56 protein-coding genes (2 of these 56 cut by a window edge) are annotated in these 54,611 nt (G+C 60.4%); 34 read left to right on the forward strand and 22 right to left on the reverse strand.

Annotation, left to right across the window (positions count from 1 at the left end; genetic code table 11):
- The 5 genes from ACTG1P_RS16190 to ACTG1P_RS16210 all read left to right on the forward strand — a co-directional run.
- Positions 1 to 475: the 3' portion of an AzlC family ABC transporter permease gene (locus ACTG1P_RS16190; RefSeq protein WP_440001707.1), read on the forward strand. 233 nt of this gene lie to the left of the window's left edge; the window shows 475 of its 708 coding nt (coding positions 234-708); its start codon lies beyond the left edge, outside the window; the stop codon is at positions 473 to 475.
- A 1-nt stretch (position 476) separates the two neighbouring features.
- Positions 477 to 812, forward strand: a complete 336-nt coding sequence (locus ACTG1P_RS16195; protein WP_005340292.1) for an AzlD domain-containing protein — start codon at positions 477 to 479, stop codon at positions 810 to 812.
- Positions 813 to 934: 122 nt separating this feature from the next.
- Complete coding sequence (locus tag ACTG1P_RS16200; RefSeq protein WP_440001708.1) at positions 935 to 2,461, forward strand: YjjI family glycine radical enzyme; 1,527 nt, start codon at positions 935 to 937, stop codon at positions 2,459 to 2,461.
- Positions 2,462 to 2,471: 10 nt separating this feature from the next.
- Complete coding sequence (locus ACTG1P_RS16205) at positions 2,472 to 3,359, forward strand: YjjW family glycine radical enzyme activase (protein ID WP_440001709.1); 888 nt, start codon at positions 2,472 to 2,474, stop codon at positions 3,357 to 3,359.
- Between the two features lie 138 nt (positions 3,360 to 3,497).
- On the forward strand, positions 3,498 to 3,821 hold the full coding sequence (locus ACTG1P_RS16210) for a DUF1820 family protein (RefSeq protein WP_005340296.1): 324 nt from the start codon (positions 3,498 to 3,500) through the stop codon (positions 3,819 to 3,821).
- Positions 3,822 to 3,884: 63 nt separating this feature from the next.
- Here ACTG1P_RS16210 and ACTG1P_RS16215 read toward each other — a convergent pair whose 3' ends face one another.
- The 3 genes from ACTG1P_RS16215 to ACTG1P_RS16225 form a co-directional block, all read right to left on the reverse strand.
- A complete protein-coding gene (locus ACTG1P_RS16215) occupies positions 3,885 to 4,817 on the reverse strand; it encodes a LysR family transcriptional regulator (RefSeq protein ID WP_440001710.1) in 933 nt (310 codons plus the stop codon).
- A 60-nt stretch (positions 4,818 to 4,877) separates the two neighbouring features.
- On the reverse strand, positions 4,878 to 6,074 hold the full coding sequence (locus ACTG1P_RS16220) for an amino acid aminotransferase (protein WP_440001711.1): 1,197 nt from the start codon (positions 6,072 to 6,074) through the stop codon (positions 4,878 to 4,880).
- A 168-nt stretch (positions 6,075 to 6,242) separates the two neighbouring features.
- Complete coding sequence (locus ACTG1P_RS16225; protein ID WP_440001712.1) at positions 6,243 to 6,518, reverse strand: metal/formaldehyde-sensitive transcriptional repressor; 276 nt, start codon at positions 6,516 to 6,518, stop codon at positions 6,243 to 6,245.
- Between the two features lie 71 nt (positions 6,519 to 6,589).
- Here ACTG1P_RS16225 and dmeF point away from each other — a divergent pair, with 71 nt between their 5' ends.
- On the forward strand, positions 6,590 to 7,558 hold the full coding sequence (dmeF, locus tag ACTG1P_RS16230) for a CDF family Co(II)/Ni(II) efflux transporter DmeF (protein WP_440001713.1): 969 nt from the start codon (positions 6,590 to 6,592) through the stop codon (positions 7,556 to 7,558).
- 47 nt (positions 7,559 to 7,605) lie between these two features.
- On the opposite strand, the gene ACTG1P_RS16235 is transcribed toward dmeF, so the two are convergent.
- Positions 7,606 to 8,019, reverse strand: coding sequence for a hypothetical protein (locus ACTG1P_RS16235; RefSeq protein WP_201994766.1), 414 nt, complete (start codon positions 8,017 to 8,019; stop codon positions 7,606 to 7,608).
- A gap of 262 nt (positions 8,020 to 8,281) precedes the next feature.
- On the opposite strand from ACTG1P_RS16235, the gene pulA reads away from it, so the two are divergent.
- Entirely contained in the window at positions 8,282 to 12,346 is a 4,065-nt protein-coding gene (pulA, locus tag ACTG1P_RS16240) for a pullulanase-type alpha-1,6-glucosidase (RefSeq protein WP_440001714.1), read from the forward strand.
- Positions 12,347 to 12,556: 210 nt separating this feature from the next.
- On the opposite strand, the gene ACTG1P_RS16245 is transcribed toward pulA, so the two are convergent.
- On the reverse strand, positions 12,557 to 14,998 hold the full coding sequence (locus tag ACTG1P_RS16245; protein WP_440001715.1) for a zinc/cadmium/mercury/lead-transporting ATPase: 2,442 nt from the start codon (positions 14,996 to 14,998) through the stop codon (positions 12,557 to 12,559).
- 184 nt (positions 14,999 to 15,182) lie between these two features.
- Here ACTG1P_RS16245 and tpx point away from each other — a divergent pair, with 184 nt between their 5' ends.
- Entirely contained in the window at positions 15,183 to 15,683 is a 501-nt protein-coding gene (tpx, locus tag ACTG1P_RS16250) for a thiol peroxidase (protein WP_440001716.1), read from the forward strand.
- A gap of 58 nt (positions 15,684 to 15,741) precedes the next feature.
- On the opposite strand, the gene ACTG1P_RS16255 is transcribed toward tpx, so the two are convergent.
- The gene (locus ACTG1P_RS16255) at positions 15,742 to 16,569 is read right to left on the reverse strand and encodes an ABC transporter substrate-binding protein (RefSeq protein WP_440001717.1); all 828 of its coding nucleotides are present in this window, start codon (positions 16,567 to 16,569) and stop codon (positions 15,742 to 15,744) included.
- A 144-nt stretch (positions 16,570 to 16,713) separates the two neighbouring features.
- Here ACTG1P_RS16255 and ACTG1P_RS16260 point away from each other — a divergent pair, with 144 nt between their 5' ends.
- Positions 16,714 to 17,934, forward strand: coding sequence for a DEAD/DEAH box helicase (locus ACTG1P_RS16260; RefSeq protein ID WP_440001718.1), 1,221 nt, complete (start codon positions 16,714 to 16,716; stop codon positions 17,932 to 17,934).
- Positions 17,935 to 17,936: 2 nt separating this feature from the next.
- On the opposite strand, the gene ACTG1P_RS16265 is transcribed toward ACTG1P_RS16260, so the two are convergent.
- From ACTG1P_RS16265 to ACTG1P_RS16275, 3 genes are all read right to left on the reverse strand, one after another.
- Positions 17,937 to 18,722 carry a hypothetical protein gene (locus tag ACTG1P_RS16265; RefSeq protein WP_440001719.1) on the reverse strand — a complete coding sequence of 262 codons (786 nt, stop codon included), beginning with the start codon at positions 18,720 to 18,722 and terminating at the stop codon, positions 17,937 to 17,939.
- Positions 18,719 to 20,035, reverse strand: coding sequence for a sphingomyelin phosphodiesterase (locus ACTG1P_RS16270; protein ID WP_440001720.1), 1,317 nt, complete (start codon positions 20,033 to 20,035; stop codon positions 18,719 to 18,721). Before ACTG1P_RS16270 ends, ACTG1P_RS16265 begins: the two co-directional genes overlap by 4 nt.
- Positions 20,036 to 20,233: 198 nt before the next feature.
- A complete protein-coding gene (locus tag ACTG1P_RS16275) occupies positions 20,234 to 21,064 on the reverse strand; it encodes a lysostaphin resistance A-like protein (protein ID WP_440001721.1) in 831 nt (276 codons plus the stop codon).
- A 120-nt stretch (positions 21,065 to 21,184) separates the two neighbouring features.
- Between ACTG1P_RS16275 and ACTG1P_RS16280 the strand changes: the two genes are divergently transcribed.
- A complete protein-coding gene (locus ACTG1P_RS16280; RefSeq protein ID WP_440001722.1) occupies positions 21,185 to 21,925 on the forward strand; it encodes a substrate-binding periplasmic protein in 741 nt (246 codons plus the stop codon).
- A gap of 67 nt (positions 21,926 to 21,992) precedes the next feature.
- On the opposite strand, the gene ACTG1P_RS16285 is transcribed toward ACTG1P_RS16280, so the two are convergent.
- Both ACTG1P_RS16285 and ACTG1P_RS16290 read right to left on the reverse strand, forming a co-directional pair.
- Positions 21,993 to 22,289 (reverse strand): hypothetical protein, encoded by a 297-nt coding sequence (locus ACTG1P_RS16285; RefSeq protein ID WP_128815498.1) that lies wholly within the window; start codon positions 22,287 to 22,289, stop codon positions 21,993 to 21,995.
- 66 nt (positions 22,290 to 22,355) lie between these two features.
- On the reverse strand, positions 22,356 to 22,730 hold the full coding sequence (locus ACTG1P_RS16290) for a YacL family protein (protein ID WP_031227767.1): 375 nt from the start codon (positions 22,728 to 22,730) through the stop codon (positions 22,356 to 22,358).
- Between the two features lie 209 nt (positions 22,731 to 22,939).
- Here ACTG1P_RS16290 and ACTG1P_RS16295 point away from each other — a divergent pair, with 209 nt between their 5' ends.
- The 7 genes from ACTG1P_RS16295 (at position 22,940) to ACTG1P_RS16325 (ending at position 30,366) form a co-directional block, all read left to right on the forward strand.
- Positions 22,940 to 24,055: a sugar diacid recognition domain-containing protein gene (locus ACTG1P_RS16295; RefSeq protein WP_440001723.1), complete on the forward strand. Its 1,116-nt coding sequence runs from the start codon at positions 22,940 to 22,942 to the stop codon at positions 24,053 to 24,055.
- Between the two features lie 118 nt (positions 24,056 to 24,173).
- Positions 24,174 to 25,436, forward strand: a complete 1,263-nt coding sequence (locus tag ACTG1P_RS16300; protein WP_440001724.1) for a GntP family permease — start codon at positions 24,174 to 24,176, stop codon at positions 25,434 to 25,436.
- Positions 25,437 to 25,445: 9 nt separating this feature from the next.
- Entirely contained in the window at positions 25,446 to 26,579 is a 1,134-nt protein-coding gene (locus ACTG1P_RS16305; protein WP_440001725.1) for a glycerate kinase, read from the forward strand.
- A gap of 232 nt (positions 26,580 to 26,811) precedes the next feature.
- On the forward strand, positions 26,812 to 27,375 hold the full coding sequence (locus tag ACTG1P_RS16310; protein ID WP_440001726.1) for an NnrU family protein: 564 nt from the start codon (positions 26,812 to 26,814) through the stop codon (positions 27,373 to 27,375).
- A 58-nt stretch (positions 27,376 to 27,433) separates the two neighbouring features.
- Positions 27,434 to 27,970, forward strand: coding sequence for a glutathione peroxidase (locus tag ACTG1P_RS16315; RefSeq protein WP_005341435.1), 537 nt, complete (start codon positions 27,434 to 27,436; stop codon positions 27,968 to 27,970).
- Between the two features lie 82 nt (positions 27,971 to 28,052).
- Positions 28,053 to 28,988 carry a LysR family transcriptional regulator gene (locus ACTG1P_RS16320; protein WP_162515184.1) on the forward strand — a complete coding sequence of 312 codons (936 nt, stop codon included), beginning with the start codon at positions 28,053 to 28,055 and terminating at the stop codon, positions 28,986 to 28,988.
- Positions 28,989 to 29,169: 181 nt separating this feature from the next.
- A complete protein-coding gene (locus ACTG1P_RS16325; protein WP_440001727.1) occupies positions 29,170 to 30,366 on the forward strand; it encodes a NupC/NupG family nucleoside CNT transporter in 1,197 nt (398 codons plus the stop codon).
- A gap of 101 nt (positions 30,367 to 30,467) precedes the next feature.
- On the opposite strand, the gene ACTG1P_RS16330 is transcribed toward ACTG1P_RS16325, so the two are convergent.
- From ACTG1P_RS16330 to ACTG1P_RS16350, 5 genes are all read right to left on the reverse strand, one after another.
- Positions 30,468 to 30,887 (reverse strand): DUF4426 domain-containing protein, encoded by a 420-nt coding sequence (locus ACTG1P_RS16330; protein ID WP_005340339.1) that lies wholly within the window; start codon positions 30,885 to 30,887, stop codon positions 30,468 to 30,470.
- Positions 30,888 to 30,930: 43 nt separating this feature from the next.
- Complete coding sequence (gene yggU, locus ACTG1P_RS16335; RefSeq protein WP_021230942.1) at positions 30,931 to 31,233, reverse strand: DUF167 family protein YggU; 303 nt, start codon at positions 31,231 to 31,233, stop codon at positions 30,931 to 30,933.
- Positions 31,233 to 31,784, reverse strand: a complete 552-nt coding sequence (locus ACTG1P_RS16340; RefSeq protein ID WP_440001728.1) for a YggT family protein — start codon at positions 31,782 to 31,784, stop codon at positions 31,233 to 31,235. The genes yggU and ACTG1P_RS16340 overlap by 1 nt, the downstream gene beginning before the upstream one ends.
- An 11-nt stretch (positions 31,785 to 31,795) precedes the next feature.
- Positions 31,796 to 32,620: a pyrroline-5-carboxylate reductase gene (proC, locus tag ACTG1P_RS16345; protein ID WP_440001729.1), complete on the reverse strand. Its 825-nt coding sequence runs from the start codon at positions 32,618 to 32,620 to the stop codon at positions 31,796 to 31,798.
- Between the two features lie 142 nt (positions 32,621 to 32,762).
- Positions 32,763 to 33,464: a YggS family pyridoxal phosphate-dependent enzyme gene (locus tag ACTG1P_RS16350; protein WP_440001730.1), complete on the reverse strand. Its 702-nt coding sequence runs from the start codon at positions 33,462 to 33,464 to the stop codon at positions 32,763 to 32,765.
- A gap of 39 nt (positions 33,465 to 33,503) precedes the next feature.
- Between ACTG1P_RS16350 and tapT the strand changes: the two genes are divergently transcribed.
- The 4 genes from tapT to ACTG1P_RS16370 all read left to right on the forward strand — a co-directional run bounded on the left by tapT (position 33,504) and on the right by ACTG1P_RS16370 (position 37,117).
- Positions 33,504 to 34,538 (forward strand): type IVa pilus ATPase TapT, encoded by a 1,035-nt coding sequence (gene tapT, locus ACTG1P_RS16355; protein ID WP_005340354.1) that lies wholly within the window; start codon positions 33,504 to 33,506, stop codon positions 34,536 to 34,538.
- A gap of 28 nt (positions 34,539 to 34,566) precedes the next feature.
- Positions 34,567 to 35,676: a type IVa pilus ATPase TapU gene (gene tapU / locus ACTG1P_RS16360; protein WP_278174304.1), complete on the forward strand. Its 1,110-nt coding sequence runs from the start codon at positions 34,567 to 34,569 to the stop codon at positions 35,674 to 35,676.
- A gap of 47 nt (positions 35,677 to 35,723) precedes the next feature.
- Positions 35,724 to 36,497 (forward strand): peroxide stress protein YaaA, encoded by a 774-nt coding sequence (gene yaaA / locus ACTG1P_RS16365; RefSeq protein WP_440001731.1) that lies wholly within the window; start codon positions 35,724 to 35,726, stop codon positions 36,495 to 36,497.
- Positions 36,498 to 36,691: 194 nt separating this feature from the next.
- The gene (locus tag ACTG1P_RS16370; protein WP_005340360.1) at positions 36,692 to 37,117 is read left to right on the forward strand and encodes a hypothetical protein; all 426 of its coding nucleotides are present in this window, start codon (positions 36,692 to 36,694) and stop codon (positions 37,115 to 37,117) included.
- A gap of 359 nt (positions 37,118 to 37,476) precedes the next feature.
- On the opposite strand, the gene ACTG1P_RS16375 is transcribed toward ACTG1P_RS16370, so the two are convergent.
- Both ACTG1P_RS16375 and arfB read right to left on the reverse strand, forming a co-directional pair.
- Positions 37,477 to 37,968: a methylated-DNA--[protein]-cysteine S-methyltransferase gene (locus ACTG1P_RS16375; RefSeq protein ID WP_416004131.1), complete on the reverse strand. Its 492-nt coding sequence runs from the start codon at positions 37,966 to 37,968 to the stop codon at positions 37,477 to 37,479.
- A gap of 25 nt (positions 37,969 to 37,993) precedes the next feature.
- A complete protein-coding gene (gene arfB, locus ACTG1P_RS16380) occupies positions 37,994 to 38,410 on the reverse strand; it encodes an alternative ribosome rescue aminoacyl-tRNA hydrolase ArfB (protein ID WP_021230947.1) in 417 nt (138 codons plus the stop codon).
- 201 nt (positions 38,411 to 38,611) lie between these two features.
- On the opposite strand from arfB, the gene glnK reads away from it, so the two are divergent.
- From glnK to ACTG1P_RS16405, 5 genes are all read left to right on the forward strand, one after another.
- Positions 38,612 to 38,950, forward strand: coding sequence for a P-II family nitrogen regulator (gene glnK, locus ACTG1P_RS16385; protein WP_005341406.1), 339 nt, complete (start codon positions 38,612 to 38,614; stop codon positions 38,948 to 38,950).
- A 258-nt stretch (positions 38,951 to 39,208) separates the two neighbouring features.
- Positions 39,209 to 40,216, forward strand: coding sequence for a Fe(3+) ABC transporter substrate-binding protein (locus ACTG1P_RS16390; protein ID WP_440001732.1), 1,008 nt, complete (start codon positions 39,209 to 39,211; stop codon positions 40,214 to 40,216).
- A 39-nt stretch (positions 40,217 to 40,255) separates the two neighbouring features.
- The gene (locus ACTG1P_RS16395) at positions 40,256 to 41,881 is read left to right on the forward strand and encodes an ABC transporter permease (RefSeq protein WP_440001733.1); all 1,626 of its coding nucleotides are present in this window, start codon (positions 40,256 to 40,258) and stop codon (positions 41,879 to 41,881) included.
- 82 nt (positions 41,882 to 41,963) lie between these two features.
- Positions 41,964 to 42,998, forward strand: a complete 1,035-nt coding sequence (locus ACTG1P_RS16400; protein ID WP_440001734.1) for an ABC transporter ATP-binding protein — start codon at positions 41,964 to 41,966, stop codon at positions 42,996 to 42,998.
- 103 nt (positions 42,999 to 43,101) lie between these two features.
- Entirely contained in the window at positions 43,102 to 44,007 is a 906-nt protein-coding gene (locus tag ACTG1P_RS16405) for a Dyp-type peroxidase (RefSeq protein WP_156853914.1), read from the forward strand.
- Positions 44,008 to 44,097: 90 nt separating this feature from the next.
- On the opposite strand, the gene argR is transcribed toward ACTG1P_RS16405, so the two are convergent.
- The gene (gene argR / locus ACTG1P_RS16410) at positions 44,098 to 44,568 is read right to left on the reverse strand and encodes a transcriptional regulator ArgR (RefSeq protein WP_005340378.1); all 471 of its coding nucleotides are present in this window, start codon (positions 44,566 to 44,568) and stop codon (positions 44,098 to 44,100) included.
- A 201-nt stretch (positions 44,569 to 44,769) separates the two neighbouring features.
- Here argR and ACTG1P_RS16415 point away from each other — a divergent pair, with 201 nt between their 5' ends.
- From ACTG1P_RS16415 to ACTG1P_RS16440, 6 genes are all read left to right on the forward strand, one after another.
- Positions 44,770 to 45,510 carry an ATP-binding cassette domain-containing protein gene (locus ACTG1P_RS16415; RefSeq protein ID WP_005357971.1) on the forward strand — a complete coding sequence of 247 codons (741 nt, stop codon included), beginning with the start codon at positions 44,770 to 44,772 and terminating at the stop codon, positions 45,508 to 45,510.
- Positions 45,511 to 45,534: 24 nt separating this feature from the next.
- Complete coding sequence (locus ACTG1P_RS16420; RefSeq protein ID WP_019445594.1) at positions 45,535 to 46,272, forward strand: transporter substrate-binding domain-containing protein; 738 nt, start codon at positions 45,535 to 45,537, stop codon at positions 46,270 to 46,272.
- Between the two features lie 3 nt (positions 46,273 to 46,275).
- A complete protein-coding gene (gene artQ, locus ACTG1P_RS16425) occupies positions 46,276 to 46,926 on the forward strand; it encodes an arginine ABC transporter permease ArtQ (RefSeq protein WP_421265382.1) in 651 nt (216 codons plus the stop codon).
- Between the two features lie 3 nt (positions 46,927 to 46,929).
- Complete coding sequence (gene artM / locus ACTG1P_RS16430; RefSeq protein WP_005348902.1) at positions 46,930 to 47,592, forward strand: arginine ABC transporter permease ArtM; 663 nt, start codon at positions 46,930 to 46,932, stop codon at positions 47,590 to 47,592.
- Positions 47,593 to 47,813: 221 nt separating this feature from the next.
- Complete coding sequence (gene mdh, locus ACTG1P_RS16435) at positions 47,814 to 48,749, forward strand: malate dehydrogenase (RefSeq protein ID WP_005340384.1); 936 nt, start codon at positions 47,814 to 47,816, stop codon at positions 48,747 to 48,749.
- A 401-nt stretch (positions 48,750 to 49,150) separates the two neighbouring features.
- Positions 49,151 to 49,735 carry a tetratricopeptide repeat protein gene (locus tag ACTG1P_RS16440; RefSeq protein WP_440002315.1) on the forward strand — a complete coding sequence of 195 codons (585 nt, stop codon included), beginning with the start codon at positions 49,151 to 49,153 and terminating at the stop codon, positions 49,733 to 49,735.
- 99 nt (positions 49,736 to 49,834) lie between these two features.
- Here ACTG1P_RS16440 and hmpA read toward each other — a convergent pair whose 3' ends face one another.
- On the reverse strand, positions 49,835 to 51,028 hold the full coding sequence (gene hmpA / locus ACTG1P_RS16445) for an NO-inducible flavohemoprotein (protein ID WP_440001735.1): 1,194 nt from the start codon (positions 51,026 to 51,028) through the stop codon (positions 49,835 to 49,837).
- A 111-nt stretch (positions 51,029 to 51,139) separates the two neighbouring features.
- Between hmpA and ACTG1P_RS16450 the strand changes: the two genes are divergently transcribed.
- Positions 51,140 to 51,610: an Rrf2 family transcriptional regulator gene (locus ACTG1P_RS16450; RefSeq protein WP_005340388.1), complete on the forward strand. Its 471-nt coding sequence runs from the start codon at positions 51,140 to 51,142 to the stop codon at positions 51,608 to 51,610.
- Between the two features lie 40 nt (positions 51,611 to 51,650).
- On the opposite strand, the gene ACTG1P_RS16455 is transcribed toward ACTG1P_RS16450, so the two are convergent.
- A complete protein-coding gene (locus ACTG1P_RS16455) occupies positions 51,651 to 52,931 on the reverse strand; it encodes an HlyC/CorC family transporter (RefSeq protein ID WP_005348906.1) in 1,281 nt (426 codons plus the stop codon).
- Positions 52,932 to 52,973: 42 nt separating this feature from the next.
- Complete coding sequence (locus ACTG1P_RS16460; RefSeq protein ID WP_005340390.1) at positions 52,974 to 53,762, reverse strand: cytochrome C assembly family protein; 789 nt, start codon at positions 53,760 to 53,762, stop codon at positions 52,974 to 52,976.
- Between the two features lie 202 nt (positions 53,763 to 53,964).
- On the opposite strand from ACTG1P_RS16460, the gene ffh reads away from it, so the two are divergent.
- Positions 53,965 to 54,611: the beginning of a signal recognition particle protein gene (ffh, locus tag ACTG1P_RS16465; RefSeq protein ID WP_440001736.1), read on the forward strand. Its footprint extends 730 nt past the window's final position; only the first 647 of its 1,377 coding nucleotides appear in the window; the start codon lies at positions 53,965 to 53,967; its stop codon lies off the right edge, out of view.

Below are 54,611 nucleotides of genomic sequence, written 5' to 3' on the forward strand. Positions count from 1 at the left end.
CATCATGGGCTCCACCATGGTGATCACTTCTCAGCATCTGCTTTACGGCTTCACCTTCCGCCGTGACGTATTGCCGCTCTCCCTGCGCTGGCGGGCCAGCCTTGCTTTTTTCCTGACTGATGAGATGTTCGCTGTGGCGCTGAAAGACCGGGAGCGCAGCGGCCACTTTGATCCGGCCTACGCGCTCATCGCGGGATTCGTCTTCTATCTGTTCTGGAATCTGGCGACCCTGCTCGGCATCGCGGCCGGTCAGTACATCGATGGACTGGACAGCATGGGGCTGGATTTTGCCATCGCGGCCACCTTCATCGCCATGACCATTCCCGCCATGAAAAACTTGCCCATGGTGGCGGCCACTCTGGTGAGCGGCGGCACAGCGTTGCTTACCAAGCCGCTGCTGGCGGAGATCCACATCATCGTCTCGGCTCTGGCTGGTATGGTGGTGGGCTATGTGCTGCACCGGATGAGGAGGTAGCGTGAGCTGGCTGATGATTGGCCTGCTGGCCCTGATCACCTTTTTCAACCGCTTCGCCTTCTTTTCTCGGTTGACCCGATATCAGCCGGGTGCCGAGATGGGGGCGTTTCTCGGCTTCTCGGCCCAGTCGGTGCTGACTGCAATCTGGTTGCCCATCGTCTTTAGCTACGAGCCGGGGATAGGTCTTGACTGGGATCCTGACTACCTGACCGCCACCCTGTGGGTGATGCTCTTGACCCTGTTGCGGCTGCCGACTCTGGTTGTGGTGGTGGGTGGAATGGGGGGCTTCTTTCTGCTGCGCTGGCTGGGAGGCATAGCCGAGCTCTTGCCTTGGTGAAGCGCGAGCCGTGATCTTGTGTAATGGATGTCATTATTCGACATCCGTCATGTCATGAATGTCACTTCAAAAAAAGCCTGCAAATGGTGAGGATATGGGCTCTATCCGTGAAGGAGTGTCCCATGTCTTTGATCGAAACCTGTCAGCGCATCGTGCGCGATCCCCATCTCTCCGCCGCCCAGAAGAGCCACGCGCTGGCGCTGGCCGCCGAGAATGCGTTGCCTTACCCCGATCTGCCTGCCGCAGTCGCCGAGGCGATGGAGCAGGGATTTATCTGCGACATGTTCGAAGGGCACGCCCCCTACAAGCCGCGCTATGTGCTGCCGGACTATGAAAAATTTCTGACTCAGGGCTCTGCCTGGCTGGAGCTGGCACCACCACAGGATTTCGACGAGGCGCTCAACGCCCTGCGCATCCTCTATCACCATGTCCCCTCCGTTACCGGCATGCCGGTCTGGCTGGGGCGGCTCGACCATCTGTTGTTGCCGTTTGTCGGCGAACTGGATGACGAGACTCTCTACTACAAGCTGAAAGGGTTCTGGATCTATCTGGATCGGGTGCTGCCGGACGCCTTCATGCACGTCAACATCGGTCCCGATGACAACCGCATCTGCCGCCTGATCCTGCGCATCGACAACGAGCTCAAGCAGGTGGCGCCGAACCTCACCTTCTTCCACGATCCGGAGCAGACGCCCGACGATCTGCTGTTGCAGGCGGTGAAGAATATCGCCGAGTGCAGCAAGCCGCACATCGCCAACTACCCGATCCACCGCGATACCTTTGACCAGCGTGGTTTTGGTATCGTCAGCTGCTACAACGCCCTGCCGCAGGCCGGTGGCGCCAATACCCTGGTGCGCATCTCCCTCAAGCGGGTCGCCGAGCAGTGTCAGGGGATCGATGATTTCCTCGGTTGCCTGTTGCCCCACTACTGCCGTCTGGCCTCCCAGCTGATCGAAGCGCGGGCCGCATTCCTCCACGATGAGTCCGGTTTCTTCGACAGCTTTCTGGTGAAAGAGGGGCTGCTGGATGAGGATCGCTTTGTCCCCATGTTCGGCATCTACGGCATGGCGGAAGCGGTCAATATCTTGATGGATAAAGAGAATCTGCCGGATCGCTACGGCCACGGCGAGGAGGCGAACCAGCTTGGCTATCGCATCTCGGCCCAGCTCTCCGCCTATGTGACCACGACCCCGCAAACCCACGCCTGGGGTGGCCGCGCTTTGTTGCATTCGCAAGGTGGCCTCAGCATCGATGTAGCAGTCACCCCCGGGGTGCGCATTCCCTACGGGCAGGAGCCGGATCCCGCCAGTCATGTGCTGGCGCTGGCGCCGCACCACACTTATTACCATTCGGGGATCAGCGAGATCCTCACGCTGGATCCCACCATCCGTCAGAACCCGCAGGCGCTGTTGCAGCTCTGCAAGGGGGCGCTCGCCATCGGTATGCGCGAGTTCACCGCCAACGTGGCCGACAGCGATCTGGTGCGGGTGACCGGCTACATGATCCGCAAGAGCGACGTGGCCCGCTTCGCAGAGGAGGGATCGCGGTTGCAGACCACCTGTCTCGGTGCCGAGGCGAGTGAAGTGACCGCCATTCGTCAGAGGGCACCACGAGTGGTCGCCCACGAATCGACTATCGGCGAGTATTGAGTTCGCACCGATGGCTGATGTTTTGCCAACACGCAGCGCCTTGGTAAGCAGGGTGCTGCCCTTTTCCTGTGTCGACGGGCCGGGCAACCGGCTGGTGCTGTTTCTGCAAGGGTGCAACTTTCGCTGCCCCGGCTGCCACAATCCCCACACCATAGGGCTGTGTGACGATTGCGGTGACTGCCTTGCGGTCTGCCCGAGCGGTGCCCTCACCTTGAGCGAAGGCAAGATACAATGGCAGGCAACGCTCTGCACCGATTGCGACGCCTGTCTGGATGTCTGCCCGCGCAGTGCCAATCCCAAGACCACAACCATGACGGTGGACGACGTGCTGGCCCTGTTGCGCCGCTACGGCCCACTGCTGAGCGGAATTACCGTCTCCGGTGGTGAGGCTACCACCCAGCTCCCCTTCGTGGTTGCGCTCTTTGCCGCCATCAAGGGCGCGCCGGATCTGGCCCATCTCACTTGCCTGCTCGACAGCAACGGTTCGCTGGCCGAAACCGGCTGGCAGCGGCTGCTGCCGGTGCTCGACGGCGCCATGCTCGACCTCAAGGGGTGGCGTGACTCGGTGCATCACACCCTGACCGGCTATGGCCGCGAGCGGGTGCTGGCTTCGCTCAGGTTGCTGGCAAGTCACGGCAAGCTGGCCGAGTTGCGGCTGCTCCATGTGCCGGGCAAGAGCGATTTTCTGGATGCAAGTGGTGAGCTTGACGAGGAGCTTGCCGCCTTCTTGCAGCAGCTTGGGCCTGTGCCCATTCGCCTCAACGGCTTTCGCCACCACGGGGTGCGGGGGGAGGCGGCGCAATGGCAAGAGGCTCACCAAACCGAACTGGAACAGCTGACCAACCGCTTGCGCGCAGCGGGATTGGGGCCGGTCTCACTGCCTGCCTTGATGGGCTGAGTGGCCGCGTCATCCGGTGACCGTCATCGCGTGAGGTGCGGCATGGAAAGGCAGCAACTGTGATTTCTGTCTATTGGAGGGGGCGAGAACGGCGGCTAGAATAATGGCCATCTTCTTACCCCTCAATGACAGATAATCATGAGTGAAAGCAAGGCGTTATATCGGGTTCAGTTTATTTGCCACAGCGAGCGCTACGAAGTGTATGTGCGCGAAGTCAATCAGGGCCAGCTGTTCGGTTTTATCGAGATTGCCGATTTTGTCTGGGACAACCATACGGCGCTTATCGTCGATCCCAGTCACGAGAAGCTCAAGAGCGAATTTGCCGATGTGCGCCAGACTCTTATCCCTATGCATCAGGTGCTGCGCATCGATCAGGTGAAAAAGCAGGGGGCAGCCCGCATCACGGATCTGGGCAGCAACGTCGCCTCCTTCCCCAGCCCCATCTATACCAAACGTCCCTAGTCCCTACTTGCCGTTGATGTTTCGCCGCGGTGAAACATCAATCTCTTCTCCTTGTCGTCCGGCTCAGGGCTCAATCAATTCGCGACCCAGTTGCAGGATCCGCTGGCGGAACCAATGACGGGCCGAGCCATCACCGGCCGGGCCATACCAGACCAGACTGTGACTCACCTTGCCGTAATCGAACGGTGCCGGACGCATCACCAGATCCGGTTGACTGGCCATGCAGGCCGCCCAGCCACCGATGGCAGTGAGGATCAGATCGGTCTGGGGCAGCAGGGCCGCCGCGCTGGCAAAATCGGGCAGGGTGGCGCCAATCTGGCGACGCACCTGCTGCTGGGCCAGGCTCTGCTCGAAGAAGGGGTTGGCCAGCTCCTGATCCCGGATGGCGATATGGCGCCAGCTCAGATAAGCATCGAGATCCCAGGGCTTGGCCAGCGCGGGGTGGTCTTTGCGCAGCAGGCAGACCAGTTTCTCTTCCCGCAGGGTTTCCCACACCAGCCCGGGCTGGCGCGGCAACGGCTGGCTCTGGTCATGAGGCAGGATCACGAAGTCGAGTTTGCCCGCTGCCAGCGCCTCCAACCCCTGCTCATCCTTGTTCCAGATCTCCGGCACCATGCCCGGCACCTCTTTCATCAGCTGACCCAGAATGGGGGCCACCGGCCAGGTCATCACGCTCTCGCGCAATCCCAGCCGCAATGTGCCCTGCCACTGCTGCGGGTTGAAGGCGTTCTGGCGAGTGAGGCCGTTCAGCTCCCCCAACAGCCGGTGCAGGGTGGGCGCCAGTCGCTCGGCCATGGGGGTGAGCAGCAGCTGGTTGCCCTGGCGGTAGAGCAGTTGATCCCCCAGCAGATCCCGCAGCTGGTTGAGAGTCTTGCTGACGGTGGAAGGGGTGGTGCAGAGCCGCTCTGCGGTGCGGGTGACGCTCTGGTTGTCGAGCAGCAGGTGCAGGGTGACCAGATGGCGACCTCCCAATCTTGAGAGTGCGATCAGATCCATAAAGACTCCACAAGCGAATGAAACAGACAAAAAGCCCCGCCAAAGCGGGGCTGATGCGGATTAGCCCTTGAGCACCGCGGCCATGGCGTCGGCTACGTAGTCGACGTTGCGACTGTTGAGGCCCGCCACGCACATGCGACCGGATCGCACCAGATAGACGGCGAACTCCTCGCGCAGCCTGTCCACCTGCTCTGGGGTGAAGCCGGTGTAGCTGAACATGCCGCGCTGGTTGATGAAGTAGCTGAAGTCGCGGCCCGGCACCTTGGCGCTCAGCACCTCGAACAGCTTCTGGCGCATGGCCTTGATGCGGGTGCGCATCTCGGTCACCTCGCCGACCCACAGGGCGTGCAGCTCCGGCTGGCTCATCACCGCCGCAGTGATCTGGCCACCGTGGGTGGGAGGGCTTGAGTAGTTGCGACGTACGGTGGCCTTCATCTGGCCCAGTACCCGGCTTGCCTCTTCGGCATCCTTGCAGATGACCGACAGGCCGCCGCAGCGCTCACCGTAGAAGGAGAGGTTCTTGGAAAACGAGTTGCTGACGAAGAAGCTGACACCGGCGGCCACCATGGCACGGATGGCGTAGGCGTCCTCTTCCAGTCCGTCACCGAAGCCCTGATAGGCGATATCCATAAAGGGGATCAGGTTCTTCTCGACCACCAGCGTGATCACCCGATCCCACTGGGCGCGGGAGAGATCCACCCCGGTCGGGTTGTGGCAGCAGGGGTGCAGCAGCACGATGCTCTTGGCCGGCAGAGTGCTCAGGCAGTCGACCATCGCATCGAACTGCACGCCGCCGGTGGCCGCATCGTAGTAGGGGTAGTCGTGCACCTTGATGCCAGCTCCCTCGAACATCGCCTTGTGGTTATCCCAAGTGGGATTGCTGACCCACACCTCGGAGGTCGGGAAGTAGCGCTTGAGCAGATCGGCGCCGATCTTCAGCGCGCCGGAGCCGCCGATGGTCTGGATGGTGGCGATACGTCCCGCCTTGACCGCTTCATGGTCGGCACCAAACAGCAGGTGTTGCACTGCGGTGCGGTAGTTGGCGGCGCCTTCCATCGGCTGGTAGGGGCGCGGGGCAGGGGCGGCGGCGCGCTGGGCTTCGGCCTGCTGCACCGACGGCAGCAACGGAATGCGCCCCTGCTCATCGTAATAGAGGCCGATCCCCAGGTTCACCTTCTGCTCGCGGGTGTCTTTGTGGAAGGTCTCGACCAGGGTCAGGATGGGGTCGCCAGCATAGGCGTCGACGTGTTCAAACATGGGGGGTCCTTGCGAAATGGAATCCAGAGTATGGCGATCAATGATCGGCGGTCATCATGGCGTAAAGCCGGCGAGGGCTCAAGTCAGAAAGGGGTAGGGCTGGCGGGCCGACACTGGTCTGCTGTAAACGGGATGATGCGGGGCTGCCCGCAGCCCCATTCTGAGGCCTTACTTCAGATAGGATCGCAAGACCCGCACTACCTGATCCAGATCCTCCAGCCGCTCGGCGTGGGTCGCCTCTTCGGCGCCGAGGTGTTCGCGCATGTGTCCCTCCAGCACCTCCAGCATCAGGCCGTTGACGGCGCCGCGGATGGCGGCGATCTGCTGCAAAATGGCTGCGCACTCGCTCTCCTGCTCCAGCGCGATCTCCAGTGCGCCGGCCTGTCCCTTGATGCGACGTACCCGTGCCAGCAGCTTCTTTTTACCGTGAATGGTGTGTGACATGCAGGATCCTCTCGATCAATAAAACTATACTGGGGTATAGTATATTGCATTATCGTCCTCAGGAGAAATCCATGTCATCCCTCGCTCAATCACACTGCCATCAACCCGTCATCCACGAGGGCAATCCGCTGGCCGAACAGAAGACCCGCTGGGCCGTGCTGCTGACCGTCATCATGATGGTGGCGGAGATTGGCGGCGGCTGGTTCTACAACTCCATGGCGCTGTTGGCCGATGGCTGGCACATGAGCTCCCACGCGCTGGCGCTAGGTCTCTCGGTGCTGGCCTACCGCGCCGCCCGCCACTTCGCCCGTGACCACAGATTCAGCTTCGGCACCTGGAAGATCGAGGTACTGGGTGGCTTCACCAGCGCCCTCTTGCTGGTGGGGGTGGCCGGCATGATGCTGTTCGAATCGGTATTCCGGCTGCTGGATCCCAGCCCGATCCACTACCAGCAGGCTATTGCCATCGCCATCGTCGGCCTGCTGGTGAACCTGGCCTGTGCCTGGCTGCTCAAGGATGATCACGGTCACCATCATCACCACGGCCATGGACATGGTCACCATGATGATCATCACGACCACGATCACTCGCACGATCATCACCACAGCCATCAGGATCTCAACCTGCGTGCCGCCTACATCCACGTGCTGGCGGATGCGGCCACCTCGGTGCTGGCCATTCTGGCGCTGGTGGGGGGCATGCTGTGGGGCGCTGACTGGCTTGATCCGCTGATGGGCATAGTGGGTGCCGGGCTGGTCGCGGTATGGGCATGGGGGCTGCTGCGCGACTCTGGTCGGGTGCTGCTGGATGCCGAGATGGATGCCCCGCTGGTGGCAGAGATCCGCGAGGTCATCGCCGAACTGCCGGGCACTGATATTCGCGATCTGCATGTCTGGCGGGTAGGACAGCAGCAGTATGCCTGTGTGCTCTCTCTGCTGATGGTCAATCCGCTACCGGCGCAGCAGATCCGCGAGCGGCTGGCGATCCATGAAGAGCTGGTGCATGTGACCATCGAGATCGCCAGCGAACAGGATAAATAACGGGGGCCGTTGGCCCCCTTGGTTTCAGTGCTGTTGGCACTCTGATGTCAGTGCGGCTGCCCGGTGATCTCCTCCTGGGGCTTGTGTTGCCACACTGCACCGAGCAGCAGCTTGAGCAGCAGTCCGGGCGGGTTGTCCAGCAGTTTGCCCGATTCAAGCAGCAGCTGGCCATCGGCGCGAAATCCGAGGCTGGCATCAATAGTGCCATCCTCCGAGACCACCTGGATCAAACCATTGAGGGCAGAGCGCTCACCGGGTTGACAGCGCAGCCGCAACTGGCGGGGCTCCCCCAGCAGAGTGAAGGCGCGGCTCAGCGGGGGTGAGTCTTCATAATCGGGCCAGTTGAAGAAGTGATACTGCTCGGCCAGGGCGCCAGCCTGCTGGCAGAACTGGTCGAATAGCTGCCCGATCGCCTGATACTCCTGATCGAGTCGTCTTGCCTGCTCTTCAATCCGTTTCATTGTTTACTCCTTGTCTATCCACTTGATCAGACATTGCTTTTCTGACCCCGTGACTGCCGCTTTCCAGATATGAGGCCAAATGGCCGCGAGGTCTGTGAGCCGGATCGAAGTTTCAGTCTGAAAACGTTATCTTGTTGAAACTGGATGGTTTTTTTGCCCTGTCGCTCACATTTGAATCGATTGCCGCTGATTAATATGGCACCGCCTGGCAATGACCGGGTGCTCGACTATCGAGACTAACTACAGCGGGAATTATAAAAATATGGATATGAAAAAGACCAAAGTGGCGCTGGTAACAGCCTCACTGCTCGCGCTTTTGTCTGGCTGTAATGACAACAGCTCTGAAGCCTCCGGTGTGAACCCCGTCCCCCCTACACCGCCTACACCTGAAGTCACCGATGGGCCTGTCGCTCGTCTGTCCAAGATGGATCCCCCGAAAGAGTTGTTGGTTGCCGGCGACAATCAGGTGGTCATTGCGCTGGTGGATACCCAGTCAGCAGCCAAAGGGGCCAAGGCACCGTTTGACAGCCACAGCCTGCACCTTTGGAACAACGACGCCTGCAAGGCAACGGCTGATAGTGGCCTGAACAGCGGGTGGGATGACAAGAGCAAGACACCAGCCACCGCCGACAGCTTTGGTCCGGCCTGGGTCGTGCCGCTCAACAAGGTGGAAGGGTGCATCAACTTTATCGCCCGCAACGGCGATCTGGCCAACCTGACCGGCAGCGATATGAAGGTGATCTTCAGTGAGCACCCGGATCGCACCGTGGCCATCGTCGCGGGCAAGAAAGATCTGTTTGGCAGCCGTGCCGAAGCCTTTACCGCCGCCTTTGGCGTGGCGGGGGCCAGCGCTCATTTGATCGATGGCAATACCCTGATTTGGCAAGGGGGCAAGGACAAGCCCCACGTTCGCCTCTATTACACCGACTCGGGCACCATCAAGGCCAATGCCGATGGGGTGTTCGATTTCCCCTATATCAGCCTGACCGCGACCAGTCTGACTGCCGAGCAGCAGGCCAAATATCCGCATCTCAAGGATGCCGCCGCCTTTGCCCTGCCTGCCGGTAAAGATCTCAAGCCCCTGCTCAAGGGGGAGCTGGTGGCTATCGGCACCGATGCCGACGGTATCCTGCAAGGAGCGACCCTGGTGCAGAGCGCCGGCGCCCTCGATGCGCTCTATGCTCCCGAGGCGACCAAGCTGAGCTATGGCGCCGTGGTAGAGGGCAACCGGGTGACCTTCCGCCTCTGGGCGCCGACCGCCAAGTCGGTCAAGCTGGCCCTCTACAACGCCAGCCATCAGAAGAGTGGTGAAGTGGCCATGACTTTCGACAGCGCCAGCGGCAGCTGGAGCTACGAGGGCGGCAGCGAGCTGATCGGTCAGTTCTACCGCTACGACATGGAGGTTTACCATCCGCTGAGCCGCAAGGTTGAGCACTACGAGGTGACCGATCCCTACTCCCTGAGCCTCGCGATGAACTCCGAGTTCAGTCAGGTAGTGGATCTCGACGATCCGGCCCTGAAACCGGAAGGATGGGACAGCCTCAAGGCGCCCCACAGCCAGCAGAACCCCGCCGACATCACTATTTATGAGGCCCATGTTCGTGACCTGACCGGCAACGATGCCTCCACCGATGAAGAGAAGCGCGGCAAGTTTGTCGGCCTGACCCAGCCCGACTCTGTACCGGTCAACCATCTGAAAGCGCTGGCAAAAAGCGGCGTCAGCCACCTGCACCTGCTGCCGGTGTTCGATATCGCCACCGTCAACGAGGATCCGGCCAAGGTAGCCAATCTCGGCGATGACTTCAGCAAGCTCTGCCAGGTCAATCCGGATGTGAAAACATCCAAATTTGGTGGCTATTGCGGTGGCGGTCAGACCGTGGGGGATGTGCTGGCCGACCTGCAAGGGGGCGACAGCAAGGATAATCCGCAGGTGCAGGAGCTTTCCGGTTACCTGCGCGGCGTCGACTCCTTCAACTGGGGTTATGACCCCTACCACTACACCACGCAGGAAGGCTCCTACGCCACCAACGCCGAGGGCACCAAACGTATTCTGGAGTTCCGCGAGATGGTCAAGGCCATCAAGCAGAATATCGGCATGAACGTGGTTATGGACGTGGTCTACAACCACACCAACGAATCCGGGCTCGGCCCCAAGTCGGTGCTCGACAAGATAGTGCCCTGGTACTATCAGCGCCTCAATCCGGAGACCGGCTCGGTGGAGAACTCCACCTGCTGTTCCAACACGGCGCCGGAGCACGCCATGTTCGCCAAGCTGATGGATGACTCCCTGGTGACCTGGGCGCGCGACTACAAGATCGATGCCTTCCGCTTCGACCTGATGGGCCACCACCCGAAAGATCAGATGGTGCAGGCGCTGGCCGCGGTGAAGAAGGTCAATCCCGAGATGTACTTCTACGGCGAGGGGTGGAACTTCGGCGAGGTGCAGGATGACAAGCGCTTCGTGCAGGCGACCCAGAAGCATCTGGGCGGTACCGGTATCGGCTCCTTCTCCGATCGCTTGCGCGATGCGGTGCGCGGCGGCAGTCCGTTCGACGGTGGCGATACCATTCGCAAGACCCAGGGCTTTGGCAACGGTGCCTTCGTCGATCCTAACGAAATGAGCAAGGTGGATCTGGCGACGGCCTTGCACCAGTCCGATCTGGTGCGGCTCGGCATGGCGGGCAACCTCAAGGAGTTCGTGCTGACCGACAAGGATGGCATGCCGAAGAAAGGCGCCGAGATCGACTACAACGGTCAGCCTGCCGGTTATGCCCAGGATCCGGTGGAAGTGCAGAACTATGTCGACAAGCACGACAACCAGACCCTGTTCGACAACCTGATCTACAAGGCGCCTGCCGGAGCCGATCTGGTGCGGATGCAGGGGGTCTCGCTGGCGACTGCCATGCTGGGTCAGGGCATTCCCTTCACCCACGCCGGTGTCGAGCTGCTGCGTTCCAAGTCCATGGAACGGGACAGCTATGACTCGGGCGACTGGTATAACCAAGTCGACTACACCCTGGGCGACAACAACTTTGACAAGGGGTTGCCGCGCAAGGACAAGGATGGCGACAACTATCCGCTGATCGAGCAGGTGCTCGGCAAGCATGCCAAGCCGGGCTCGGCCGAGATGGCGCAGATGGTGAGCTTCTATCAGGAGCTGGCGGAGCTGCGCAACTCCTCCCGCCTGCTGCGTCTGGGCAGCGGCGCCGAGGTGATCAAGCGGGTCGACTTCCGCAATACCGGGCCGGCTCAGGTGCCCGGCCTCATCGTGATGACGGTGGATGATGGTGCCAGCGTAGGGGCGGATCTGGATCCGGCCATCGACGGTCTGGTGGTGATGATCAACGCCACCAACCAGAGCCAGAGCATCGGCGACTTCCGTGACGGCAACGATCAGCCGATCGATCTGAGCGGTATGGTGCTTAGCAGCAAGCATCGCACAGTCGGCAGCATCGCTAGCGGCGCCGCCTATGACAACGGCCAGCTGACGCTGGGGGCTTGGTCTGCTGCCGTGTTCGTCAAGCCGCAGTCTGGCGCACAGGGCATAGGTTTGCCGGTCAGCAAGAAGACCGACCTGAGCACCCTGCCACCGTTTGGCAACACCGAAGTTTATCTGAAGGGGTTCCTCGATGAGTGGGGCAACATCAACCAGATGACCTTCAGCGGCAACTTCATGTACGAGTTCACTACCGAGGTGAGCACCGACAAGCTGGGTACCACCAACGTCAAGATCGCGGACGCTAGCTGGGGGCCGGTCAACTACGGCAGCTGCAACGCCGGTGACAAGCTGGTGGTCGGCACCCCGCTGACCCTTTGCAAGGGGGGAGAAACCGGCAATATCGGCGTCGATCTGGCCAAGGCGGGCAGCTACAAGTTTGTCTTCACCGCCATGAACAAGGACAAACCGACCCTGAGCGTCAGCTTCACCGAGCCGGTGCAGAGCTGCAAGGTGTTGGATACGGTGGCGGGCAATCCGCTCGGCTACAACCTGTTCATCAAGGGTGAGCTCTCCGGTTGGGCTGCTCAACCTCAGTACCAGCTGAGCTACAAGGGGAAGGATGGCGATCTCGCCATCTATCAGGCTGCGTTCAATTACACAGGTAGCACCGAGTTCAAGGTGGCCAACGAGGACTGGAGCAAGGAGTACCTGCTCAACGGTGGCGGCGCGGTGAACGCTGAAACCGGCTATTCGTTCGCCTTCTCCAAGGGGGGCAGTGCCAATAATAGCATCACATTGCCGCAGGGGCTGTGGAGTGTGCTGGTGAAGGTTGACCCGGCTGGCGTCAAGGCAGGTACTGCCGTCATTCAGGAGTGCAGCGTCAAGTAAGCAAGCCATTGAGTCCGGGGGATGGCTCGGCGCCCCCGGGTTGAATTCCACCTTGCCAAGGGTGGGATAACTCCGAGAGAGTAAGCAAAGCGCGACTGCCGACCGGCAGGCGCGCTTTTTCTTTTACGGGGTGCCGTGAGAGAAATGAGAGGAAAAAGAAAAGCCGTCCCGGTTGGGGTACGGCTTTTGGCTGGGATGCCATTGGCTGGCTTAACGCTTGCGCAGCAGCCGCAAGGCGTTGGCGGTCACCAGCGCGGTGGCGCCGGTATCGGCCAGCACAGCAATCCACAGGCCGGTGATGCCGAGCAGACTGGTGACCAGAAAGATGGCCTTCAGCCCCAGCGCCAGCGCAATATTCTGGTGAATATTGGCCAGTGCTGCCCGCGACAGCCGGATCATCGCAGCGATGCCGCCGAGCTGGTTGTGGGTCAGCGCCGCATCGGCTGTCTCCAGCGCCACGTCGGTGCCGCCACCCATGGCGATACCGATGCTGGCCCGCTTCATGGCCGGGGCATCGTTGATACCATCACCGATCATCGCAACTTTCTGAGTGCTGGCCAGCTTGGCGATCTCTTCCACCTTGTTCTCCGGCAGCAGACCGGCGCGCCAGCCCATGCCCAGCTCGGTGGAGATCGCCTCGGCGGCACGGGGGTTGTCCCCGGTCAGCATGATGCTCTGGAGTCCGAGCCGGTTGAGTTCTTGCAGCGCAGCAGCCGCCTCTGGGCGGATCTGATCCCGCAGCGCCAGCAGGGCAACCGGCAACGCCTGAGCATCGCTGCTCTGGCAGAGCACCACAACGGTCTTGCCCTGCCGTTCCAGCGAACCAATCCGGGTCTGCTGTTCCATATTCAGGGTCGCCACCCGGCTCGGTGCCAGCAGTTGCCACAGCTCACCGTTGATGCGTCCCTCAACGCCCATGCCCGGCAGGGCGCGCAGATCGCGGGCTTCTACCTGTGCCAGCCCCTGCTCGTTGGCGGCGGCGACCACGGCGCGAGCCAGCGGGTGGTGGGAGCCCTGCTCAATGGCAGCCGCCAGCGCCAGCAACTCGTTCTCCGGCTGGCCATTAAGGCTCACCAGTTCGGTCAGCTGCGGCTTGCCCAGCGTCAGGGTGCCAGTCTTGTCAAAGGCGACGGTATCGATATGGGCCAGTCGCTCCAGTGCGGCCCCGCCCTTGATCAGCGCCCCCTGACGGGTAGCGGCGGCCAGCGCCGAGGTAACCGCTGCCGGGGTGGAGATGACCAGGGCGCAGGGGCAGCCGATCAGCAGCAACGCCAGTCCGCGATAGATCCACTCGTCCCAGCTCTGGCCGAAGACAAGGGGCGGCACCAGCACCACCAGCAGGGCAACCAGCATCATGGCCGGGGTATACCAGCGGCTGAAGCGGTCGATAAAGCGCTCGATGGGGGCGCGCTGGCTTTCGGCCTCCTCGATGAGGTGCAGAATGCGGTCGATGGCGTTGTTGCCGGGCTCGGAGACCACCTCAAGACGCAGCACCCGATCCGCCGCCAGACTGCCGGCTGGCACCTTGTCACCCTGACGGCGTTCCACCGGAATGGATTCACCGGTCAGGGCGCTCTCGTCAAACGCACCGAGTTCATCGAGCAGGCGGGCGTCGGCAGGTAGACGGGCACCCGGGGCGATTTCGATGATATCGCCGGGACGCAGCTGATCGGCGCCGACCTCTTCCCGCACCTCGCCCTCGGCAGTGGTACGGATCCGCAGCGCCTTGTCAGGCACCAGCGCCATCAGGGCGGTCACTCCTGCCCGGGCGCGTCCGGCGGCGTAGGCCTCCAGATGTTCACCCAGCATAAAGAGCAGCAGCACCATGGCCGCTTCGGCGGTTTCGCCGAGAAACAGGGCGCCTAGGGCGGCGACAGTCATCAGGGTCTCGATGGCGAAGGGGGAACCGCTTTTGGTCAGCGCCCACGCCTTGCGGGAGATAGGCCACAACCCCCAGAGGGTCGCCAGGGTAAAGAGCGGCTGACCGAACTCTTTCGGCAACAGGGCGGCGACCAGCATCAGGCCGGCCAGTGACAGGGGCTGCCAATATTTGCCCAGGGTGGTCAGCAGCGGGCTTTGGCGTGTTGCTTCCTTTGTGATTGTGTGGGCTGTATTGGCCTGAGCACCCTTGAGCTGGAAACCGGCGGCCAGCACGGCGGCGGTGACGGGATCGGGGGAGATGCCTGGGGCCAGATCCACTACCAGCTTCTCGGTGGCAAACAGCACGCGCGCCTGTTGCACGCCGCTCACCCGGCTGACGGCGGTCTCGATCTTGCGGGCGCAGCTGGGGCAATCCATCCCCAACACCTGCCAGCAGTGGCGGCTGTTGCCTTGCACCGGTGCAACCAGCGGGTCGGCAGGGGGGATATCGTGCTCATGCTCATGCTCATGCTCATGATCGTGAGCTGGTGATACGGAGGCGCTGCAGCACGCTTGATCGTGACAGCCTCCTCGGGGAGGCTCTTCATCCCCGGGGGATTCATTGCCGTCACGGGATGGGTGCTCATGAGGCGTCGGGGTTGAACAGCAACTGACGGGCGTGGTGTTGTCGCAGCAGTGGCTATCGTGGTGATGTTCACTCTGGCCGGAGGCCGCCTTGCTGACGGCTTTGATGGGGGCGGCGTGCTGATGATTGCAGCAGGATTTGCTCATGATGAGTCCCTCTTGATGGATCCCGCCCCTGCGAGATCCCTGATTACCGAGAAGGAGTCTAAACCTTGGTGTTAAGTCCAAGGTCAACCCCTTTATATCCCTTGTCTTCGCGGGTGTTTGTCTGGTCCCGCCGCCCCTATACTGATCACCCGGATTTTTACTACACCAATAAAGGACATAACACATGAGCAACTCAGTCACTCTGCAAGGCAACCCGGTTTCCGTCGCTGGTCACTTCCCGGTCGCCGGTGAGCAAGCCAAGCCCTTCTCCCTGGTGGCCAAGGATCTCTCCGACGTGACCCTGGCAAGCTTTGCCGGTCAGCGCAAAATCCTGAACATCTTCCCGAGCGTCGATACCCCGACCTGCGCGACCTCTGTGCGCAAGTTCAACGAGCAGGCCAGCGCGCTGGAGAACACTGTCGTGCTCTGCATCTCCGCCGATCTGCCGTTTGCCCAGTCCCGCTTCTGTGGCGCCGAAGGGCTGGACAAGGTAGTGACCCTCTCCACCCTGCGCGGTGCGGCCTTCATGGAAGATTACGGCGTGGCCTTCTCTTCCGGTCCGCTGGTCGGTCTGACCGCTCGCGCCATCGTGGTGCTGGATGAAGAGAACAAGGTGCTGCACAGCGAGCTGGTCGCCGAAGTGGCCGACGAGCCGAACTACGCTGCGGCGCTGGCCGTGCTGTAAGGCTGCAAGCCATAAAAAATCCCGCTTCGGCGGGATTTTTTATGCGGGAATTGTCTGTTTAGGGGGTTGCGGGCGGGGTGGTCGCTGACTCAGCCTTGGCGGGTGGGGAGGGCTGCCACTCCACATAGGGGCGGTGGATCTTCTGGTAGATCTCGGCCAGTTTGCCGCTGGCGGCCAGCTGGTCGATGGCTTGGCGGAGAAATTCATCCATCTCGTCACCCGCCGCCCCTTTCTGGATGATGAAGACATCCTCGAAATCACCGAAGAATTCGCGGCGGATATTGGTCAGCCCCAGATGCTTCAGCATCAGGTCGGCCTCCTCTTGCGCCCAGACAAAGGCGTCGATACGGCCGCGTGAGAGCTTGCGCAGTGACTGCTCGATACTCATCGAGCGCTGCACCGGGAAGGGCATATAGTCGGGAACTGCCTCGATCAGCAGATCCCGTTTGGTGGGCACTATGCCGTAGGCCATATCTGTGGTGACCGGATTGGCGGTATTGCTGTAAATCACATGGGCCACCTTGCCAAAGCTGCGGGTACTGAAGCGATAAGCCAGCATATCGATATCCTTGAGGTTGCGGATGGCGGGCAGCCCCAGGTCAGCCTTGCCTGCGATCACTCCGGCCATGGCTCGGGCGATGGGATAGATGGTGATCTTGATGGTCACATCGGGGTAGAGATCGTCGATGGCGTGTACCAGATCGACAAAGGGGCCTGTCTTGTCGGCATTGATCAGCCCTGGCAGCTCGCCAAGGTGGGCATTGAGGATGCGCACCGGTTTCGGCGGCTCGGGGGCGGCGTCGTTTTCCGGAGTCTGCGACAGGCCGAGAGTCGCGCTGCCGAGCAGGGTGACCACGAGCAGCAGAAGGGGGATGTGTCTGGTCATGGCGGGTCTCTCTTGGTGATGGGTCAGCTAAAGTGTAGTCAGCCCGTCGCCAGCGCCCCTCGGTCAGGCCATCATGGATAGGGTTTTACTTCTCGGTCCCCGCTCACTAGACTTCGCCTCCCACTTCTTTGTTGACGTAGCGCCATGACCTTTAGCGAACTTGCCCTCCATCCCGCTCTGCTTGCCTCTTTGCCCGCCACCTTGCAGACGCCTACCCGCATCCAGCAGTTGGCGATTCCGGCGGCGCTGGCGGGGCAGGATCTGCTGGCGCTGGCCCAGACCGGCAGCGGCAAGACGCTGGCGTTTGGTTTGCCGCTGCTGCAACGGCTGGATCCTGCCTCCAGTCTGGTGCAGGGTCTGGTGCTGGTGCCAACTCGCGAGCTGGCGATTCAGGTCACTGTTGCGCTTAAAGAGGGCGCCGAGGCGCAGGGGCTGCGTATCGTGACGTTGTGTGGGGGCGTTGCGCAGGAGCGGCAACAGGCCGAACTGGCGCAGGGGCCACAGCTGCTGGTTGCCACGCCGGGGCGGTTGCGGGATCTGCTGACCCAACAGTTGCTGGGGCTGGATGGTTTGCAACTCTTGGTGCTGGATGAGGCGGATCGCCTGCTGGAGATGGGCTTTGCTCCCGACATCAAGGCGCTACTCGGCTTTATTCCTGCGGATCGCCAGACCCTGCTCTTCTCCGCCACCTTGCCTGCCGAGCTGGAGGCGCTGGCCAACGGCCTGCTGTGCGAGCCCACCCGTATCGAGGCTAACCCCCTCAACAGCGTGGTGAACGAGATCGAAGAGCGACTCTATCTGGTCAACAAGAGCAGCAAGGTGCCGGCCCTCATCAGTTTGCTCAAGGAGCAGGCGTGGCCGCAGGTACTGGTCTTTATCAGTGCGCGGGATGATGCCGACGGGGTTGCCAGAAAGCTGGCCAAGGTAGGTATCGCTGTGGCTGCCCTACATGGCGAAAAAGAGCAGGCGGTGCGCGAGCAGGCGCTCGGCGATTTAAAAGAGGGCAAAATTCGGGTGCTGGTGGCCACCGACCTGATGGCGCGCGGCATCCATGTGGAGGCGCTGCCGGTGGTGATCAATCTGGACTTGCCCGCCAGCGCCCCTGTCTATGTACACCGCATTGGTCGTACCGCCCGGGCTGGCCGCAAGGGGCTGGCCATCTCGCTGGTCTGCCATGGCGAGAGTGACATGCTGCAAGCCATTCGCACCCTGACCGGCCGCGAGCTGCCGTTGGGCGATCTGGCGGGATTCCCGGTCACTGACCAGCCTGCCAGCGGGGAAGGCAAGCGCCCCCCGCGTGACAAGCAGGCCAATCGCCGCACTCAGGCCAAACGCAGCGTCAAGCAGTTCAAGGGCAAGCGCTGACCTCAAGGTTTGCCTTGCTCCCGCGCGAAGAAGTCACGACGCCACTGGCTCAACACCTCCTCCTTGTGTTGTTGCCACAGGGCAGGATCCATCTGCTGTTGGTTGATCGCCAGTTGCTGCTCCAGCTCGGCCAGCTCTCGCTGGTAGCGACTGCGTTGATCGAGCTGTTGCTGGCGCGCCTCGGCAAACGCCAACGTGGCTTCGGCCTGCTCTGGGGGCAGGAAGTGATGGGCCTGGGTGGCCAGCTCCTCATCTCCCCAAAGCTGACGAGCTTGCTGCAGGCGGGCATCCGGGTTGAACAGATCCACCGCCAGATCCGGATGATCCGCCGCCCACCGATCCTGCAAGCGGCTGAGGGCGTCCAGCCGCTCGGCCGGCGGCAACTGCTCGCTCTCCTGCGCCAACTGATCCAGCGCCAGGGCATAGCGCCCCTGTAACCGGATCAGGCTCTCGCCCTTGCTCAGCCACCCGGCCTCTGTTGCCTCCAGATTGCTCACACGCTGCGCCAGCGGCAACTCGCTGTCGCTGATCTCGCTGGCAAGCTGGTTGATCAGTTCACCCGGCATCGCCTGCCAGCTGCTGGGCACTTCTTTGCTTTTGCCATCCATCCCCTCAGCGTTTGGTATGCGGGGAGGCGGGCTCCCCGGTTCTGCTGGCAACTGCGCATCGGCCAGAGAGGGAGTCTCCGACCGTTCTGGCGATATCGGAGACGGCTCTTCCTGCCAGCCCAGATTCACCAGCAAAAGGGTCAGGATAGCCAGCGACAGCAAGCCGTAGTGACGCTTCATCGGCTGATCTCTCCCTTGACCGGGAAGTGATCGGAGAGGTTGCTGGCGGGCCAGAGGCTGCCATCGCTGCTGCGCGGGATCCAGACCGTGTTGAGGTTGTGGCGTACGGCGCCGTACTCCCGGCTTACCACCAGATAGTCCAGATACTCGACATTGGCGCCACCGGAGAGTGGCCCGCCGGCATAGGGGTTGATCCTGGGATCGAAGGTGGCTTCGGTATAGCCGCCATAGGCGGGTTCATGGGCGTTCAGATTGGCCAGCATGTTGGCGTAGTCATCGGCAAACTTGCGTTTGTTGACGTTGAAATCGCCGCCGTAGATGACGGTGTCCGTGGTCGGGATCTTGAGGCTGGCAGCCAGCGCGCGGATCTGACCGAACTGGATCTGGCGCAGCTTGCGCGCCTCGTCAGTGTCGAAGCTGGCGGTGTGGGTGGCGAACAGGTGCCACGCCTTGCCCCCCTTGATCACCTCGGCGTACATCACCCCCTTGTCGGCGAAGCAGTCGGTGCCGGTGCATTGGGGATAGACTAGCTGGGCCTCCCGCACTATGGGATAGCGGCTGACGATCACCACGCCGCCGTCGTGGACGTTGACCCCGGGCTTGTCGAGCACCTTGGTCTGGTAGGGGTACTCTTTCGCCAGCGCCTGCAAAAAGCCCTCGCGGCGGCCATCGAATACCTCTTGCAGCAGCAGGGCGTCATAACCCTTGAGATAATCAGGCAGCAAGGTCAATCGCTCGCCGATGCTGGAGGCGATGACCGGCAGCGCCCAGACGTTGTAGCTGGCCACCTTGAGCCTGTTTTCTGCCGGTTCCGGTTGCTCCCGTTTTTGGGGGGGCGTGATCATATAGTGCAGATCGTCGTAACGGCCGGTGAACTTGGCGGCAAAGGCCAGCTCTTGTGGCCCGGCAACGCGGTGGATCGCCCGATCGTTTTGCCAGCCGGATGCGTCGGTCGGCGTCTCGCCACCGTGCTGCAAGGTGGTGTTCCACCAGGTTCCCTCCATCAGCTGGTTGAGCCGATAGACGTCGCCTGCCGCTGTGGTCACGCGGGTTTCGAACAGATAGCTCTTGCCCGCTTTTACCCCCTCATAGCGATTGAAGCTGAGTACCATGGCACTCTCCCACGGGCCCAGCTCGGTGCGGTGCTGGCTCCACTGACTGCCGGGTTGCAGCTGGCCGCTGCCGCTTTGGCGGATGTCGATCTGGAGCGGTTCAGGGCTGTTGTTGGTGAGGTAGACATCGGTATCGGCCAGTGCCAGTTGCGGGAACTGGCTGACCAGCAGCAGGGCGGCATAACTGAGGGTTTTCTGCATCACAGGATCCTTTTGGTTGCAGGGCAATGGAAAGTGACTGTTATGGCGAATGCAGAGGTCAGTTTGTTTACATTTTGGTTACAAGTAAATGAATTGGTTTTGTTTGGAGCTTTGTGGAGGTGTAAAGCGAGCGAGGCAGCACGCTTAAAGAGAGAGGGAAGAGCGAGGGAAGGCGCCCGTGTCAGGCGCCTTCAGGAGTTAGCGGTGGGCCAGCGGGTAGGTGAAGAGCGCCAGATGGGCGAAGTTGAAGGCGAAGTGGATCAGGATGGCTACGGAGAGTCGCCCACTGAGCTGGAATGCCAGGCCATAGCAGCAGCCGGCCAGGGTCGCAAACAGCGCCAGCAGTGGACCACCGGGCAGGTGGATGGCTCCGAACAGTAGCGCGGCCACGACGATGCCAATCCAGGGGCGGTAACGCTCGGTCAGCCCCTGCTGGATCGCGCCACGAAACAGCGCCTCTTCCGCCACACAGGTGAACAGCAGATTGTTGAGTGCAAACAGCCACCACCAGTGGGGCAGACCCACTTCCGGTTTCAGTGCCCCCAACTGCCAGGCGATGACCAGCAGGGCTCCCAGCGGCAGCAGCAACAGGGCCAGCGGGCTCCAGCGGATTGCGCCCCCCTTGCCCGGCAGCATCGGGCAGGCCAGCAGCAAGCCAAAGAGCAGCAGCGGCTTGTCGAGGTTCAAATACATGTTGAACGGCACGCTGGCGGGGCCTGCCAGCGCCTGATCCAGCACCTTGAGATTGTTGAAGCCGGGGATCAGGTGCAGGGTCAGCGCAATCGCCCAGAGGATCAGCACCACTCTGGCCGCCATCGCCCGGCGGGCGGGGAGGGTTGGCGTATGCCATGCCAGCAGTAATCCTGCGACCGAGACCAGCAGGGCGGGTAGTGTCATTCGGTCAAGCCACAGTGCCAGCAGCAGGGAGAGTCCCAGCAGGGCCAAGGCGGGAAGACGCTGGCGGAAGAGGGCAAGCAGCACGGCCAGCGCCAGCGCGCCCCAGATAAATGAATCTGGAAGGGGTAACATTGGATCTCCTTGATCGAGGCAGGCGGCAACCTTAACAAGTGGGCGTCAGCAGGACAACTGCGCAGGAGGTGGTCGGATCCCTTCTCTATACTCATCAACAGGGTAAAGGGAGAGCAGCTGATGAAGCACTGTCTGTGGTTGTTGTTGTGTTGTTGGTGTGTCTGGCTGCAGGCGGCACCCTTGCTGCTGGTGACAGGTGAGTTCACCCCCTATACCGGCAAGGCCCTGCCTGAAGGCGGCGAGAGCACCCGGCTGGTGACGACCCTGCTGCAAGAGGCCGGGTATCGGGAGATCCAGGTCGACTACCTGCCCTGGCCCCGCGGCTATCAGTTGACCCGCAATGGGTTGGTCGCGGCCACCTTCCCCTACGCCTGGACTGCCGAGCGGGCCAAGCTGTTCCACTACAGTGCTCCCATTCACATAGATCGCCTCTCCTGGTTCACCTATCGGGGGAGCGAGGCCATTCAGGCTGGCCGCTGGCAAGGGTTGCGTGTCTGTATTCCGCTGGGGTGGAGTACCAGCCATGCCGACGGGGTGATCAAGCGTTTCGGGATGGATCTGCAGCGCCCCAAGACCCTGGCACAGTGCCTGCAACTGCTGGATCGCAAACGGATCGATCTGCTGCCGATGAACGAGACGGTGACCCGGGATGCCAGCCGTCAGCTGTTTGGTGACCCCTGCCATCTGCAGGCATTGCCCCACTTTCGCCAGAGCGACACCTTTTACCTGATCATTTCACGGCAGTACCCGGAGGCCGCAAGTTTGCTTGAGCGCTTCAATCATGCTCTGGCTGCCGCCCGTGCCGATGGTCACTATGACCAACTGATATCCCGAGCCGGAAAGGGGATCGATTGCCGTTGAGAGTGCCTGGGCGGAAAACAAAAAGCCGGAGCAGTGGCTCCGGCTTTCTTTATGTCTTCAGGGGCGATTAGCGGCCTGATTCGGCAATCACGCGGGCGATGATATCGGCACGCTTGCCGGCTTCCAGTTCGCCCAGGGCGATCAGGCCAGCCTTGAAGATGACGTTCTTCGGCAGGCTGACGTCGTCCAGCGTGGCGATCGCTTCAACGTGCATGCCGTTCAGGCGGCTGGCATCGCGCGGGCTCAGGTTGACCTGGGTGTTCATCACCTGCTTGCCTTTCTTCTTGGCAGGCACCGCCGCTTTCTTGGTGGATTCCTGTTCTTCGTCTTCCGGCAGTTCGTCATCAAAATCGTAAATAGACATAGTCAATCCTGTTGAGTTAGGCAAAAGGGCACGTTTGCCCGACATAGTAATCCGACATTGGGTTAATCAGCCCATATCCTCGTTACGGATAAAGGCGCGCCAAGAGCCGAGCACCTGGGCAAAATCTTCCAGCCCGCACATGGCCAGCTGTTCATCATCGTAGTAGGCGAGATCGTCAAGATCCTCACCCAGCTCGATATTGAGGGCGTTGGCTTTCACCTCCGCCTCTTCATGGGTCAGCAGCAGGGAGTAGTCACCGCCGTTGAGCCGGTATTCGACTCGGGTGCGGTTGGAGAGCTGATCAATGATGGAGAAGAGCTCGTCGAGCTTCTCCTCATCCTTGCCAACCTCGTCGATCAGCCACTGACCGATGGCTTCATGGCCCATGGAGAACCGGGCGCGATAGCCACCAAACGGGTCGCGGCGAAATTCATAATCCATAGCACAGTCCAGATCGGAGGGATGGGCCATCACGGGCAGGCGGGTGCAAGCACGCAATTCCTGCTCCATGGCGGGGCACACATCGGGTAAAGTGGCCTATTCTAGCGATCCCCCTCTCGCTTGTCTTGATGATGTGGCATCTTTGCGCCCATGTGCCCTGAATTGCCTCGTGGTGACGTAGCCAGATCTGCCCCTTGTCCGGAGATGTTATGCAGCTAAACGATAACCTTGCCCGCCAGATCGTCGCGCGGGCGATGAAGATCCTCTCCTTTTCGGTCAACGTGATGGACGAACATGGCCTCATTATTGCTTCCGGCAATCCGGAGCGGATCCATCAGCGCCACGAAGGGGCCGTGTTGGCGCTGACCGAAAACAGGGTGGTGGAGATCAGCGAAGCGACTGCTTTGCAGCTCAAAGGGGTGAGACCCGGCATCAACCTGCCTATCGCCTATCAGGGGGAGCTGATCGGGGTGATCGGCATCTCCGGCGATCCGGAGGAAGTGCGTGCTTACGCCGAGCTGGTGCGAATGACCGCCGAGCTGATCCTGGAGCAGGCGGCGCTCACCGAGCAGTTGCAGTGGGACAAGCGCCACAAGGAGGAGCTGGTGTTGCAGCTCATTCGTGGCGAGGGGCGAGTCGATCAATTGCAGCAGGCGGCCCGTTTTCTCGGGCTGGAGTTGGCCCAGCCTCGGGTGGTGGCCGTGCTGGCGCTGGAGGAGGCGGATCCGGCGCGTCTGCGAGAGCTGGTTCATCAGCTGGAGAACCCGGAGCGGGACAATCTGGTCGCCATCAACGGGCTCGACGAGATAGTGGTGCTCAAACCGGCGCAGTTGAGTGAGGGCGTCTGGCAATCGGCGCAGGAGCGCAGCCGGATCAAGCAGTTGCTGGCCCGCATTCCCCACTTCAAGGTGCATATCGCGGTGGGCGATTACTTCGCCGGGAGCGACGGGCTGGCGCGCTCTTACCAGACGGCGCGGGATACATTGCGCCGTGGCATGCGCCAAGCGCCGCGCAAGCAGGTCTACTTCTTCGAGGACTACCGTTTGCCGGTGCTGCTGGGGAGTCTGGCGGACTCCTGGCAGGCGGATCAGCTGCGCGCACCGCTGCAGAAACTGGCCCGGGAAGATGGCAAAGGGGCGCTGCAGAAGACCCTGCGCCACTATTTCTTGCAGGATTGTGATCTGCATCGCTGTGCCGAAGCCTTGTTCATTCACCCCAATACCCTGCGTTACCGACTAAACCGGATCGAGCAGATAACCGGGTTGAATTTCAACAAGTTAGACGACAAATTTTTGCTCTATCTTGGCCTTAATCTCGACTCGTGATTGTAAGATTAGACAAAAAATCACTTTTACATGACGCGATTTTTGGCTATTCAGCCAAAGAATTCTGATTGCAGATCTCCATAATGGCGGCCATTCACTCCCATTGAAGGTGTCCGTCATGATCCCGGTTACAGCCCTTGGCGCCATCGCGGCGCTCTCCATCGCCATCTTCCTCATTCTGAAGAAGGTGCCGCCCGCTTACGGCATGATCGTGGGTGCCCTGGCCGGTGGCCTGATTGGCGGTGCCGATCTGACCCAGACTGTCGCCCTGATGATCGGCGGCGCCCAGGGGATCACCACTGCGGTGATGCGGATCCTGGCGGCCGGTGTGCTGGCGGGCGTACTGATCGAATCTGGTGCCGCCACCACTATCGCCGAGACCATCGTCAAGAAACTCGGTGAAACCCGCGCCCTGCTGGCGCTGGCGCTGGCAACCCTGATCCTGACAGCGGTCGGCGTATTCGTGGATGTGGCCGTTATCACGGTTGCCCCCATCGCGCTGGCTATCGCCCGCCGTGCCGATCTCTCCAAGGCGGCCATCCTGCTGGCGATGATCGGCGGCGGCAAGGCGGGTAACGTCATGTCCCCCAATCCCAACGCCATTGCCGCGGCTGACGCCTTCCATCTGCCCCTCACTTCGGTGATGGTGGCGGGCATCATCCCGGGCCTGTTCGGTCTGGTGATGGCCTACTGGCTGGCCAAGCGACTGAACAACAAGGGCAGCAAGGTTGCCGCCGACGAGGTGGTGAGCTTTGCCGGCGCCAAGTTGCCGGGCTTTGCCGCCGCCATCAGTGCGCCGCTGGTCGCCATCCTGCTGCTGGCCCTGCGGCCGGTCGCCGGTATCGTGGTGGATCCGCTGATTGCACTGCCCCTCGGTGGTCTGGTCGGCGCCCTGATGATGGGTAAATTCAGCAAGGTGAACCAGTTTGCGGTATCCGGTCTCGCCCGCATGGCGCCAGTCGCCATCATGCTGCTGGGTACCGGTACCCTGGCAGGCATTATCGCCAACTCCGGCCTGAAAGATGTGCTGATCAGCGGCCTGACCGCCTCCGGTCTGCCTTCTTACCTGCTGGCGCCTATCTCCGGTGCTTTGATGTCGCTGGCAACCGCCTCGACCACCGCCGGTACCGTGGTGGCCTCCAACGTATTCAGCTCCACCCTGATTGAACTGGGGATCAGCAGTCTGGCCGGAGCGGCGATGATCCATGCCGGTGCCACCGTGTTTGACCACATGCCCCACGGCTCTTTCTTCCATGCCACCGGTGGCAGCGTCCACATGGGGGTGGGGGAGCGTCTGAAACTTATCCCTTACGAAACAGCAGTCGGTCTGACCATTGCCACTGTCTCCACCCTGATGTTTGGCGTGTTTGGCCTCGCCTAAGGAATTGATATGAAAATTGTTATTGCCCCCGATTCATTCAAGGAGAGTCTGAGCGCCATGGCGGTGGCTGATGCCATCGAGGCCGGTTTCAAACAGGTGTTGCCAAACGCCACCTACGTCAAATTGCCGATGGCCGATGGCGGCGAGGGCACGGTGCAGTCGCTGGTGGATGCCACCGGTGGCCGCATCCTCCCGGTCGAAGTGACCGCTCCCCTTGGCAACAAGGTGCAGGGTTTTGTCGGCCTGCTGGGTGATGGCCAGCGTGCCGTCATCGAGATGGCCGCCGCCTCCGGTATCCATCTGGTCGCTCCCGAGCAGCGCAATCCGCTGCTCACCTCCAGCTTCGGTACCGGCGAGCTGATCCTGGCCGCGCTGGAGATGGGAGTGAAGCACCTCATCCTCGGTATCGGCGGCAGCGCCACCAATGACGGTGGTGCCGGCATGATCCAGGCGCTCGGCGGCAAGTTGCTCAAAGCCGATGGCTCAGCCATCGAGCTGGGTGGCGCAGGTCTCAGTGAGCTCGTGACCATCGATCTGAGCGGTCTGGATCCGCGTCTGGGTGAGCTGGTTATCGAGGTGGCGTGCGATGTGAACAACCCGCTGTGCGGCCCGAAAGGCGCCTCTGCAGTGTTTGGCCCGCAAAAGGGGGCGACTCCAGAGATGGTGGCGCAACTCGATGCCAACCTCTCCCGTTATGCCGACTGCATTGAGCAGGCCCTTGGCAAGCAGGTGAAGGATATTCCGGGGGCGGGTGCCGCCGGTGGCATGGGGGCCGCGCTGGTCGGCCTGCTTGGTGCCGAGCTCAAGCCCGGCATCCAGATCGTCATCGAAGCGCTGAAACTGGCCGATGAAGTGGCCGATGCGGATCTGGTCATTACTGGTGAAGGTCGCATCGACAGCCAGACCATCCATGGCAAGACGCCAATCGGTGTCGCACGTTGCGCCAAGCAGTTCGGCAAGCCGGTGATCGGCATCTCCGGTTGCCTGACCGACGATTGCGGTGTGGTACACGATCACGGTCTGGACGCGGTATTCGCCGTGGTCAACCGCGCCATGTCTCTGCCGGAGGCGCTGGAGAGCGCCAGCACCAATATTCAACTCACCGCGCGCAACGTAGCGGCGCTCTATCAGCTCAAGGGCTGATCCGGTTCGGCCGATGCGCCCCATCGGCCACTCAATATCCCCGTTTGGGGCATCTCCCATCCCGAGAGATGTCTGACTGCCCTGGCACTTATTTGCCGATCCATCGTGATCGGCTCTTTTCTTTCTGCTCCTTTGTCTTGCCACACTTTTGACTCCATGGGTCAGCGCGGTTTTGATAGGCGCAAATCTCCCTTTACGGCATAGTGGTCGTACCAAGTACAAGGAGAGACTCATGTTCCTGCTGACCCTGGGGGTTGCGCTGTTTACCCTGATCCATCTCTACCCCTGTTTTGCGGTGGCCCATCGGGCGCGACTGCGCGAGCGGCTGGGGGAGAATCGCTACAAGGGGCTCTTCTCCCTGCTGGTGTTTGTCGCCGTTGCCTGCATCATCGCCGGTTGGCGCTCGGCCAGCTCGCTGCCGCTCTACTTCCTGCCGGATTGGGGGCCGATGACCATGACGGTGATGATGCTCTTTGCGCTGATCCTCTTTTTCTCCGGCCAAGGGCCCAACCATCTGCGCCGCTGGCTGGTGCATCCCCAACTGCTCGGTACCCTGCTCTGGGCGGTGGCCCATCTGCTGGTCAACAGCGAGGCGCGATCTCTGGTGCTGTTTGGCGGCATCGGGCTGTGGGCGCTGGTGAGCATGGTCTGGATTTCGGTGCGGGACTGGCAGCGATATCCCCGTCCGGCGGCCAACTGGACGGGCACCGGCATCAGCGTTGGGGCGGGCCTGGCTGCCACCGCGCTGCTGGTGTTCTGGGGCCACGACTGGCTGACCGGCATTCCCCTGCATTGAGAGTGAACTGCGGCTCTGGTAACCGCGTATGATGGACAAAACAAAAGGAGTCTTGGCGATGAAATGGTTCACTCTGTTGCTGTTATTGGGGGCCGGTGCGGCCTCTGCGGCGTGCCCAGATTATTTCAATGTGGAGATGCGGGAACTCAACAATGCCCAGCGCCACAACCTCTGTCAGCTGACCGAGGGCAAGGTGGTGCTGGTGGTCAATACCGCCTCCTACTGTGGCTACAGCGGTCAGTTCCGCGATCTGGAGAAGCTCTACCAGAGCTACAAGGATAAGGGGCTGATTATTCTGGGCTTTCCCTCTAACGACTTCTGGCAGGAGGCGGGCAACGAGACCAAGACCGCCGAGGTATGCCGCCGCGACTATGGCGTCACCTTCCCGATGTTCAATCGGGTAGCGGTGCGGGGCTCCGATGCAGTGCCACTGTTCAAGGGGTTGGCGGCGGCAGCTGACGGGGATGAGCCGAATTGGAACTTCCACAAGTATCTGGTGGGGCGCGATGGCAAGCTGATCGCCAGCTACGGTGCCAACCAGAATCCGGCTGACGATCCCCTCAAACTGCAGATCACCCGGGCGCTGGGGCTCTGACCCTACCCCTTGGCGGGCGGCTCTGGAATAATGGGCTCCCGCCACTCAATCCGGTTATCTTGTGCTGCAACGTCTTCCTCAAATGGTGATCTTCGATGCGCTGGTGCGCGAGCAGGGGATCTCTGCCGCCGCCCGTCGTCTCGGGGTCTCCAAATCCCATATCAGCAAGCAGTTGGCGCTGCTGGAGACCACCCTTGGCGCCCAGCTGGTACAGCGCACCACCCGCCGCTTCGTCCTGACCGAGCTGGGTCAGGAGTATGCCCGTCACTGCCATGCGTTGGTGGCGGTGGCGCAGGAGGCGGACTCCATGATCGCCGAGCGGCGCGGCAAGGTGAGCGGCGTGCTCCATCTCGGGGTGGGCCAATCCTTCGGCCGTCTGCACGTCATTCCCCATCTCAAGGCGTTTCAGGATCGCTATCCCGAGCTGGAGCTGGAGGTCTCGCTGTTCGACCACAGAACCAATCTGGTGGATGAGGGGCTGGATCTCTGGCTTACCACCTATGAGGACAAGCCGGAAGGGCTGGTGGGACAGCGGCTGGCCGACATCGGCTTCGTGGTTGCGGCTTCGCCGGATTACCTGCTGAGCCACGGTACGCCGCTCCATCCCAAGGATCTGGCCCAGCACAACTGCATCACTTACCAGAGTCGGGAGCGGCGCTATCACCAGTGGTCGTTTCGCCAGGGCAAGGAGCGCCAGACGGTGCAGGTAGCGGGCAACTATCGGGTGGATATGGCGGAGGCGGTGCGGGATGCGGCACTGGCCGGGCTCGGCATCGCCTATATCGCCAACTACTTGCTGGACAAGGAGTTACAGAGCGGCAAGCTGATCCCTGTGTTGCCAGGGTGGCGACCGAACCAACAGATGGCGGTACACGCCGTTTATGCCCGGCGCGAACATCTGGATCCCAAGATCCGTCTCTTCATCGATTTCCTCAAGGCCCGCTTTGGCCCCGAACCCTATTGGGAGCAGCGACTGGCCCCCTGGCTCGGGGGGAAATTGTCCGGCAGTGAGGAATAATTGTTTCCATATAAGAACTCTCGATTTCTCCTGATACTAAAATCGAACCAAATCAGCCAGTTGGCGCAACCGATATCGTGCAAACGTTTTTTCTAACAGGGTTGTAACCAAGCGGACTTGCAGTGACGGGGGGAGAGGAGCAGAATCCGCGCCCATCTTTTGCCCACCTGATGGAGTCCCTATGATTGCCCTGCTCGGCATCCTGAGTATCCTGGCGCTTGCCGTCATCTGCTCTGATAATCGTCGTCGTATCCCGTTGCGAACAGTTGGCCTTGCCCTCTGCTTGCAAATCATGTTTGCCGGTCTGGTGCTCTGGCTACCTGCCGGTCAGCACGTCCTGAACGGGGTCAGCGAGAGCGTAAGCAGCGTGATCGGTTATGGCCAGGAGGGGATCGCCTTCCTGTTCGGCGATCTGGCCAAGTTCAAGCTGGGCTTCATCTTTGCCTTTAACGTGCTGCCGGTCATCATCTTCTTCTCTGCGGTGATCGCCATCCTCTATCACATCGGCCTGATGCCGCGGGTGATCGCCCTGCTGGGCGGCGGTCTGCAGAAGCTGCTGGGCACCGGCCGCGCCGAGAGCCTCTCCGCGACCGCCAACATCTTCGTTGGCATGGTGGAAGCGCCGCTGGTGGTCAAACCCTACCTCTCCAAGATGTCCGACTCCCAGTTCTTCGCGGTGATGAGCTGTGGTCTCGCCTCCGTTGCCGGTGGCACCCTTGTGGGCTATGCCAGCCTCGGGGTTGAGCTGAAATACCTGATCGCAGCGGCCTTCATGTCGGCCCCTGCCGGTCTGGCGATGGCTAAAATCCTGGTGCCGCCGGGAGCTGAAGAGGTCGATCACCATCAGGATGTGGAGATCCCCCGCGCCACCAACGTGATCGAAGCTGCGGCCGATGGCGCCATGTCCGGCCTCAATATCGCGGTGGCGGTCGGTGCCACCCTGTTGGCCTTCGTCGGCGTGATCGCCATGCTCAATGGTCTGTTGGGTTGGGCTGGCGGTCTGGTGGGGCTGGATCTGAGCTTCCAGATCATTCTGGGCTGGCTGTTTGCCCCCGTCTCCTGGCTGATCGGTGTGCCCTGGGATCAGGCACAAGCCGCTGGCGCTCTGATCGGCACCAAGATCGTGGTCAACGAGTTCGTCGCCTTTATCGGTCTGGTGCAGGATCAGACCCTGAGCGAGTCGAGCAAGGCCATCGTGACTTTCGCCCTGTGCGGCTTTGCCAACATCTCCTCCATAGCGATCCTGATCGGCGGTCTGGGCTCCATGGTGCCGGAGCGCAAATCCTTCATCGCCCGTTACGGCATGCGCGCCATTCTCTCCGGCGTGCTGGCGAACCTGATGAGCGCCTGTCTGGCCGGTCTGTTCCTCGCCCTGTAACCGCTGCGGTACGGAATAGATGTAACAAGGGCGCCCTGATGGCGCCCTTGTCATATGGATAAAATGAAGCCCCGGCCTTGGTCGGGGCTTCTTGTTGGTGCTCAGTCTACGTAGAAGGTCTGCTGGAAGCTGAGGTTCTGTTGCTGCCCGCCGCCCATGATCTTCAGGGTGAACTGATAGGTATCTTCGTTGCGGTAGGGGAGGGTCGCCAGATAGTAGATAGCATCGCCCTCTTTTACCTCCTGAAAGTTCAGGGTGCGGATGGTGCCGGTCAGGTTTTTGGCCTCGCCGGTGATCCCCACGGCTTGCGCCACTTTCTGCTTGTCCTGTACCGCGATATTGATGATGGCGTTGTAGCGACTGCGCTCCAGTCCATACGCCTTGGCGACCTCGGGGGTGAGGAAGCTGGAGTTGAAGGCGTTGTAGTGCACCAGCCAAGGCCCCAGCTCCTTCATCTGTTCTGCCTTGAGCGGCAGGGTCATCAGCAGTGCCAGCAGGCCACTCATCCAGGCTGTTTTCATCTGTCATCCCTCTCATATCTACGGTTGGTGCAGGCCGATTCATTCAGCCTTGCGTGTCATTCAGCAGTGCACTCACTTCTTGCGGCAACTGTTTGGGGCTGTCGATGGCGACGGTTTTGTGCCGCCCCAGTTCGCCCCGCACTATGGTGACCTGGCCCTTGGCCACCTTGAACTGCTTGGCCAGAAACTTGATCAGATGGCTGTTGGCCTGGCCATCAACCGGCGGCGCCGTGATGGCCACTTTCAGCTCTTCGCCATGCAATCCGATGATCTGATCCCGACTCGCCTTGGGCTGGATCACCAGATGCAGTACCAGTTCATCCCCTTGTTGCAGGACGGCTGGCATCAAATCATCCACCACAGCTGGCCGAACAGGTCACCCAGCAGGTAGTTGATGGCTTGCAGGCCGATAAAGGCGACCAGCACCGAGAGATCCAGCCCGCCCAGTGCCGGCAGTACGCGGCGGATAGGGGCGAGGAACGGCTCGGTCAGCTGATGCATCACATATTCGATGGGGTTGCGGCCCTGGCTGACCCAGCTCAGGATGGCGCGGATCAGCAGTACCCAGAAGATCATCGAGCCCGCTTTCTTCAGCACGGTCAGCGCGGCAAACAGGCTGATGCTGAGCCAGTCCGCCAGCAGTACGTTCATGCTCTTGAGCAGGGCCAGCTTGAGGAAGGCGACAGCCAGCGCCAGCACCACGGAAGCGAGATCGATGCCGCCCAAGCCCGGGATAAGGCGGCGCAGCGGGATCACCAGCGGATTGGTCAGCTTGACCACCATCTGGCTCATCGGGTTGTAGAAGTCGGCGCGGGCCCACTGCAGCCAGACGCGCAGCAGGATAACCATCAGGTAGAGATCGAAAACGGTGTTAATCAGAAAGTAAGCAGTGTTCATCTGGGCTCCTGTTAGAAGAGGGTTTCCATTTCGGTGGCACGAGCAACGGCCGCCTGCATGGCTTGCGCAGTCAGCGGCATCAGTCCCTGCTGCTGGAATGTCTTGATGGCTTCAGCTGTGGTGCCGCCCTTGCTGGTGACCTGCTCACGCAGGGTTTGCAGCGCCAGCTCGGGATTTTGCTCCACCATGGCGGCTGCGCCCAGCGCGGTCTGCTGCACCAGCAGGCGTGCCTGATCGGGCGAGAAACCCATCGCTTCGGCCTCTTCGGCGATCGCCTGCATAAAGAGGAAGAAGTAGGCCGGAGCACTGCCCGCTGCGGCGATGACGCCGTTGATGCCGGACTCCTGCTCCACCCAGAGGGTCTTGCCGACCGCCTGCATCATCTGCTCGGCAAACGCGCGATCCGCGGCGGCAATATGTTCGGGTGCATAGAGACCGGTCATGCCCAGACCCAGCAGGGCAGGGGTATTGGGCATGGTGCGTATGATGCGGTCATGGCCACCGGCCATCTCGCCAAGGCGCGCCACCTTGATGCCAGCCGCGATGGAGATGAGCAGCTTGCCCTCAAGGGATCCCAGCTCTTCAACCAGTGCTGCCAGCATGCCGGCCATCAGCTGCGGTTTGACCGCCAGCACGATCACTTCGGCGCCTCGGGCTGCCTCGGCATTACTCTGGGTGATGCTAATGCCATGTTCCCTCGCCAGCGCCTCCAGCTTGGGCTGGCTCGGGTTGGCAGCAGTGATCTGCTCGGCGGGATAACCCGCCTTGACCAGTCCGGCGATGATGCTGCGGCTCATGTTGCCCGCGCCGATAAAGGCCAGCGTTCTATGCTGCATCAGATGCTCCTGTTGCACATGGGGTCGCGGCGGGGTTGGCGCTGCCTGCACCACCTGACGCCAGAATTCGGTGTTCCATCAAACGCTCCTGTTGATGAAGTCGCGGCAAGAGGCGGAAGTATGGGTTATCCGCTGGCCTTGCCTATGAGTAGTCACGGGCGCCGAAGATGGCGGTGCCGACCCGCACCATGGTGCTACCGTGGGCGATCGCCAGTTCGAGATCTTCGGTCATCCCCATCGAGAGGGTATCCACCGTGGGGTATTGTCGCGCAAGCTCGGTGAACAGAGTCTGCATACGGGTCATTTGGGCGGCCAGTACGCCCTCGTCGCTGGTGTGTTCGGGAATGGCCATCAGCCCCCGCAGCACCAGTCGCTCACTTTGATAGACCTGCTCGGCAAGGCGGAAAATCTCTTGTTCCGACGTTCCGGATTTACTGCTCTCTCCGCTAATATTGATTTGCAGACAAACATTTAGCGGTGCCATTGTAGTTGGGCGCTGGTTGTTGAGGCGGTCGATCAGCTTGTCCCGATCCACGCTCTGCACCCAGTCAAACCGTTCGGCCACCAGTTTGGATTTGTTCGATTGCAAAGGGCCGATAAAGTGCCACTCTATGTCGCTATATTCCGGCTGCTGGCGCAAGGTATCGATCTTGGCCGCTGCTTCCTGAGCGTAGGATTCGCCAAAGCAGCACTGACCTGCGGCATGGGCAGCCATGATGGCCTCGACCGGCTTGGTCTTGCTCACGGCCAGCAGGCGGATCTGCTGCAGGTTGCGGCTAGCCCGTTCGGCGGCCTGGGCAATACGTTCCTTTACCTGAAACAGGTGCTGGGCAATCTGGTTCATATTTCGTTAGTGATCTTGTGATGGGAGAATGACAAGTCTATGGATATCACAGAGTTATTGGCTTTCAGTGTAAAGCATAAAGCCTCGGATCTACACCTCTCGGCCGGGGTTCCCCCGATGATCAGGGTTGATGGTGAGGTTCGCAAGATCAATTTGCCCGCCCTGGAACACCGGGAAGTGCATGCGCTCATTTACGACATCATGAACGACCATCAGCGCAAGGAGCTGGAGGAGAACTTCGAGGTCGACTTCTCGTTCGAGGTACCCAATTTGGCCCGTTTCCGGGTCAACGCCTTCCAGCAGGCGCGCGGCTCGGGCGCGGTATTTCGTACCATCCCCAGCACGGTGCTGAGCCTCGAAGATCTCGATGCGCCGGAGATCTTCCGCAAGATCGCCGAGTTCCCGCGGGGTCTGGTGCTGGTGACCGGCCCGACCGGTTCCGGTAAGTCGACCACCCTGGCGGCCATGGTCAACTACATCAACGAGAACTTCCATCACCACATCCTCACCATCGAAGACCCCATCGAATTCGTCCACGAGAACAAGCGCTGTCTGGTGAACCAGCGGGAAGTGCATCGGGATACCAAGAGCTTCAGCAATGCCCTGCGCTCGGCCCTGCGGGAAGACCCGGACATCATTCTGGTGGGCGAGATGCGCGACCTTGAGACCATTCGTTTGGCCATGACCGCCGCCGAAACCGGCCATCTGGTGTTTGGCACCCTGCACACCTCGTCGGCGGCCAAGACTATCGACCGTATCATCGACGTTTTCCCCGGCGCAGAGAAGGACATGGTGCGCTCCATGCTCTCCGAATCCCTGCGGGCGGTTATCTCCCAGACCCTGCTCAAGCGTATCGGTGGCGGTCGGGTGGCGGCTCACGAGATCATGATGGGCATTCCGGCGGTGCGTAACCTCATTCGGGAGGACAAGATTGCCCAGCTCTACTCGGTGATCCAGACCGGGATGACCCACGGCATGCAGACCATGGATCAGAGTCTCAAGCAGCTGGTGAGTCGTGGCGTGGTGGCATCCCTCGATGCCAAGGCCAAGGCTGTTGATCCCAACAGCATTTAAGCGACTCGCACCCAGGGAGGGATAGATGATGAATCTGGATGATCTGCTGAGCGAGCTGGTCGAGCGAAAGGGATCGGATCTGTTTGTGACGGTGGGCTCGCCGCCCACCCTCAAGGTGAATGGCCATCTGGTGTCGCTGGGTGGGGAGGCGCTCGACAAGAAGGGGGCGCTGACGTTGGTCAGGGATACCCTCAGCAGCGATCACTTCGAGCGCTATATCCGCACCAAGGAGGCCAACTACGCGATTTATCGCGAAGCGCTTGGCCGTTTTCGGGTCAGCGCCTTCTGGCAGCAGGAGCTGCCTGGCATGGTGGTGCGGCGTATCGAGACCCGCATTCCCACCTTTGAAGATTTGCAGCTACCCAAGATCCTGCAAGAGGTGGCGATGGCCAAGCGGGGGCTGGTGCTGTTTGTCGGCGCCACCGGGGCGGGCAAATCGACCACCCAGGCGGCGATGATCGGCTATCGCAACCAGCATGCCGATGGTCACATTCTGACGGTGGAAGATCCGGTGGAGTTCGTCCATCAGCATGGTCGCAGTCTGGTGACCCAGCGAGAGGTGGGGATCGACACCGAGTCGTTCGATGTAGCGCTAAAAAGCTCGCTGCGTCAGGCGCCAGACGTGATCCTGATCGGCGAAATCCGAAGTCAGGAGACCATGGAGTTTGCCCTGCAGTTTGCCGAGACGGGACACCTTTGTCTCGCCACTTTGCATGCCAACAATGCCAACCAGGCGCTGGATCGTATCCTCCATCTGGTGCCGCAAGAGAAACACCGCCAGTTCCTGTTCGATCTCTCTTTCAACCTCAAGGCCATCGTCGCCCAGCAGCTGGTGCCGAGTATGGATGGCAAGCGGCGCTGCGCCGCGTTCGAGATCCTGCTTAATACCCCGCTCATCACCGACATCATCCGCAAGGGAGAGATGCATCGCCTCAAGGAGGTGATGACCAAGTCCACCGAGCTGGGTATGCAGACCTTCGATCAGGCGCTCTTCAGCCTGTTCTGCGCCGGCCAGATTGGCTACAGTGAGGCACTCGCCCACGCCGACTCGGCCAACGACCTGCGACTGCTGATCAAGCTCTCCGGTCGCGAGCGGCTCGGCACAGGCACGCTGGACAATGTGACGCTGGATGAATGAATCATGGGGCCGCTCCGCCGTTCGGCCCCTCGCCATAAAGGAACGTTATGCTGATTGTGGTTTCCCCGGCCAAGACGCTGGATTACGAGTCACCGCTGGTGACACCCCGTTTCACCCAACCCGAGCTGCTGGATCACTCCGCCGAACTGATTAGCCGAGCCCGCCAACTGAGCCCTGACCAGATCGCCACTCTGATGAAGATCAGCGACAAGCTGGCGGGTCTCAATGCCGCCCGTTTTGCCGAGTGGCAGCCAGATTTCACCCTCGCCAACGCCCGTCAGGCGCTGCTGGCCTTCAAGGGGGATGTCTACACCGGTTTGGCGGTAGAGGATTTCAGCGAGGCCGATTTTGACTTCGCTCAGGCGCACCTGCGGATGCTCTCCGGCCTCTACGGCGTGCTGCGCCCCCTCGATCTGATGATGCCCTACCGGCTGGAGATGGGGACCAGGCTCGACAATAGTCGCGGCAAGGATCTCTACCAGTTCTGGGGCGAGGTGATCACTCACCATCTCAACGACGCGCTGGCTGCGCAGGGGGATGAAGTGCTGATCAATCTGGCCTCCGACGAGTATTTCAAGTCGGTACGGCCCAAGAGCCTGAAAGGGCGGATTGTCACACCGGTTTTCAAGGATGAGAAGAACGGCCAGTTCAAGATCATCAGCTTCTACGCCAAGAAGGCGCGCGGCATGATGGCTCGCCACATCATCAAGCACCGTCTGACCGAGGTGGAGCAGCTGACCGGTTTCAACGCCGAGGGCTACTACTTCGTACCGGAAGAGTCGGACGCCCATACCCTGATGTTTAAACGCGCCGAAAATTAATTACAAAAAGAGGGAACCAATCTTTCGACCCACAGGTCTGAATATGTGAATCCTCTGTTGTAAGCACTTTTTATTCGCCGACGTTTGATACGTCGGCTTTTTTATTGCCGTTTTTATTGTCCATCGATTGCCTTCGCGGGGACTATGTGGTTCAGATAGACTCAAGACAGGGAGCGAGTTGTCGTGAGGTGAATATGGAACAGAAAAATGCCATTCGGCAGGTTGCCGTCCCTTGGGCTCCGTCCCGCCAGCTACCGCCTGGTCTGGTTGTGGCCGAGCTGCATCAGGATCTCTGGAGCGACTCTCTGACCATCATGCTGGGGCGGGCACGCAGCATCGATCTGCCCCCGCAAATTCTCTGCCGGGTCTATTTTCGCCATATCTACGCCCTGCGGGTTATCGAAGATTGCGATCTGGCCGAGGGGAAGGATAGCCACGCCATCGAAGAGCAGATCCAGCTCATCACCCCATCCCGTTTTGCCAGCTGGTTCCATCAGGAGTCGGACGGTCTGCATCTGGATGAAGATCTGCAGCACTATCGCATCTCGACCTGGGATTATTGCGCCGATGTGCTGACCTCCTCGGCGCCTGAACTGCAGTTCCTGCCCCAGAGCGAGTAGCCAGTTGTTACGTCAGAGGCGAAGGAGGATCCTTCGCCTCTTGGTTTTTGGGCGGGCGCAGATTTTGTGGCGTTCAGGCCACTCAAGCCGGGTGGTGGCCTGTTGTGTTGGCACAAAAAATGCGCCTCAGAGGAGGCGCGGGGAAAAAGACAGATTGGAAGCGTCACATGGGTGCTACTTGAATCAGCGAATGAGCCGTGCCATTCAAGTATGGAGCCATCATGCCAAGCTCAATCTGAAGTAGTTCTGAGGCGATTCTTCATTTTCTGTTCATCTTGTCAGCAAAGCGTGGCCACTGGCAGAAAGCCTTTTCATTCTGGCCACCATATTGTCCCGCCCTCTCCAAGGCGCTCATCGTCTCATGGGGCCAGCTCGAATGTTGTGCCTGTCTGTTCCAGTGCCAGCAACCAGCGCTTGATGGGAATGCCGCCAGCATAGCCGGTCAGCTCGCCGCTGCGTCCGATCACCCGATGGCAGGGTACTATGATGCTCAGCGGATTGCGGCCATTGGCAGCGCCTACTGCTCGCACTGCCTTGGGATTGCCGATAGCCTGGGCAATCTCGAGATAGCTCACGGTCTCGCCATAGGGGATATCACACAAAGCGTTCCACACCGTTTGCTGGAACGGGGTGCCCTTCGCTGCCATGGGCAGATCGAACTGCTGCAATTTTCCGGCGAAATAGGCGTTGAACTGGGCAAGATAGGGGGCCAGTGCCTTGTCATCCCGTTGCCAGTCAGCCTGCGGCATGACGGGGCGCTCCCCGTGCATGAACTCCACGTGGCGCAGGCCATCCTGATCAATGGCGACCAGCAGGGGGCCGCGGGCGCTGTCGCAAAAACTGTATCTCATCGGCGGACATCCTTTGGGGGTTGGCTCAGTCCAGAACCGGTTTGCCGCGGGCGGACTTGATATCCCCCTTGCGTTTCTTGGCATCGACCCGTTTGCGCTGGGAGCTGCGGGTCGGCTTGGTGGCATGACGAGCCTTGGGGCGCCAGGCTGCTTTCTTCAGCAACTCCACCAGACGGCTCATCGCCTCCTTGCGGTTCATGTCCTGGCTGCGATGGCTCTCGACCCGGATCAGGATAAAGCCGTCGTGTACCCGACTGTCGCTCAGCTTGTCGAGACCCTCCTTGTAGAGGGGCGTCAGGCTGGGAGAGTTGCGGTAATCGAAGCGCAACCAGACGGCGGAGTCGGTCTTGTTGACGTGCTGTCCGCCGTTGCCCTGTGCCCGCATGGTCTGAAATTGCAGCTCATGCCAGGGAATCGTGACGCTGTTGGAGATAACTAACATGCTGTTTTGCTCTTGTTTGGTGCATACCCGCTGACCGCTGCAGCATGGTGCCTCATTATGGGGCGTGCTGGCCGGTTATGGGGATGTGCCTGGCGAATGGCGCCGACATTAAACTCTATCTATATGAAATAAAACAATAAAAATACTTGGCATAAGAATTGAAACCCGATTCATGACACACCATGGATTGGGAGCAACCAGATGAAGCTGATTAGTGCGATTATCAAACCGTTCAAGTTGGACGATGTCCGCGAGGCTATTGCCAACCTGGGGGTGGAAGGGCTGACCGTGTCCGAGGTCAAGGGATTTGGCCGCCAGAAGGGACACACCGAATTATACCGGGGAGCCGAGTATCAGGTCGACTTCCTGCCCAAGGTGAAGCTGGAGATTGCTACCGCCGATGATAACGTGGAAGGGGTGATCGAGGCGATCTGCAAGGCGGCCTATACCGGCAAGATCGGCGACGGCAAGATCTTTGTCTACGACTTGCTGCAAGCGGTGCGCATCCGCACCGGCGAGAGTGACGACGAGGCGCTGTGATGAACCGTATCAGTGACGTACAGATCTGTTGAACTCCCGATCTCGGGAATTCCCGATGGCGTGAGCGCTTATTGAAGCCTGATCAACATAACGTTTTGCTCAGAAGAGGCCGAATGGGATTCCATCCGGCCCTTTTCATTTATGGGCGATTAAATATGTGATGTGGCGACGGCGAGCTTTCTTGATCCGCTTATAAGATGTATGCAGAATGCAAACGGAAATCGTTATCACTCTGTATAGCTAATCAAGGAATGGATGATGAAAATGAAGATGTTGGCACTGGCTTTCTCTGCGTTGGCAGCTCAGTCGGCATTGGCGGCCGGGGAAGTGAATGTCTACTCCAACCGGCAGGATGAGCTGATCAAGCCCATCATCCAGCAGTTCGAGAAGGAATCGGGCATCATGGTGAACGTGGTGTTCGCCAAAGAGGGGCTGAACGAGCGTCTGGAGCGGGAAGGCAAGCTCTCTCCGGCCGACCTGATGCTGACGACCGATATCAGCCGCCTGACCGATCTGGTAGACAAGGGGCTGGTGCAGCCGGTGGACAGCAAGATCCTGCAGGAGAACATCCCCGCCATCTATCGTGATCCGGAGAATCGCTGGTTCGCCCTGACCACCCGGGTTCGCGCCATCTACTCCAGCAAGGATCGCCTCGGCAAGCTCGACACCATCAGCTACGAAGATCTGGCCAAGCCTGAATTCAAAGGAAAAATCTGCACCCGCAGCGGCAAGCATGAGTACAATGTGGCGCTGGTCTCCTCCATGATTGCCCATCACGGCATGGCCGAGACCAAAACCTGGCTGGAAGGGGTCAAGGCCAACCTGGCGCGCAAGCCACAGGGCAACGACCGGGATCAGGTCAAGGCGATCAAGGATGGTATCTGTGACGTGTCGCTCGGCAACAGCTACTATCTGGGCGCCATGTTGAAAGATCCTGCGCAGAAGTCCTGGGCGGATGCGGTCTATATCAACTTCCCGAACCAGGCTGACCGCGGTGCCCACGTCAACGTGAGCGGCGTGGCCATGACCAAGTATGCCAAGAACAAGGCCGAGGCCCAGAAGCTGATGGAGTTTCTGGCTGGCGACACCGCCCAGCACATGTATGCGGACGTGAATGCCGAATATCCGGTCAAGGCCGGAGTCGAGCCTTCCGCCATGGTCAAGTCTTGGGGCAGTTTCAAGTCTGACGCACTACCGGTCAGCGATTACGCCAAGCACCGCAAGGACGCCTTGCAGTTGCTGGATGAAGTGAAGTTCGATTTGTAATCAGATGGGGCCAACGGCCCCATCAACATCTGTGGTCTCATGAAAAATTTTGGATGGATGACCGGCAGCTGGGCCATCGCCCTGCTGCTGGGTTTACCGGTTATAGCCCTGCTTTTCTCTGCCTTCTCGGCTGAGGGAGATCTCTTTCGCCACCTCGCCGATACCGTGCTGCTCGATTATCTGGGCAATACCCTGGGGCTGGTGGTCGGCGTAGTATTGCTAAGCCTGCTATTTGGCGTGCCCACCGCCTGGCTGGTGGCCATGTGTCAGGTGCCGGGGCGGCGCGCTTTGCAGTGGGCCTTGATGCTGCCGATGGCGATGCCCTCCTATATCGTCGCCTACGTCTATACCGACTTGCTCGATTACTCGGGCCCGCTACAGGCCGGGTTGCGAGCACTATTTGGCTGGAACAGTCCTGCCGATTACTGGTTTCCGGCCATTCGCTCCCTTGGCGGCGCCGCCTGGGTGCTGGCGCTGGTGCTGTTCCCTTATGTCTATCTGCTGACCCGCGCCTCTTTTCTCGAGCAGTCAGTCAGCCTGATCCACTCCAGCCGCCTGCTCGGCTGTACCCCGTGGCAGAGCTTCCGCCGCCTCAGTCTGCCGCTGGCGCGCCCCGCCATCATGGTGGCGGTGTCGCTGGTGGCGATGGAGACGTTGGCCGATTTTGCCACCGTCCACTTCTTTGCCATCAACACTTTGACCACGGCGGTCTACGACACCTGGCTCGGTTACGGCAGTCTGGCCACCGCGGCCAAACTCTCCTGCCTGATGTTGCTGGCGGTGGTGCTGCTGATCGCGCTGGAACGCCGCTCGCGCAGTCGGCAGCAGGTGTTCCAGAAGTCGATGGGCCATGAGCAGCCGCTGCGCTATCCGCTCAAGGGGATGAGTCGTTGGCTGGCCGCTCTCTGGTGCTGGGGGCTGGTGCTGGCCGGTTTCGGCCTGCCGTTCGTCATCCTGCTCGATTACGGCGTTCGCTACTTCGAACTCTCTTGGACGCCGGAGTTCGTCCGCTTCGCTGGCAACAGCCTGCTTATCTCGGCGCTGACTGCCCTGCTGGCGATGGGGATTGCCCTGCTGCTCGGCTTCTTCCGCCGCCTCGATGGCGGGATCAAGAGTCTGCTGCCGCTGCGCATCGCCGCCATGGGTTACGCCATGCCGGGCACTGTGCTTGCTATCGGGGTGCTGGTGCCGCTCACCGCCCTCGACTTTGCCATCAACGATCTGGCAGAGTGGCTCGGGCGTCAGGGGCCGGGGCTGCTGCTGACCGGCACCATCACCGCCATCGTGTTCGGCTATCTGGTGCGCTTCGTGGCCATCGCCATCGGCTCGGTGGAGAGCAGCATGGGCAAGATCTCCCCCAGCCTCGATATGGCGGCCCGCTCTCTGGGGCAGGGAGATGGGGCCATGCTGCGGCGGGTCCATCTGCCGCTGGTGCGCCGCGGTCTGTTTGCCGGCGCCATGCTGGTGTTCATCGAATCCATGAAGGAGCTGCCCGCCGCCCTGCTGCTGCGGCCGTTCAACTTCGATACCTTGGCGACCCACGTCTACCAGTTCGTCTCGGACGAGATGCTGGAGCGCGGCGCGCTGGGGGCCATTGTCATCGTGCTGGTGGGGCTGTTGCCGCTGATCTGGGTCAACCGCAGTCTGGATAGTCCCGGCCACTGAGTCGCCACGTCGGCCAATGAAATTGCATGCGGTGCGCTGAACCGAAAGGCTGCGCGCCGCCAGAAACGAGAGGAAGTCAGCCTTGTCCTGTTTGCAGGTTGAAAATGTCAGCTGCCGTTACAACGGCCGCAATGTGCTGGAACAGCTCTCCCTGACGGTGGCAGACAACGAGATCGTCTGCCTGCTGGGGGCCAGTGGTTGCGGCAAAACCACGCTGCTCAAGGCTATCGCCGGCCTGCTGCCGCTGGCAGAGGGCTCGATCCGCCTCGGCGATACCCTGCTTGACGGGGCGGGTGCCAGCGTGCCTCCCGAGGCGCGCAATATCGGGATGATCTTTCAGGATTACGCCCTCTTTCCCCACCTGACGGTGGCCGACAACGTCGGCTTCGGCCTGACCAAACTTGAGCGCCGGGCCCGCCAGCAGCAGGTGGACGAGGCGCTGGCGCTGGTCAATCTGCAGGGGCTGGGGGATCGCTATCCGCACCAGCTCTCCGGTGGCCAGCAGCAGCGGGTGGCCATCGCCCGGGCGCTGGTGTGCAAGCCGCGGCTCATGCTGCTGGATGAACCCTTCTCCAACATCGACACCCAGGTGCGGATGAAGTTGATCCTCGAGATCCGCGCCCTGCTCAAGCAGCAGGGTATCGGCGCCATCTTCGTCAGCCACAGCAAGGAGGAGGCGTTCGCCTTCGCCGATCGGCTGGCGCTGTTTCGCGCAGGTCACATCGAGCAGGTGGGCCAGCCGGAGCAGCTCTATCGCCGCCCGCAAAACCGCTTCGTGGCGGAGTTTCTCGGTGGGGTCAACTATCTGGCTGCCGAGGTGGTGGACAGCCACTGCGTGCAGACGGCGCTCGGGGTCATCTGTGGCAGCGAGCCTCATGGCCGCGCGGTGGGCGAGCAGTTGCAACTGATGCTCAGACCCCAGCAACTGCTGCTGGAGAGCGCCGCAGATGGGGAGCTCAAGGTGGTGGAGCAGCAGTTCCTCGGCCATCACTGCCGGGTGCTGTTCGAGTGTGGCGATCTGCAGCTGGAGGCGAGCATTGGCGAGCCTCTTGAGGGGATGCGGGCCCGCATCCGGGTGGCGCCTCATACGCTGGTGTTGTTTGACCCTTTACCCTGAACGCGTGATATCGTCGTGAAATCAAAGAACTGGAGCTGCTCTGGTTTATAATCGCGCAACGCTAATAGCCCATAACGCTAACGCCTACTCAGGGGAGAGATATATGAAAGCCCAAGCCGGGATCTGCGCAGAGCCCAATCTGCACGCCCTCTATCTGATGTTCAATCGCACCGGCGATGCCGCCGAACTGGTCGGCCGTCTGGCCAAATTGCCCGCCCTGTGGCAGGCGGTCGCCGCCGATTTCCCCGAGGCCGGTTTCAGCGGTCTGGTCGCCGTCGGCGCCGACGCCTGGGATGGTCTCTACCCTGCCGCACGTCCGCCCCAGTTCCGCAGCTTTATGGCGCAATCCGCCAACGGTCAGGAAGCCCCCAACACCCCGTTTGATCTCTTTATTCAGCTGCGTGCCGATCGGGTGGATGTGCTGCACCACGCCGGTCATCGCGTGATGGCGCTGCTGGCCGGACTGGTAGAGCTGGCTGAAGAGGTGCGCGGTTTCCGCAATCTGGATTGCCGTGACCTGACCGGTTTCGTCGACGGTACCGAGAACCCGCAGGATGAGCATCGCGCCGAAGTTGCGCTGCTGGCGGAAGGCGAGTTTGCCGGTGGCTCCTACATCCACGTCCAGCGCTGGGTCCATGCCATGAGCGACTGGGAGAAGCTGGCGCAGAAAGAGCAGGAAGACATTATCGGTCGCACCAAGCCCGACAACATCGAGTATGAATCTGCCGCCAAGCCGCTGACTGCGCACATCAAGCGGGTCAACCTCAAGACGCCGAAAGGGGAGTCCATGGAGATCCTGCGCCAGAGCATGCCCTGGGGCACCATGACCGAGCAGGGACTCTACTTCATCTCCTGCTGCCGCACCCAGCAGCACTTCAACGCCATGCTGGCCAGCATGTACAAGGGGGAGGGCAGCCACTTCGACCACCTGCTGCGTTTCACCAAGGCAGTGACTGGCGCGGCCTTCTTCGCCCCATCGGAAGGTTTTCTGATGGCGCAGGGCAAATAAGCCCGCCTGACGAAGACTCAGAAAACAAAAATCCCGGCCTTGGCCGGGATTTTTCGTTCTGGCATGACCGCTATGATGCGGTGGCGGCCATTACGGCGTCTGTTCGAACAGCTCGAGGGCGGAGAGGTAGAGCTCTTCGATATCGGTGTCGCTGGTCGGGGTGATGAAGATGGTGTCATCACCGGCGATGGTGCCGAGGATCCCCTCTGCCTTGCCGAGGGAGTCGAGCAGGCGGGCGATCAGCTGGGCTGCGCCCGGGCTGGTGTGGATCACCACCAGTGCGCCGTTGTGATCGACATCCAGTACCAGATTCTTGAGCGGGCTGGAGGTGGTGGGCACGCCCAGTTCCACCGGCAGGCAGTAGACCATCTCCATCTTGGCATTGCGAGTGCGAACGGCGCCGAAGCGGCTCAGCATGCGCGATACCTTGGACTGGTTGATGTTCTCGAAGCCCAGCTCTTGCAGGGCGGTGACGATTTCTGCCTGGGAGCCAAAGCGCTCTTCTTTCAGCAAGGCTTTAAAGGCCTTGGCCAGTTTTTCTTGCTTGTCGTTGTGTTTCATCTTGGTCTCACGAATGAGGAGGTGTGGCGGCCTGTGCGATACAGGCGGCAGATACGAACAGCGAGGCCATTTTGCATTCATATGCCGTTTTTTGCAAGGAAGCGGCGCTTGTTCTGCATATTGATTCAAAAATGGCTTGCATCAACCTTTATTAGGGATAGAATCGGGATGAAATTTTGAAAACTTATTCAATTGGGCTGTATGGGTATTGAATTAATAGGCATCGAGAAGTCTTGGCACAAGGTGCCGGTTCTGCAACAGGTCAGCTTTCGGACATCCCCCGGTGAAACCTTGGTGTTGCTGGGCCCGAGTGGTGCTGGCAAGAGTTCCCTGCTACGGATGATGAACCTGCTGGATACCCCGGATGCGGGTGTTCTGCGGATTGGCGAAAGTGAATTTTCTTTCCCGAACTCCCTCTCTGCTGCCGAATTCAACCGCCAGTCTCAACTGCTGCGTCGCAAGGTGGGGATGGTGTTCCAGCAGTACAATCTCTGGCCACATCTCACTGTGATGGAGAATCTGATTGAAGCGCCGGTCAAGGTGCTTGGCATGAGCAAGGAGGCCGCCATCGAGAAGGGGGCCTATCTGCTGGCCCAGCTGCAACTGGCCGACAAGCGCGATGCCTGGCCGGCACGTCTCTCCGGCGGTCAGCAGCAGCGGGTGGCCATTGCCCGTACCCTGATGATGGACCCGGAAGTGCTGCTGTTTGATGAGCCGACTGCAGCCCTCGATCCCGAGATCACCAAAGAGGTTGCCGAGATCATCCGCAACCTGAGCCAGACCGGCATTACCCAGGTGGTGGTGACCCACGAGGTCGACTTTGCCCGCAAGGTGGCCAGTCAGGTGATTTATCTGGAGAAGGGGCGGATCATCGAATCCGGCACCGCCGCCATTTTCCAATCCCCGCAAACCAGCCGGTTTGCCGAATTCTTGATGCATTGATATTGAATCGATAAGGAAGCTGTCATGAAAAAGAGTCTGTTGTTGGTTGCTGCCATGGGCCTGTTGAGTACCTCCGTCATGGCCAAAGAGATCAAGTTCGCCACCGAGGCCACCTACGCACCGTTCGAATACCTGGATGACAAGAACGAGTTTCAGGGTTTTGACATCGATCTGGCGCGAGCCATTTGCGAGCAGGCCAAGTTGGAGTGCAGCTTCCACAACCAGGCCTTTGACAGCCTGATCCCCAGCCTGAAATTCCGTCGCTACGATGCCGCCATCGCCGCCATGGACGTAACCCCTGAGCGCTCCGCGCAGGTCGACTTCTCTGACATCTACTACGAGAACTCGGCAGTATTCGTCGCCAAGAAAGGGGCCTTCAAGGGGCCGGAAGAGATGGTCGACAAGACAGTCGGCGTGCAGAACGGCACCTCTCACCAGTCCTATCTGGTGGATAACTGGGTGAGCAAGGGTCTGCTGACCGTGCCGTACGCCAGCTACCAGAGCGCCTTCCTCGACATGATGAATGGCCGTACCGACGGTGTGTTTGCTGATACCGCCGTTGCTGCCGACTGGCTCAAGCAACACAAGGAGTATGCCGTGGTGGGGGCGCCGGTGACCGATGCCAAGTACTTCGGTACCGGCTTTGGCATTGCGGTCGCCAAGGGCAATCAGGAGCTGCTGACCCAGCTGAACAAGGGGCTGGCCGAGATCAAGGCCAACGGCACCTATCAGAAAATCTTCGACAAATACTTCGCGCAGTAAGCCATGTTGAGCCTGTTGTTGGATGCAGCCTGGATGACCCTCGGGCTGGCCTTGGCATCACTGGTCGGGGGCATGGTATTGGCACTGGCGTTCAGTGCCGCCGAGCTCAGCAAGCAGCGTGCGCTGGTGTGGCCGGTGGCCACCCTGACCACGCTGATCCGTGGCCTGCCCGAGTTGCTGGTGGTGCTGTTCATCTACTTCGGCTCGACCCAGGTGCTGTTCCTCATCACTGGCGAGTATGTGGAGTTCAGCCCGTTCGCCTGTGGCGTGCTGGCGCTCTCCCTGCTGTTCGCCAGCTATGCGACCCAGACCCTGCGGGCGGCGCTCAATGCGGTGCCTGCCGGGCAACGATTAGCAGCACTGGCGCTGGGGTTGAGCAAGAGCCACATCTTCTTTCGCATCGTGTTGCCGCAGGCGTGGCGTCATGCCCTGCCGGGCCTCGGCAACCAGTGGCTGGTGTTGCTGAAAGATACCGCGCTGGTGTCGCTTATCGGGGTCAACGAGATGATGCGTCAGGCCCAGATGGCCTCGGCCAGTACCTATGAGCCTTTCACCTGGTATGCCGCCGCCGCCCTCATCTATCTGGCCATCAGTCTGGTGAGTGAATATTGCCTCGGGCTGGCTGCCCGCTACACCCGCCGCTACGGAGGCTAACTGATGCAAGAGTATCTCGTTACGTTGCTGGGCGGTCTGGTCACCACGCTGGAGCTGACCCTGTTCAGCCTGCTGCTGGGGATTGTGCTGGCGGCCCTGATGACCTGGGTGCTGGAGCTGCGCCTGCCGGTGGCGACCCAGCTGGTGCAGCTGTGGGTCTTGCTCTTTACCGGCACGCCGCTGCTGATCCAGATCTTCCTCATCTACTACGGGCCGGGCCAGTTCGAGTGGCTGAAAGCCAGCCCGCTCTGGCCGCTGCTCAAGCAACCCTGGTTCTGTGCCGTGCTGGCGCTGGGTCTCAACACGGCGGCCTACTCCACCCGGTTGTTCAAGGGGGCGCTCGATGCCATCCCGGCCGGTGAAGTAGAGGCGTGTCGTGCGCTTGGCTTTAACGGCCGCCAGACCTTGTGGATGAAAGTGCGCCACGCCGCCCGTCATCTGGTGCCTGCCTACTCCAACGAGGTGATCCTGGTGCTCAAGGGGAGCTCCCTCGCCAGTACCATCACCATCATGGACATCATGGGGCTGGCGCAGGGGTTGAACGCCCAGACCTACGATACCCTGGCGGTGTTCGGGGTGGCTGGTGGGCTTTATCTGGCGATGAACGGATTGTTAACAATTGGTTTTCGCTGGTGTGAAAAACGGGCGTTGGCATTTCAATCCTGAAACCTTCACAACTACCTCTTTATGGTAAGGAGATGTGCAGAAAAACTGTGCTTCTCCTCCAATTTTTTGTATTTCCCTCCAATTTTTGCTCCCGCGTGTTTCGTGGCTCACAGAACCCGTGACTGCAACTGTTATCAGATTGTTTTTTATGGGGGGATCCATTAAGGTTGGGCGCACAACAAGAAACAACCTTAAACCTACGCTTAAACATGGAGTTGATCATGAAAGTTGCCGTTCTGGGTGCCGCTGGTGGCATCGGTCAAGCCCTCGCTCTGCTGTTGAAAAACCGTCTGCCGGCTGGCTCCGAGCTGAGCCTGTATGACATCGCCCCGGTCACCCCGGGTGTGGCCGTTGACCTCAGTCATATTCCTACCGATGTCGCCATCAAGGGCTTCTGCGGTGAAGATCCGACTCCTGCGCTGGTTGGGGCCGATGTGGTGCTGATCTCCGCCGGTGTGGCACGCAAGCCGGGGATGGATCGCTCCGACCTGTTCAACATCAACGCCGGTATCGTCAAGAATCTGGTCGAGAAGTGCGCGGCCACTTGCCCGAAAGCACTGATCGGCATCATCACCAACCCGGTCAACACCACCGTTGCCATCGCTGCCGAAGTGCTGAAGAAAGCCGGTGTCTATGACAAGCGTCGCCTGTTCGGCGTTACCACCCTGGACGTGATCCGCGCCGAGACCTTCGTGGCCGCCGCCAAAGGGCTGAACATCGACAAGGTACGCGTCAACGTGATCGGTGGTCACAGTGGCGTCACCATTCTGCCGCTGCTCTCCCAGATTGAAGGCGCCTCCTTCACCGCTGAAGAAGTGGCTGCCATGACCAAGCGCATCCAGAATGCCGGCACCGAAGTAGTTGAGGCCAAAGCCGGTGGCGGTTCTGCCACTCTCTCCATGGGTCAGGCGGCTTGCCGTTTTGGTCTCTCCCTCATCAAGGGTCTGCAGGGCGAAGCCAACGTTGTCGAGTGCGCCTACGTGGAAGGCAACGGCGAGCACGCCACCTTCTTCGCGCAGCCGGTACTGCTGGGCAAGAACGGCGTCGAAACCGTACTGGATTACGGCAAGCTGAGCGCGTTCGAGCAGGAAGCGATGGAAGGCATGCTTGCTACCCTGAAAGCCGATATCCAGCTGGGTGTCGATTTCGTCAAGTAAGCGGGTCAACCGTGCCAACAAGGGAGCTTCGGCTCCCTTTTGTATTGATGAGATCCACCCGGCAGGCTAAGGGGATGGGGGTTGGTGCCGATAACAGAGTGCAGCAGGAGATCCTTATGATGAAACCCCTTACCCTTCTCGTTCTTGTCGGTGCATTCACCGCGCCCCTCTATGGTGCCGAGGCGGTATCGGCTGCCGTATCAAGCGATGCGCCAGCGGTCAGTGCCTCGATGCCGACTGCAAGCAGTGCTGCGGTGGCAACGGCGCCTGTCTCTGCCGCCACTCCCAATCCCAATCCCTCTGAGGCTGTCCCTGTCTTGCTTCCGGCCGAGCCGGTCACAGCCGTTGCCAGTAGTGGCGAGGGGGCCGCGCCGCTGCCAAAACCGGCGGAACCCGCCGCTGTGGTGGCGCCTCCCGCACCTCTGGCCGCTGGCGAGTTGCAGGCGGTGCCGCTCTATCGTCAGGACGAGCTGCTCAACTGGATTGAGCAGGGGCGCCACCTCACTCAGGTTAAACAGGATCGCTGTCAGCTGACTCAGGATATCGAAGCACGCGCCTCGGTGATGAAGATCCCGGCCTATCAATTCCTCTGGGGGGATATGCTGGCGTGGGGAGTCTGTACCAAACCCAATGCCGAGATCGGGGTGCAATATATGTGGGAGGCGGCCAATCAGGGGTTAGCACCGGCGCTGGAGCAGTTGGGCCGCTACTACTGGAAAGGAACTTTAGTGCAGAAGGATCTGGTGCGAGCCGAGACCCTGATGCGCGAGGCGGCCAGCCTCGGTTTTCTGCGGGCCCGCATCGAGTGGGTCGAGATGCTGCTGCAGGGGATGGGCAGTCCGCTCGATTATGAGGACGCCTATCGCTGGCTCCATGGCTCCGTCATCGGTGACAAGGCGCTTCACCAGAAGGCGGCGAGTCTGCTCAGCCGTCTTGGCAACCGGATGCCGGCCAACGTGGTGGCCCGCGCCAAGGCGATGCACTGATCCAAAAAAATGACCCACAGATCTGCACCTGTGGGTCCGGTTCCAGCCGCCGTGCCATGACAGGCCGGAACCTCCCTCTGTTATATGGCCGCCCGCGCCTTAGAGATCTTGGTGGGGGCCAAAAACTTCGTAATGGAGCTGCCCCGCTGGCACCCCAGCAGCCAGCAGCTGTCGCTTGATCTCCTGCATGAAGCCGACAGGGCCACAGAAGTAGTAGTGGGCCTCTGGCGTGATGCGCTCCTTCACGGCAGTCAGATCCATGGTGCCTGACAGATCGTAATCTTGACCCTGCACGTCACTGGCTTCCGGCTCCCGATACCAGACCCGGCTCAACAAGTTGGGATGCTGGCGGGATTTTTGCTGAATATCCTCCCGAAAGGCGTGTACAGCACCTTGTTCGCAGGCGTGCAGCCAGGTGATATCGGCCTGATGGCCGCTCGCCAGCAGCTGGTTGAGCATGCTCATCATCGGCGTCACGCCGACACCGGCGGAGAGCAGTACCACCGGGGTCTGGCTGTCGGCTTTCAGGTAGAAATCGCCGGTGGGGGGCATCACCTCGATCTTGTCACCCGCCTGCAGGTGATCGTGCAGCAGATTGGAGGCCTGACCCTGCGGTTCACGCTTGACGCTGATGCGGTAATCCTGCCCGTTGGGGGCATCGGAGAGGGAGTACTGGCGGATCTCCTGATATTCCAGCTCGGGGTGAACCAGCTTGACGCTGAGGTATTGGCCCGGTTTGAAGGTCAATACCGGCTTGCCATCTTCCGGCGCCAGCAGGAAGGAGGTGATGGGGGCGCTCTCGGCCCGCTTCTCCTTGATGATGAAGGTGCGGGTACCTTGCCAGCCGCCATCCTGATTGGCCTTCTCCTGATAGATCTCCTGCTCGCGGCCGATGAAGATGTCTGCCAGCACGCCATACGCCTTGCCCCAAGCCTCCAGCACCTCGTCGGTGACCGCACTTCCGCCCAATTCTTTGAGCGTGGCCAAGAGATGACTACCTACAATGTGATATTGTTCCGGCTGGATCAGGAATCCGGTATGTTTGTGCGCAATCCGCTCGACTGCACCGGCGAGCGCTCCCAGATTGTCGATATTCTTGGCATACGCGGCGACTGCATTGAACAGGGCCAGCGGCTGGCCGCCACTTCGTTGGTGGGCCAGGTTGAAGATATCTTTCAGCTCCGGGTTATGGCTGAACATCCGCTGGTAGAAGTGCTGGGTGAGGGCAGGGCCTGCCGATTCGAGCAGCGGAATGGTGCTTTTGATGACGGCAACGGTGGTTTGATCTAGCATAGGGGCCTCGTTCTAATTGAACATATAAAATGTCATTTAATAAGTGGCATCCTAGATGTTTATTTGATTTGAATCAATACTCCACTTTTCGCATCACGCTAATCAGGTTTTATGAGACTAACCAGTTATACAGATTTCGGATTGAGAGCCCTGCTCTATCTTGCCACCCTGCCGGAAGGGGAGTTGTCGAGCGTTGCCAAGGTATCGGCCCTGTATGGCGTTTCCCGCAACCACATGGTGAAGGTGGTCAATCAGCTGGTGAAGCTGGGCTATCTGCAATCCCAGCGTGGCAAGAATGGCGGTATTCGCATGGCTTGCGATCCCGCCACCATCAATATCGGGCAGGTGATCAGGGCGCTGGAAGGCAATCTGGACGGCATTGACTGCGGCTCGCCCGCTTGCCACATCGTCTCTGTCTGTCTGCTCAAGAGTGCGCTGAAAGAGGCGATGGATGCGTTTCTGGCGGTGATGGACAGCTATACGCTGCAAGACCTGCTGGCCAACCGTGACGAGCTACAGAGGGTGTTTGGCGAGTTGATCCCGACGCTGGTGCTGGAGCCGGATGATGAAGATGAACAGTAACGATGAGCAATAGAACAGGGCTGCCACTGGCAGCCCTTTTTCAATCTTGTGAATCCGACTCCGCCCGGTACGATGCTGGCATGATCCGCGCCATCTTGACCATGTTGTTCTCCACATCGAGGATCTCGATAGGATAACCGGCCAACCGGATCCCGATGTTGGGCTGGGGGATCTCCTCCAGATATTCGAGGATCAGGCCGTTGAGGGTACGCGGGCCGTCGATGGGCAGGTGCCAGTTCATCTCCTTGTTCAGCTCACGAATATTGGCTGAGCCTTCGACCAGATAAGAACCATCTGACTGGGGATGGATCTCGTCGCTCGGTGCAGGCGTCATGGAGGTGGTAAAGTCGCCCACAATCTCTTCCAGAATATCGTCCAGAGTGATTAGCCCCTGAATATCGCCGTATTCGTCGACGATCAGGCCAATTCGCTCCTTGTTGCGCTGGAATTTGGCCAGCTGCACGTTGAGCGGCGTTCCTTCCGGAATGAAGTAGATCTCGTCCACTTCCCGCAACAGACTCGATTTGTTGAACTGGTCCCTGGCTACCAGCCGCAGGGCATCGCGCGCGTGTAAAAATCCGACAACGTCGTCGATATTGTCGCGATAGAGCAGGATCTTGGTGTGAGCGCAGTGGGCCAGCTGGCGCTGGATGCTCTTCCAGTCGTCGTTGATGTCGATGGCGTAGATATCGCTGCGCGGCACCATGATGTCCTCGACCAGCATCTTGTCGAGATCCAGAATGCTCAGCAGCATCTCCTGATGACGCTGGGGGATCAGGTTACCCGCCTCATTGACGATGGTGCGCAGCTCCTCGGTGTTGAGGGAGTCATCCTTGTTGGGATTGATCTTCAGCATCTTGAGCAGGCCGCTGGTGATGCCGTTGATCAGCCAGACCAGCGGCGAGAGCGGCACCATCAGCCCCTTGAGGATCCAGGAGGCGGGATAGGCGATCTTCTCCGGAAACATGGCTGCCAGGGTCTTTGGCGTCACTTCACCGAATACCAGCACCACCAGGGTCAGGCCGAAGGTGGCGATGGCGACCCCGAGATCACCAAACAGCCGGATACAGACGATGGTGGCGATGGCGGAGGCGAGGATATTGACCAGATTATTGCCGATCAGGATCAATCCCAGCAGGCGATCGGGGCGGGCGAGCAGTTGTTCGACGCGACGTGCGGCTTTGTGTTTGGTCTGTGCCAGATGCCGCAGTTTGTAGCGGTTGATGGACATCAGGCCGGTTTCGGCACTGGAGAAGAAGGCGGAAAGAAGGATCAAGATAACGAGAACAATCAGTAATGTACTCGTTGAGATGCTGTCCAAAAAGGGCTCCTGTTGGATGGTATGGCTAAAAGAGTATAGGTGTCAGCTCAGCAGCACTTCTTTGACGAAGCGGCTGCCAAAGTAGGCAAGAGTCAGGATGAAGCTGCCGATCAGACTGAGTGTGATGACTTTACGGCCGCGCCAGCCATAGGTGTGATGACCCCACAGTAGCAACACGTAAACACACCATGCCAGGATGGAGAGCACTGCCTTGTGAGACTTGCCCTGGGCGAACATATCTTCGAGGAAGAAGAGGCCGGAGGCGATGGAAAGTGTCAGTAGCAGCACCCCTGCAGAGATCAACTGAAATAGCCGTTTCTCCACTGTCATCAATGGCGGCATGGCTGGCAGGTTGCTGATTTTTCTCGATTTAAGCTGCTTGTCCAGACAGGCGAGCTGCAGCGCGAACAGACAGGCGATCATCAATACCGAGTAGGCCATCAGGGCGAGGCCGATGTGCAGCAACAGCTGGGGATGGGCCTCCAGATGGGTTATGTAGCGACCCGGGATCAAGGCGCTGGCAGCCAGCAACAGGGCCGAGAAGCTGTAGACCACCGGCAGTAGGATCCAGCCGTTGAAGCGGCGGGTTACGCAAGTCATGAAGCAACTGATAATAAGGCTGACCAGCGAGGCAACGTTGAGCATGCTCAGGTTCTGGCCGTAACTCTGCAATACCTCTGAACCGAGGGCGCTGGCGTGGGCGATCAGGGCCAATCCGATACAGGCAAACAGGGAGCGCTGTCCCACCGGCTTGGCGCTCAGTAACAGATGCAGGGAGGCGATGATGGCCAGCAGATAAAACGCCAGGGCCAGAACAGAGATTACGATCATAACCAGGTCGTTGTTGCACAAGCTTTTGAGGGTAAGAGGGGCAGTATACCTTGCACGAGAAGTGCTCGCCAGTTGTGCAACGGCCGATCTGCCCATATATAGGGAGAAGGTCCCTGCTGCTGCGGTGCGGTGAATAATCGTCCTCGCGCCCGCTCTGGGTTATAATGCCCCCAATTTATTACGCCAAGAACCGGAATCCGTCATGTTTGAGAATTTGACTGAACGACTCTCGCGCACCTTGCGCAATGTCAGTGGCCGTGGTCGCCTGACCGAAGACAATATCAAGGAAACCCTGCGTGAAGTCCGCATGGCGCTGCTCGAGGCGGATGTCGCCCTGCCGGTCGTGCGTGATTTCGTGGCGCGTGTCAAAGAGCGCGCAGTCGGGCAGGAAGTGGCCAAATCCCTGAGCCCGGGCCAGGCATTCATCAAGATTGTGCACGGTGAACTGGTCACCGTGATGGGGGAGGCCAACGAACAGCTCAACCTGGCTGCCCAGCCGCCCGCCATCATCCTGATGGCCGGTCTGCAGGGTGCTGGTAAGACCACCACGGTTGGCAAACTGGCCAAGCTGCTCAAAGAGCGCAGCAAGAAGAAGGTGCTGGTGGTCAGTGCCGACGTTTATCGCCCTGCGGCGATCAAGCAGCTGGAGACCCTGGCGAGCGACATCGGCGTCGACTTTTTCCCGAGCGATGCCAGCCAGAAGCCGGTCGACATCGCCACCGCCGCCATCGTTCAGGCGCGCAAGAAATTCTATGACGTGGTGATCGTCGATACTGCCGGTCGTCTGCACGTTGATAGCGAGATGATGGCCGAGATCCAGGATCTGCATGCCACCATCAAGCCGGTCGA

Origin of the sequence: Aeromonas sp. 11P (assembly GCF_051920165.1) — a bacterium.
Classification (GTDB): domain Bacteria; phylum Pseudomonadota; class Gammaproteobacteria; order Enterobacterales; family Aeromonadaceae; genus Aeromonas; species Aeromonas veronii.

Bases quoted from the DNA above. Each gene is read 5' to 3' on its own strand.
- proC (WP_440001729.1), bottom strand. From the start codon at position 32,620: ATGCAGCATAGAACGCTGGCCTTTATCGGCGCGGGCAACATGAGCCGC.
- mdh (WP_005340384.1), top strand. From the start codon at position 47,814: ATGAAAGTTGCCGTTCTGGGTGCCGCTGGTGGCATCGGTCAAGCCCTC.
- ACTG1P_RS16260 (WP_440001718.1), top strand. From the start codon at position 16,714: ATGACCTTTAGCGAACTTGCCCTCCATCCCGCTCTGCTTGCCTCTTTG.
- ACTG1P_RS16340 (WP_440001728.1), bottom strand. From the start codon at position 31,784: ATGAACACTGCTTACTTTCTGATTAACACCGTTTTCGATCTCTACCTG.
- tpx (WP_440001716.1), top strand. From the start codon at position 15,183: ATGAGCAACTCAGTCACTCTGCAAGGCAACCCGGTTTCCGTCGCTGGT.
- artQ (WP_421265382.1), top strand. From the start codon at position 46,276: ATGTTGAGCCTGTTGTTGGATGCAGCCTGGATGACCCTCGGGCTGGCC.
- ACTG1P_RS16320 (WP_162515184.1), top strand. From the start codon at position 28,053: ATGGTGATCTTCGATGCGCTGGTGCGCGAGCAGGGGATCTCTGCCGCC.
- ACTG1P_RS16310 (WP_440001726.1), top strand. From the start codon at position 26,812: ATGTTCCTGCTGACCCTGGGGGTTGCGCTGTTTACCCTGATCCATCTC.
- ACTG1P_RS16210 (WP_005340296.1), top strand. From the start codon at position 3,498: ATGAGTGAAAGCAAGGCGTTATATCGGGTTCAGTTTATTTGCCACAGC.
- ACTG1P_RS16245 (WP_440001715.1), bottom strand. From the start codon at position 14,998: ATGAGCAAATCCTGCTGCAATCATCAGCACGCCGCCCCCATCAAAGCC.
- ACTG1P_RS16420 (WP_019445594.1), top strand. From the start codon at position 45,535: ATGAAAAAGAGTCTGTTGTTGGTTGCTGCCATGGGCCTGTTGAGTACC.
- ACTG1P_RS16390 (WP_440001732.1), top strand. From the start codon at position 39,209: ATGAAAATGAAGATGTTGGCACTGGCTTTCTCTGCGTTGGCAGCTCAG.
- ACTG1P_RS16460 (WP_005340390.1), bottom strand. From the start codon at position 53,762: ATGATCGTAATCTCTGTTCTGGCCCTGGCGTTTTATCTGCTGGCCATC.
- ACTG1P_RS16330 (WP_005340339.1), bottom strand. From the start codon at position 30,887: ATGAAAACAGCCTGGATGAGTGGCCTGCTGGCACTGCTGATGACCCTG.
- ACTG1P_RS16375 (WP_416004131.1), bottom strand. From the start codon at position 37,968: ATGAGATACAGTTTTTGCGACAGCGCCCGCGGCCCCCTGCTGGTCGCC.
- ACTG1P_RS16285 (WP_128815498.1), bottom strand. From the start codon at position 22,289: ATGTCTATTTACGATTTTGATGACGAACTGCCGGAAGACGAAGAACAG.
- ACTG1P_RS16290 (WP_031227767.1), bottom strand. From the start codon at position 22,730: ATGGATTATGAATTTCGCCGCGACCCGTTTGGTGGCTATCGCGCCCGG.
- ACTG1P_RS16255 (WP_440001717.1), bottom strand. From the start codon at position 16,569: ATGACCAGACACATCCCCCTTCTGCTGCTCGTGGTCACCCTGCTCGGC.
- ACTG1P_RS16405 (WP_156853914.1), top strand. From the start codon at position 43,102: ATGAAAGCCCAAGCCGGGATCTGCGCAGAGCCCAATCTGCACGCCCTC.
- ACTG1P_RS16370 (WP_005340360.1), top strand. From the start codon at position 36,692: ATGGAACAGAAAAATGCCATTCGGCAGGTTGCCGTCCCTTGGGCTCCG.
- ACTG1P_RS16295 (WP_440001723.1), top strand. From the start codon at position 22,940: ATGCAGCTAAACGATAACCTTGCCCGCCAGATCGTCGCGCGGGCGATG.
- ACTG1P_RS16280 (WP_440001722.1), top strand. From the start codon at position 21,185: ATGAAGCACTGTCTGTGGTTGTTGTTGTGTTGTTGGTGTGTCTGGCTG.
- ACTG1P_RS16265 (WP_440001719.1), bottom strand. From the start codon at position 18,722: ATGAAGCGTCACTACGGCTTGCTGTCGCTGGCTATCCTGACCCTTTTG.
- ACTG1P_RS16270 (WP_440001720.1), bottom strand. From the start codon at position 20,035: ATGCAGAAAACCCTCAGTTATGCCGCCCTGCTGCTGGTCAGCCAGTTC.
- yggU (WP_021230942.1), bottom strand. From the start codon at position 31,233: ATGCCAGCCGTCCTGCAACAAGGGGATGAACTGGTACTGCATCTGGTG.
- ACTG1P_RS16395 (WP_440001733.1), top strand. From the start codon at position 40,256: ATGAAAAATTTTGGATGGATGACCGGCAGCTGGGCCATCGCCCTGCTG.
- ACTG1P_RS16235 (WP_201994766.1), bottom strand. From the start codon at position 8,019: ATGAAACGGATTGAAGAGCAGGCAAGACGACTCGATCAGGAGTATCAG.
- hmpA (WP_440001735.1), bottom strand. From the start codon at position 51,028: ATGCTAGATCAAACCACCGTTGCCGTCATCAAAAGCACCATTCCGCTG.
- ACTG1P_RS16300 (WP_440001724.1), top strand. From the start codon at position 24,174: ATGATCCCGGTTACAGCCCTTGGCGCCATCGCGGCGCTCTCCATCGCC.
- ACTG1P_RS16450 (WP_005340388.1), top strand. From the start codon at position 51,140: ATGAGACTAACCAGTTATACAGATTTCGGATTGAGAGCCCTGCTCTAT.
- tapU (WP_278174304.1), top strand. From the start codon at position 34,567: ATGAATCTGGATGATCTGCTGAGCGAGCTGGTCGAGCGAAAGGGATCG.
- ACTG1P_RS16305 (WP_440001725.1), top strand. From the start codon at position 25,446: ATGAAAATTGTTATTGCCCCCGATTCATTCAAGGAGAGTCTGAGCGCC.
- artM (WP_005348902.1), top strand. From the start codon at position 46,930: ATGCAAGAGTATCTCGTTACGTTGCTGGGCGGTCTGGTCACCACGCTG.
- yaaA (WP_440001731.1), top strand. From the start codon at position 35,724: ATGCTGATTGTGGTTTCCCCGGCCAAGACGCTGGATTACGAGTCACCG.
- ACTG1P_RS16350 (WP_440001730.1), bottom strand. From the start codon at position 33,464: ATGAACCAGATTGCCCAGCACCTGTTTCAGGTAAAGGAACGTATTGCC.
- pulA (WP_440001714.1), top strand. From the start codon at position 8,282: ATGGATATGAAAAAGACCAAAGTGGCGCTGGTAACAGCCTCACTGCTC.
- ACTG1P_RS16325 (WP_440001727.1), top strand. From the start codon at position 29,170: ATGATTGCCCTGCTCGGCATCCTGAGTATCCTGGCGCTTGCCGTCATC.
- ACTG1P_RS16215 (WP_440001710.1), bottom strand. From the start codon at position 4,817: ATGGATCTGATCGCACTCTCAAGATTGGGAGGTCGCCATCTGGTCACC.
- ACTG1P_RS16315 (WP_005341435.1), top strand. From the start codon at position 27,434: ATGAAATGGTTCACTCTGTTGCTGTTATTGGGGGCCGGTGCGGCCTCT.
- ACTG1P_RS16225 (WP_440001712.1), bottom strand. From the start codon at position 6,518: ATGTCACACACCATTCACGGTAAAAAGAAGCTGCTGGCACGGGTACGT.
- argR (WP_005340378.1), bottom strand. From the start codon at position 44,568: ATGAAACACAACGACAAGCAAGAAAAACTGGCCAAGGCCTTTAAAGCC.
- tapT (WP_005340354.1), top strand. From the start codon at position 33,504: ATGGATATCACAGAGTTATTGGCTTTCAGTGTAAAGCATAAAGCCTCG.
- ACTG1P_RS16220 (WP_440001711.1), bottom strand. From the start codon at position 6,074: ATGTTTGAACACGTCGACGCCTATGCTGGCGACCCCATCCTGACCCTG.
- ACTG1P_RS16205 (WP_440001709.1), top strand. From the start codon at position 2,472: ATGGCTGATGTTTTGCCAACACGCAGCGCCTTGGTAAGCAGGGTGCTG.
- glnK (WP_005341406.1), top strand. From the start codon at position 38,612: ATGAAGCTGATTAGTGCGATTATCAAACCGTTCAAGTTGGACGATGTC.
- arfB (WP_021230947.1), bottom strand. From the start codon at position 38,410: ATGTTAGTTATCTCCAACAGCGTCACGATTCCCTGGCATGAGCTGCAA.
- ACTG1P_RS16200 (WP_440001708.1), top strand. From the start codon at position 935: ATGTCTTTGATCGAAACCTGTCAGCGCATCGTGCGCGATCCCCATCTC.
- dmeF (WP_440001713.1), top strand. From the start codon at position 6,590: ATGTCATCCCTCGCTCAATCACACTGCCATCAACCCGTCATCCACGAG.
- ACTG1P_RS16275 (WP_440001721.1), bottom strand. From the start codon at position 21,064: ATGTTACCCCTTCCAGATTCATTTATCTGGGGCGCGCTGGCGCTGGCC.
- ACTG1P_RS16415 (WP_005357971.1), top strand. From the start codon at position 44,770: ATGGGTATTGAATTAATAGGCATCGAGAAGTCTTGGCACAAGGTGCCG.